The sequence below is a fragment of the Paractinoplanes durhamensis genome, from assembly GCF_016862175.1.
In the GTDB taxonomy this organism is placed as follows: domain Bacteria; phylum Actinomycetota; class Actinomycetes; order Mycobacteriales; family Micromonosporaceae; genus Actinoplanes; species Actinoplanes durhamensis.
The window spans coordinates 57,672-114,202 of the sequence record NZ_BOML01000064.1 but is presented as its reverse complement, the minus strand read 5'-3'; the positions used below and the strand labels follow the sequence as shown (position 1 = coordinate 114,202).

Here is a 56,531-nt window from a genome sequence, read left to right as displayed (position 1 = left end):
GGAGTGCGCGACTGTCCTGGTCATCGACGACAACAACCTGGTCTGCACGCTCGACCTGACCCAGCGGCTGGACCCGGCCGGCACGGCAGTGGCGCACGCAGCGTCGCGTAGCGGTGGCAACGCCACCGCTGCCGTCGGCGACCGCGTCCTCACCTCGGCGTCGGGCTCCGTCTTCACCTTCGCCGACGTCGGCCGCCAGGTCAGCGGCGACAACATCGCCGAGGGAACGGTCATCACGGACGTGACCACGGGCGCCGCGTCGACCGCTAGTATCTCGCGTGCCGCTCTCGGCACGGTCGCCAACGTCGTCATCGGGGCGCCGCTGCGTTCGGTGCCGCTCGTGGCGACCACCAACGCCAGCGCCAACATCACCGCGCCGCCCGGGTCGTTCACCCAGGCTGACATCGGCCGGCCGATCACCAACGCCAACCTCACCGGCGTGACGATCGCGACCGTCGCGGCCGGTGGCGGTGCCGCCACGGTTACCGGCGGAACGGCCAGCGGCACGGGCACTCTGACGGCCTCGGTCTGGGGATCGCCCGTGCCCGACGGCGCGTACAACCTGACCTACGTCAGCAACGGCGCCGTGGACGCGAACAGCAGCGACGCCACCTACGCGCAGAGCGTTCTGTCCAGCTCTTCGGTCTTCACGGTCGCGCCGTTCTAGATCAGCACCAACTGAAGTGAGCAGCACGGTGGCCCGGGGCGAAAGCTCCGGGCCACCTCGCGTCCCGGCCATCGAATGCCATCGAAGCGGGCAAATTAATAAGTACCGGCATTTACTATCAAATACCGCGTTACGCTCCGGAGCGAGACGGCCCGCCGTTCGGACGCGCGGGCTCACCCATCCCAAATCGAGGTTCGTAAGAACCCGTAGGAGGACCTCGCATGCGCACGTCCCAACCCAGCGGCTTCCGGCCGCTCCGAGCCGGTGTTGCGGTGGCTGCGACCACCGCCGCGGTTCTTGCCGGCCTGTCGGCGCCGGCATTCGCCGCCAACACGGCCGTGACGGCTACCCCGAACACCGCCCCCATCGGCGGCGGCAACACGGTGGCCCTGTTCGGCACCGGCGCCTTCCCGGCCCTCACCGCCACCGTGCTCGCGTCCCGCACCGTCGCCAGCACCGCCACCTGCGCCGGGACCTACGGCACCACCGGCACCACCGCGGTGACCACCCGGACCGACGACGACAACGCCAGCGTCGTCCTCCCGGCGCTCGCCGCCGGCACCTTCAAGGTCTGCACCTACGGTGTCGCCTCCGGCAGCACCGTCGTGACGGGCAGCCCGCTCGTGGCCACCTCGGACACCATCACGGCGAGCGTTGCCAACACGCGTCCCGTGCTGAGCGCCACCTCCGGCCCGGCCGTCGGCGGCAACACCATCACCGCCACCGGCGCCGGTACCTACCTCAGCGCGGTGACCGGCACCCCGGCTGCGACCTTCAGCACCGGCGCCTGCCCGGCGACCTACACGACGACCACCGGCAACGTCGCCGCCACGGCCGTCAAGACCAGCACCAGCGTGGCCACCATCACGGTGCCGAGCACGCTGACGGCGAGCACCGCTTACAACGTCTGCCTCTACGGCGGAAGCGCATCGAACTCGGCGCTGGTCGGCTCCGGCAGCGCTACCTACTCCGCACTGCCCGCCGCCACGGTGAGCCCGAAGGCCGGCAGCTCCGGCGTGGCGAGCACGATCACCGTCTCCGCACCCAGCACGAGCACCTTCCCGGCCAGCCCGAGCCCGCTGCCCGGCGTGACGCTGACGACAGACGCGTGCCCGGCCACCTACTCGACGGCCGTGACGCAGTACGTCGGCCCGTTCGCGGGTACCGTCATCCGGATCAACGGTGGCAAGATCGCCGTAACCCTGCCGGCCACCAAGATCGAGACCGGTGTCGGACAGTCCACTACCGCGTGGAACGTCTGCACCTACGCCAACGCCACGTCGGGCGCCCTGATCCTCGCCCCGGCCACCTACACCGTGGCCCCGGCGCTGTCGGTGTCGAACACCATCAGCCCGACCGCCGGCTCCGCGCAGGGCGGCACCACCGTCACCATCACGGGTACGGGCTTCCCCTACCCGCTGGGCAACACCGACATCCTGTCGGCGAAGATCGGCGGCGTCTCGCTGACCGACGTCACCAGCACCTCCGCCACCACGCTCACCGGTAAGACCGGCGCGCACGCGGCCGGTCAGCAGACGGTCGAGGTGACCACCGCGGCGGGTACGGCCTACTCCAGCGGCACCCCGTTCACGTACTCCTACGGCATCTCGGTCTCGCCGACCACGGCCGCGCCGTCGGCGACGGTGACGCTCGACGTCCAGGGTGCGGGTTTCGCCAGCCTGACCTTCGAGGATTTCCCGTCCGGCGGTAGCCCGGACGACACGAAGGCTCACGTCCTGCTGGTGGACAACAGCTGGTTCGCTCCGAACAGCTACGTGCCGGACGAGGCCTACGCCGACGGCGGAGTCCTCGGCGAGTGCGCCGGCGTCATCAAGATCGGAGACAACGAACTGATCTGCACTCTTGATCTGACCGTCGACATCTCCGCGGCCGGTCTCGCCGTGCCCGCGACGCCTGCTCCCGAAGGTGCCTACCAGGTCGTCGTGGTCAACGCCGGCACCGGCCTGACGTCCGCGACGCACTCCAACGTCTCGAGCAGTTCCACCTTCACCGTTGCGACCTACTAGCTCCTGAGTCGTACGGCGGGAAGACAACGGCGGCCCGGAGCTTCGGCTCCGGGCCGCTTCTTCGTGAGCTACCCATGCGGGGAATACGGAGAAGGCCGTGGCGGAAGCCACGGCCTTCTCGACAACCCCGAGCTGATCAGCCCATCTCGGCCCATCGCTTGTTCAGCGTGGCCACGCTCTTGGACGCATCAGGCTTGCCCTTCGCGTCGACCGAGACGACGATGACGCTCTTCTTGGCCGACGTGCGCCAGCACATCACCATCGTGGGCCGCTCTGCTCCCTTGGACTCGTTGCTGAAGCGGAACTTCTGGGTGCATTCCGCGTCGCCGACCTTCTTGCCGTCGTCGGCCACCCACAGCATCTCGCGCTGGCCGGTCAGGTCGTACCGGGCCGAGATGACCCGTGTCGTGCCGCCCTCTTTGAAGGTGCCGTGATTGGTGACCGTCACCTGACCGACCGGGGCGGCGGCGTTCGGCGCCGCCGTGAGCGCGTGCTGCACCGGGCTGCCGTGCTTGGCCGCGTACTCCCGGGCCGCCTTGATCCGCTCGTCGACCGTGCCGCTCTCGCTCACTGCGGGCGCGAGCACGCTGTCGGCCTTCGTTTTCGCTTTCGCCTTGGTCGAGCTCGACGGGGAGGCCGTGGTCACGCTGTCCGCGGAGCCGACCTCCGGCGCCGGTTCGACCACGCCGGCCTTCTGGGCGGTCGTCGTCTTGTTCCGGTCCATGACCTGGGCGGTGATCGCGTAGGAGCCGGCCCCGAGCAGTGCGAGACCGGCCACCGCCGCCGCCACCTGCTTACGGCGGCGGCTACCGCGATCCGGCACCGCTTCGAGGACGCCGTCGTCGCCGGGCCGATCGTCGTCTTGGATGGTCATTTCTGATCCCCTTGGATCTCGTCTTCGGGCCCGCGCAGGCGGGCCCCCGAAAATCCATGGTCTCAACGGACCGGACATAACAATCCAAAACGAGCGACCAACGCCTGTGAGTTTCCCGAGAACGGGGCGGCGAAGTCAGCCGAGCTTGGCCCACTCGCTGTTGATGACCTTGACGCTTTCCTCGGCCGACGGGTGCCCACCCTGGTCGACCAGGACCGTCACAACACTCTTCGCCGCCGAGGTCTGCCAGCAGAGCAGCAGGTTCGGCTGAACGACCGGTTCGGCGGCGTTGCTGAAGTGGATCTTGCTGGTGCAGTGCGCGGCGCCGACCGGCTTGCCCTTGTCGGCGGCCCAGAGCATTTCCCGTTGCCCGGTCAGGTCGAATCGCGCCGTGACCACCCGCAGCGATCCGTTCGGCCGGCGCTCGTTGCGCGTGGTCACCTTGCCCTTCAGGTCGCCGGACGGGGTCAGCGCGGGCTGCACGGGGTGCCCGTCCTTCGCGGCCTTCTCCCGGGCCTTGCGGATCTCCTCCGCCACCGACGCCGGCACCGAGGTCGACGTGGTGGCCGGCGGCTTGGCGGCACCCTTCGTCGGGCTCGCCGTCGGCGCCGGGGCGGCCGCCACGGAGGGCACCGTAACCGAGTCCGCGGCACCCTGCGGGGGCGGTGCACCCGCCTCCGTCGCCACACTCGCGTTCCGGTGGTCGATGACCTTGTCGGTGGCGATGTAGGCGCCGGCGCTGAGCACCGCGCCCAGACCGATCACGCCGACCGCGATCCGGGTTCGGTGGCGCCGGCTACGTCCGTCGCCGGCAACGGGCTGGTCGTTGACGCCGTCGTCCGGGAACGGGAAGTCGTCGTCATTGCTCATTTCAAGATCCCCTACGGGTCTCGATTCGGCCCGCCGCGGCGGGCCCCGAACCCATATGGTCGCAAGGGAACGGATAAAACATGTCAAAACGGCAATGGGTCAGTCGAGTTTGGCCCATTCCTGGTCGATCACTTTCACGCTTTCCGCGCCGGACGGCTTTCCGTCCTGGTCGATCATCATGGTGATCACGCTCCGCTTGGCCGAGGTCTTCCAGCAGAGCAGCAGATTCGGCTTGGTGGACGCCTTGTCGTTGTTCGAGAACCTGAATGTCTGCGTGCACTCGGCGTCGCCGACCCGCTTGCCACCGTTCGCCGGCCACAGCAGCTCGCGCTGGCCGGTGAGGTCGTGGCGGGCGGTGATCACGCGCAGGATGCCGCCCTTGTGTTTCTCGGTCCGCTCGTCGACCGGGCCGGTCGGCACGTTCGGGCCCGCGGTCAGCGCCTTCTGCACGGGGTAGCCGTCCGCGGCTGCCTTCTCCCGGGCCTGGCGGATCTGCTCCTCGACGCTCATGCTCGGCGGAAGCGACAGCGACGGTGCCGGACTCGTCGACTGCTTGACACCGCTCTTCGTCGAGCCGCCGCTCGGCACCGACACCGACACCGAGGGGGACGGCACCGGCAGTGACGGATCCTCGGTCGGAGAGTCGACGGAGTCGGCGGCGCCCATCGGGGGCTGCGTGGGGCCCGCGTCCGTGGTCACCGTCGAGTTCTGGTGGTCGATCACCTGGGCGGTGATCAGGTAGGCGCCGGCGCCCAGCACCGCGCCCAGGCCGATGATGCCGACCGCGATCTGGTTGCGGCGGCGCCGGCCACGGCCCCGGCCGGCGGCCGACTGGTAGACGCCGTCGTCCTCGGGCCGATCGTCGTCGTGATTGCTCATTTCAAGATCCCCATGGGTCTCGGCATGGCCCGCCGCGGCGGGTCCCGAACCCCTATGGTTCCAAAGGATCGGATAAATCGTGCTAAAACGGCGAAGCGGCGCGATCGGCATCACCAAGATCAATTGACAACGGGCTGCCGCTGGAAATGATCATGCGGTTTACTCAGGAACCATGGGCATCATTTCCCGAGGGTTCGGCGGCCGGCGACGCGAGTCGATCCCCGGCCTGCCGCCCGGTCAATACCTCACACATGACTTCCCGGTGCTCAGCGCCGGGCCGACGCCGCGCATCCCGCTCGACCGGTGGAGCTTCACGATCACCACCGAGACCGGCGCGAAGAGCAGCTGGAACTGGACCGAGTTCACCGCCCTCACCAGCGAGGACGTCACGGTCGACATCCACTGCGTCACCAAATGGTCGAAGCTCGGCTCGACCTGGCGCGGCGTCTCGCTGGACACGCTGCTCGCCGAGGTCGACACTGCTGCCGACTACACGATGGTGCACAGCTTCGGCGGCTACACCACGAACGTACCGCTGGAAGATCTTCTGGACTCCAAGGCGTGGATCGCCTATAAGTTCGACGGCGAGGATCTTGAACCGGAGCACGGCGGGCCGGCTCGGATGCTCATCCCGCACCTGTACTTCTGGAAATCGGCCAAGTGGGTCAACGGTCTGACGTTGATGAACGAGGACGAACCCGGCTTCTGGGAAGCGGCCGGCTACCACATGTACGGAGACCCATGGCTCGAGCAGCGTTACCAGGGCGACTGACCTGGCGGGCGGCCACCCTCACCGAGGAACGGTGGGAGTCGGCGACGGCCCGCACCCTCGTGCTCGACGTGCCGGACTGGCCGGGCCACCTGCCGGGGCAGCACATCGACGTCCGGCTCACCGCGCCGGACGGCTACCGCGCGCAGCGGAGCTACTCGATCGCGTCCGCGTGGGAGAGCAAGACCGTCGAGCTCACCGTCCAGCGGGTCGACGACGGCGAGGTCTCCCCCTACCTCACCGACACCCTCCAGATCGGCGAGCAGCTGGAGCTGCGCGGACCGGTGGGCGGCTGGTTCGTCTGGCGCGAGACCCAACAGACGCCGGTGCTCCTGGTGGCGGGCGGCTCGGGGGTGGTCCCGCTGATGGCGATGATCCGTGCCCGCGGTGCGGCGAAGAACAAGACGCCGTTCCGGCTGATTTATTCGGTACGCACACCCGGCGACGCCTGTTACGCCGATGAATTGGCTCGACGCGTACGCGATGATCCCGGCCTCGACGTGAAGTTCGTCTACACCCGCAAGACGCCGGACGGATGGCCCGCCCCGCCGAAGAGGATCGACGTGGCCACGATCAACAGCTACGGTTGGCCCGCCGAGTTCACCCCGGACTGCTACGTCTGCGGTCCGACCACGTTCGTCGAGGCCGCCGCAGACATCCTGGTGGCTCTCGGCCACGACCCCAAGCGCATCCGCACGGAACGCTTCGGAGGTACGTCATGAATCCTCTCGACGGCAACGCGATGGCAGGTGACCTGCGGGAGCTCTTCACGGTCGACGTGACCGCGGCCCGCTACACCTGCGCCGGCTGCGGCCATGCCGACGCGGTCGCCACCCTCATCCTGTGGGGGCAGGAGATGGGCCAGGTCGGCCGCTGCCCGCACTGCACGGATGTGGTCGTACGGGTGGTGCAGGCCCCCGACCGTGTCTTCCTCGACCTGCGCGGATCCGTCCGCCTCGAACTGCCCCTCGCGGGCTCCTGACCCGGCCGGCCGAGACATGTTCCGCCCCGCCGACCCGGGCGCCCCGGTGGATGACGATCTGCTCGCGCTGCTGGGCCGGGACAGCACCGCCACCGGCCCCGACCTGGTGCCCACGATCCGGGCCGCCCAGGACGAGGTGGTCGGCACCCCGCTGGACCGGCTGCTGATCGTCCAGGGTGGGCCCGGCACCGGCAAGACGATGACGGCGCTGCGCCGGGTGGCCTGGCTGCTCGACGAGGGGCTGCTCGACGACGCCGAGACCCTGGTGGTGGGGCCGTCCGAGGCGTTCGCCCGGTTCACCGACGACGTGCTGACCGGCTGGGGCTACGACCGGGTGGTGCACCGGTCGGTGGCCGGTCTGCTGCCGGCCGCCGGCGGCATCCGCGACGAGGCACCGCACGTGATCCGGCTCAAGGGTGAGGCTCGGATGGCCGGCCTGCTGAAACGGGCCTTCGAGGAGTACCAGAACCGCGCGCCCGAGGAGCTGCCGTCGTCCATCGAGGTGGACGGCGAGACGGTGAAGCTCAACCCGATCATGCTGCGTCAGGTGGTCGACACGGCCAAGGCCAGTGAAGCGCCGCCCGGCGACCGGCGGCGGATCCTGCGCGCGGTGCTGGCGGCCGCGACCAAGGATCCGCGGCACATCCTGGAGGCCGCCGACCTGCTGGCCGACCGGCTGTGGCCGCCGGCCGAGCCGAAGGAGTTCCTGCGGGAGCTGTTCGGCTCGCGCAAGCTGCTGGCCGCGGCGGCCGGCGGCGAGTTCACCGATCGGGAGATCGCGTCGCTGCACCGCTCCGAGGAGGACGGCTGGAGCGAGGCCGACCTGCCGCTGCTGGACGAGGCCGACCATCTGGCCGGCGACGACCCCCAGGCCTTCCGGCACGTGGTGGTCGACGAGGCGCAGGACCTGTCGCCGATGCAGGTGCGGGCGATCGCCCGGCGGTCGCGCACCGGGTCGATGACCGTGGTCGGCGACATCGCCCAGTCCACCGGCCCGTGGGCCCGCGACGACTGGCACGACCTGGTGGCACAGCTTCCGGCGACGATGCCGACGGAGCATCGGGAGCTGCGGTTCGGCTACCGCATCCCGCGGCAGATCTTCGATCTCGCGGCCGAGCTGCTGCCGATGGCCGCGCCGAGCGTGCAGGCGCCGACGACCGTCCGCGACGGCCCGTCCGACCCGGCGATCGCGCCGGCCGATGCCAGCACCCGGGGCCCGCTGGTGGCCGCGGCCGCCGCCGTGCACGCCGATCGGGGCCGCTCGGTGGCGGTGATCTGCCCGGCCCGCTGCCGGGCCGAGGTCGAGGCGGCGCTGGACGACGAGGGCCTGCCCTGGCATCCGGCCGGCGACGACGAGCCGGGCGGGGTCGGGGTGGCGCTGCTCGCCCCGCACGAGGCGAAGGGCCTGGAGTTCGACGCGTCGGTGGTGGTCGAGCCGGGTCTCATCCTGGACGACGACCCGCGCGGGCACCGGCTGCTCTACATCGCCCTGACCCGGGCCACCGGCTACCTTCACCTGATCGGTGCGGCGGAGGACCTGCCGGCCGAGTTCGGGCCGGCACCGGCGCCGGTGGCGGCGGAAGCACCGGTCATTCCCGTGCAGGCACCACCCCCACCGAAGCCCGCGCCCGCGCCGGAGCCGGAGATGGACGCGGCGACACGGGAGACGATCGACATGGTGGTGCAGGCGATGGCCGAGACGCTGCTCGGCTCGCTGACGCCCGAGTTGTGGCCGGTGGCGATGCGGCGCCTGGAGGCGCTGATCAACCCCGATATGTCCTAACGGAAGGTGCCGCGCAGGCGCTGGCTCAGGGATTGGGCCGGGCGACCGGCCGGGGCCGGGCGCGGTGTCGACGGGCGGGAGCGGCCGACCGGGCGGTCGTAGTCGGCGGTTGCGATCGCCTCGACGATCTGGCCGTCACCGAAATTCTCCGAGTCGGGGATCGAGGCGACGTAGCCGACGAGGATCCCGTTGCGCATGATCTGGGCTTCGAGGCCGGCGGTGCCGTCGTTGTCCCAGATGGCCTCGCGCCCGTCCGGCAGAACGACCCGGATGCCGTACTGGGTGACGCCGGCCTGCGGCAGCTTCACGTGGGCGAAGACGTTGCGTGACCTCAGTGTCTCGACGACCCGGCGTGCCCGTTCTTCTTCCATGGGCAAACGGTAGTGCGATCAACTGTGCGGATCCTGAGGGTCGCCTGTGCCGGCTCTGAAAACGATCAAAGGCGGCACACCAACACATTGACGAACGTTACTCCCTCGAACCGATAAAAGCAGGACGTTTCTTCTCCCACGCCGCCGACCTACTGTCCGGTAACCGGAGCGCTTCGGCTTCCTCTCCCCCACCAGGACCGGAGGCCACCCCGATGAGCAGACGTCACCTCGTCCTCGGCTGTCTCGTCAGCACCGCACTGCTGTCTCTCGGCATCGCGGCACCCGCCGCCGCGGCGTCCTCGATCGACTACGTCGCCCTCGGCGACTCCTACTCCTCCGGCGTCGGCGCACCCGGCCAGACCGGAACGTGTTACCGCAGCCCGAACGGCTACCCCGGCCAGTGGGTCAGCCGCAACGCCCCCAAGTCGTTCACCGACCTCAGCTGCAGCGGCGCCGTCACCGGCGACGTCCTCGACGACCAGGCCCCGGCCATCCCGAGTGGGACCGACCTGATCAGCATCACCATCGGCGGCAACGACGCGGGCTTCGCGCCGACCGTACTGAGCTGCCAGTTCTCCTCCGACGCGGCCTGCGCTGCGACGGTCGAGGACGCGATCGACGACATCTCGGCGACCCTTGGAGCCAAGCTCGACGCGACGTACGCCGCGATCAAGGCGAAGGCCCCCGCCGCGCAGGTGGTCGTCCTCGGCTATCCGCTGCTGTTCGACACCGCGTCGTCGTCCTGCGGCCTGACCGGCATGAGCCTGGCCAAGCGCCGGGTGCTCAACTCCGGCGCCCAGGTCCTCGACGACCTGATCGCCGAACGGGTCGCGGCCGCCGGCCTGACCTGGTCCGACGTCCGGGACGAGTTCGCCGGCCACGGCATCTGCGCGTCCTCGGCGTGGCTCAACGGCCTGACCGTGATCCCGGCCCAGAACTCCTTCCACCCCACCAAGACCGGCTACACCAACGGCTATCTGCCGGCGTTCTCCGGAGCGATCAAGTAGTAAGGATGGCCCGGCGGAATCCCGCCGGGCCACACTACCGATTTGCACCTTTTCCGGGACCACGGGATCGCCCCGGCTTTGGGAGGATCTCCGCCATGGTTCGCCTCTACTCGCTGTTCGTGCTCCTCGATCTCGCCCTGCTCGTGGTCGCGCTCATCGACTGCCTCTCCGCCGAGGAGTCGCTGATCCGCGCCCTGCCGCGAGTGCCGTGGGTGTTCATCATCCTGCTGTTCTCGCCGGTCGGCGCGATCGCCTGGTTCGTCGCCGGGCGTCCCGCGCCCGCGGTCCGGCTGAGCAACGGCACCGTGTGGCGCCCGGGCAGCGGCTTCCCGGAAAACGAGCGTCCCCGGCAGCGGTCGATGGCCCCCGACGACGACCCCGAGTTCCTCCGCGGCCTCTCCACCAGCCGCCGCGAGGACGAGGCGATGATGAAGACGTGGGAGGCCGACCTGCGCCGCCGCGAGGACGAACTGCGCCGCAAGCAGGGCGGTTCCGACACGGAGTGATGGCACGATGAGCCGATGACGCAGTGGACGGTCCGGACCGTGGACGCGGCCGGGTCGCCCTACGTCCTGTTCCCGTCGATGGGCGAGTACCCGGCGTACGATGACCGGGTCTACGACGCCTTCGACGCCGCCGACGACCGCCACCGGGCCTATCGCGACGCGGTCCGGGCGGCGGCGCCCGGCAAGGTCGTCATCGACATCGGCACCGGCCGCGACGCGCTCTGGGCGATCGAGGCCGGGCATGCGGGAGCGCGGCACGTCTACGCGATCGAGGCCGATCCGGCCACGGCCGATCAGGCCGTGGACGCCGTCATCGCCGCCGGCCTGGACGAGCGGGTCACGGTCCTGCCGGGCCTCTCCACCCAGATCACCCTTCCGGAGCGCGCCGAGGTCTGCGTCTCCGAGATCGTCGGCAACATCGCCTCGGCCGAGGGCGCGATCGCGGTGCTCGGCGATGCCCGCGCCCGGCTCTGCACCCCGGACTGCGCCTGGATCCCGTTCCGCATCCAGACCTGGGCGGCGGCGGTCGACCTCGACGGCACCGACCTGGCGCTGGCCGCCGAGACCGTCCCCTACCTGGACCGGGTCTTCGAGGCGGCCGGCGCCCCGTTCGACGCGCGACTCTGCCTGGGCGGCCCCTCGGCCGACGCGGTCATCTCCACCGCCGTCGCGATCGAGTCGATCGTCTTCGGCGCCGATCAGCCGCCGCCGCACGACGAACGCCTCCGCGCCGAACTGCGGATCGGCGCGACCTCGGCCCGGATGTCCGGCATTCTGCTGTGGACGCGGGTGGCCGCCGAGTCCCGCGGCGGCCGCGAGGTCGACGCCCTGGACGGCGGGACCAGGGCCTGGGCGCCGGTCTACGCGCCCTTCCCGGAGCCGGTCCCGGTCACCTGCGGCGACCACCTCCCGATCGCCTTCACCCGGCGGACCAGCGACGACGGCGTCCATCCCGACTACGAGCTGACGGTCGGTGACCTGCCGCCGTGGCGGAGCCCGCACCACGGCGGCCCGTTCCGGGCGACGCCGTTCTACCGCGGCTTGTTCCGGAACGTTTCGTAAGCGTTGCTTCTTAGTTAAAGAGCTTAATAAACTCACCCGGATAGCAGTTGGTCTATCTCTGCCCGGGAGGTCTCGTGAGGCGATCGACAACCGCGGCACTCGCCGCCGCATCGACGGCGACGTTGCTGCTGGCCGCGGCTCCACCGGCCACGGCCGGCGGGCACCATCCGCGGGGCGCCGTGGTCAGCGGCACCTACTCGACCGGCGCGGCGCACGCGTGGGAGGCGCTGCCGTCGGCCCGGATCGGCGCCGACCCGGGCCGGGCGGCCGACGCGACCGTCGTCATCGACCCCAGCCAGGCGCGGCAGCAGTACAGCGGGATCGGCTTCTCGCTCGACGAGACGAGCGTGTCCAACCTCTGGAAACTCACGCCGGCCGAGCGGGAAGACGCGATCCGGCTGATCGCCGACCCGAAGACCGGCGCCGGGCTCGACCGTTTCCGGCTCACCATCGGCAGCCCCGACCTCATCGAGCACCTGCCGTTCTGGTCCTACGACGAATTGCCGGCCGGGGTCAGCAGCGACTTCGATCTGAAGCACTTCTCCATTCAGCGCGACGTCGATCTGCACATCGTGGACACCGCCCGGCTGATTCTGAAGTACAACCCGAAGGCCACCTTCTTCGCCTCCGCCTGGAGCGCGCCGGCCTGGATGAAGACGAACAACAAATTCCTCGGCGAGGTCGTCCTCAAACCGGGCAGCACCACCTCCTATTACCAGGCCGGGAAGCTGCGCGACGACTGCATCGACGTGTTCGCGCGGTACTACGTGAAGTATCTGCAGGCGTACGCACGGAAGGGGGTGAAGGTTGATGCTTTGACGCTGCTCAATGAGCCGGGCATGGATGTCGTCTATCCGGCCATGGACATCAGCGTCGAGCAGCAGCAGAAACTCGCGGTCGCGATCAAGCGGGAGACCCGGAAGGCCGGCCTCGGCACCGACCTGTACGTGCACGACTTCAACTTCTGGGATTGGCGCGACCCGGCCAGCACCGAGACCAAGAACTACTACCGCATCATGAACGACCCGGCGGCCCGGAAAGCGGCCGACGCGATCGCCTTCCACCCCTATTGGGGCGATCCGACGGTGATGCGGGACGCGTACGAGGAATTCGGCAAGCCGGTCCATCTGACCGAGACCAGCGACCTCAGCCCGGCCACCGTGCTCAGCTATTTCCGGCTGGACGCGAGCTCGTACGTGCTGTGGGCGCAGGCCACCGATCAGGACGGCGGCACCCTGCACTGGACCGACAAGCGCGACAACAACGTCGACTGGGATCAGATCGCGGCAACCACGAAATGGCCCGATCGATTGGTCAAGGTCAATACCAACACCAGGACCTTCGCGGTACGCGACGAGCTCTACCCGCTCGGCCAGTTCGCCCGCTACCTGAAGCCCGGCGACACCCGGGTCGAGTCGAGCGCCCCGGCCGGCGGCGTCAGCAACGTCGTCTACCGCGACGGAAACGACTTCACCGCCATCGTCGCGAACAGCAACACCACCCCCGCTTCGGTACGCGTCGTGCTCGGCGCCGAGTCCTTCGTGGTCGATGTGCCGGCCGGCGCGTACGCGACGTACCGCTGGAAGGCGCAACCCCCGGGCACCCACCGCAACCACGCACCGGTGTTCGCGCCGGCCGCGCCGATCACCGCCGACCAGTACGTGACGACGACGTTCCGGCTGGCCGCCACCGACCGGGACCGCGACCGGCTCGCCTTCTACGCCACCGACCTGCCGGCCGGCGTGTCACTGAACGCGACCACCGGCGAGGTGACCGTCCACCCGACCACCGCGGGTGAGCAGACCCTGACCTTCTACGTCACCGACGGTGCGGCTCGTGCCGCTACCACCGTGCATCTGACCGTGGCCCCGCACGGCGCCCCGATCGGCGAGCGGGTCGAGGCCGAGGCGTACGTGGCGCAGCAGGGCTGGACCGAGGGCGTGAACTTCGTCGAGTCGAACGCCACGGCCAGCGGCGGCAAGAACGTCGGCTGGACCGCGGCCGGCAACTGGCTGCAGTACCGCCTGGACGTCGCCACGGCCGGCACGTACGGCCTGGAACTGCGGGTGGCCAACGGAACCGGTGCGGTGGCGGCCGGCGCGATCTCGATCGGCGGCACCACCGTCTCGGTGCCGGACACCGGCGGCTGGGCCACCTACCAGTCGGTGCACGTCCCGCTGACGCTGCCGGCCGGCGACCAGGTGATCACGTTGCTGTGCGTGACCGGCGGCTTCAACCTGGACTACCTACAGCTCACCTGAGGCTGTGGCAGGGTGTCCGCCATGGCCGTGGACACCCTGCCCGCCCAGCTGATCCGCACCCGGCGCTTCGCGCTGGGCACGCCGCGGGCGCTGACCGGGGCGGACGGCGGAAAGACCGTGCTGTTCCTGCGCAGCCGGGCCGGCGACGACCCGGTCGAACACCTGTGGGCGCTCGACGTCGCATCCGGTGCAGAACGGCTGGTCGCCGAGGGGCCGATCACCTCGTACGGCGTCGGCGGTGGTCTGCTGGTTTTTGTCCGTAGTGGACAGTTGTGCGGACCCGACGGGGTGCTGGCCGCCTTCCCGGTCACCGATCCCCGGCCGGATCCGACCGGGCGACGGGTCGCCTTTCGGCGTGACGGTGTTCTGCATGTCATCGAGGACGGCGAGACGACGGATCTCGGCCCGGTGGCCGCGCCGCACACCTCGGCCGGGCGAAGTTTCTGGTGGTCGCCGGGCAGCGGGTCACCAACGTGCCCGACTTCCGGGCGTACGTCTCCCAGTGGTTCGCCGAGCAGGGCTTCGCGGTCCTGGTCGTGGACGGCAGCGGAACCCCCGGCCGCGGTCCCGACTGGGAGAAGGAGATCTACGGCGATCCGTTCCGCCGGCCGCTCGACGACCAGGTCGCCGGGCTGCACGAGGCCGCCCGGAAGCATCCGGAACTCGACCTCGAACGCGTCGGGATCCGGGGCTGGTCGTTCTCCGCCACGCTCGCCATCCTGGCGGTCCTCGAACGACCCGACGTCTTCCACGTCGCGGTCGCCGGCGCCGGCGTGACCGACCAGCGGCGCTACGACGCGTACCTGCGGGAACGCACCCTCGGCCGGCTGCCGGACCACCCGGATCGCTACGACGGGTTGTCGCTGCCGGACCTGGCGCCGCGGCTCACCCGTCCGTTGCTGCTCATGCACGGCCTGGCCGACCGCAACGTGCGGCCGGAGCACACCCTGCGGTTGTCCGAGGCCCTGACCGCGGCCGGCCGGCCACACGAGCTGATGCTGCTGCCCGGCGTCGGGCACGCGGCAGTCGGGGCGCCGGACACCGAGTCCCTTCTGGACAGTCAGGCGCGTTTCCTGTCGGCGCACCTGACAGACTTCGAGCCGTGGACATCCTGCCGGTAATCGCGACAACGATCGGTGGCGCGTTCTCGGCGACTCTGGGTGTGGTCGTCGGTGGGGCCGTCACCCGCCGCTCGCAGGAGCGGCACTGGCTGCGGGACAAGCAGCTGAAGGCGTACGAGGAGCTGTTCGCGCAGTACGCACGGTTCATGATGGAGCTGCGCCGCGCCCACCTCGACCGGCAGCCGGCCCACCCCGACTGGGCCGCCTGGAGTGTCGCGCTGACGTCGGCGAGCCTGGTCGCGCCGCTGAGCGTGGCCACCGAGATCGACGGCTTCGGCCGCGCGGTCGGCGTCTTCCTCAAAGCGGTGGCGAGCCGCAACCCGGTCGACGACCCGGCCGACGAGGACGCGCTGAACGCAGCGTCCCGCCCGGCGGCGGCCGCGCATCTGGTGCTGCTGAACGCGATCCGCCGCTCGATGGGCGGCTCCCTCGGCGACGTACCGTTCTTCCTCGGCGGCACGCTGGGCTCCCACCCGGAGGGAACGCGCTAGGCCTGCGGCTGGTACTCGGTGGCGGCGGTGGCGTACATCCGGACCCAGTCGATGTCCTGGCGGGCCGGCCGCATCAGGGTGCCGTCGGCCGGGAACATGTCCATCTGCGCGCCGCCGTTGGAGCGGCTGAACGAGTCGATGGTCGCCTTGACGGTGCAGATGAGTTTGCCGTCGACGTACCAGGTGATCGTGTTCGGCTGCCAGTCGACGGCGTAGTTGTGGAACTTGGTGGAGTCGACCGCCGACGAGCAGTTCTGGGTGCCCTCGTGGTGCACGTAGAGGCTCACCGACTTGGCGCCGACGTCGCGCTCGGCGAAGTCGATCTCGGCGTCCTCCCAGTCCTCCTCGATCTCCGGCCAGATCAGCGGGACCGCGTGGTAGGCCTTTCCGCCGTTGGCGGTCAGGGCGACCGCGCGCTCGCGGACCTCGACCCGGCCGTACCGGAACGGGGTCATCCGGCCCCACAGGCCGCCGGTCTTGCCGTCGGCCGTGCCGGTCACGCTGAGGTAGCCGCCGGCCACCGTCGTCTGCGACGCGCAGCGCCGGCCGTGCGCGTGATAACCCGCCGAACACCCGGCCGACTCGCCGGCGTCGACCCCGAACAGGCCCCATTTGTCCAGGTCGACCGAAGTGCCGTTGTATTCGTCGGACTGGCTCGCCACCGGCTCGCCCCAGCCGTGCCGGGCGGCGGCCTCATCGCTGGAATGGGTGACCGGGGCGGTGGTGGTCGGCTCCACGGCCGGGGTGCTGGGTGCGGCGACCGCGGGCACGCCGGCCGGCTCGTCGCGCACCACGAGGGCGACTGCCGCCACGGCCAGGACAGCCCCCGCGCCGGCGGCGACAAATCGGCCCAGGCGGGCGTTTTTCATCGCGCTCTCCTGCCGGTCTGGGCTCTCACCAGCGCGAAGGCTACCTGATCATGATGAGAACGAGCGCGGCCCGGCCGTGCTGGCCGGGCCGCGACGGTGTTCAGTCGAGCAGTTCGGTGACCGTGCCGGCGGCGACCGTGCGGTTGCCCTCACGGACCGCGAAGCCCATGCCGATCTCGAGCGCGACCGGCTTGCCGAGGCTCACCACGACCGCGTCGAGGGTGTCGCCCGGCATGACCAGTTCGAGCCCGCCCAGGTCCAGACCACCCGACACGTCGGTCGTGTGGAAGTAGAACTGGGGCCGGTAGTTGGCCTCGAACGGCGTGTGCCGGCCGCCCTCGGCGTAGGTCAGCGCGTACATCGTGGCCCGGAAGTTCCGATGCGGGGTCACGCTGCCGGGCACCGCGACCACCTGGCCGCGCTGCACCTGCTCGCGCTTCACGCCCCGCAGCAGAACGGCCGCGTTGTCGCCGGCCTGGGCGGTGTCCAGCGACTTGCCGAACATCTCCAGGCCGGTGGCCACGCTGGCCACGGTCGGGCCGAGGCCGACGACCTCGACCGGGTCGCCGACGCGCAGCGTGCCGCGCTCGACCTTGCCGGTGACGACGGTCCCCCGGCCGCTGATCGACAGGACGTTCTCGATCGGCATCAGGAACGGCTCGCCGAGCTCGCGCGGCGGGACCGGCACGTAGTCGTCGACCGCGTCGAGCAGCTCGACGACCGAGCTGACCCACCGCGGGTCGCCCTCGAGGGCCTTCAGCGCGCTGACCCGCACCACCGGCACCTCGTCGCCGGGGAACCCGTACTCGGACAGCAGCTCCCGCACCTCGAGCTCGACCAGGTCGAGCAGCTCGGGGTCGTCGACGGCGTCGCTCTTGTTGAGCGCCACCACCAGGTACGGCACGCCGACCCGCTTGGCGAGGAGCACGTGCTCCCGCGTCTGCGGCATCGACCCGTCCTGCGCCGACACGACGAGGATCGCGCCGTCCACCTGCGCCGCCCCCGTGATCATGTTCTTCACGTAGTCGGCGTGGCCGGGCATGTCCACGTGCGCGTAGTGGCGCGCCGGGGTCTCGTACTCGACGTGCGCGATGGTGATGGTGATGCCGCGGGCGGCCTCCTCCGGCGCCTTGTCGATGCCCTCGAACGCGACGTACCGGTTGGCGGCCGGGTCGCGGTCGGCGAGGACCTTCGTGATGGCGGCGGTCAGGGTCGTCTTCCCGTGGTCGACGTGCCCCATCGTCCCGATGTTGACGTGCGGCTTGTTACGAATGAACTGGCTCTTGGCCATGGGATTTCCTCACTGGTGGTAAGGCTGGATATTTCACATCCGCGGCGGTGGGCCGCGTCAGAACCCGCGCAGGGACCAGCGACCCTTCCCCGGGGTTCTGCAACTGGTGGGGAAGGGTCAGCTTCGGGTATCGGCGCCGCTGAGCGAACGAACGCACACGGGAGCCACCGACGAGGGCAGCTGCAGACCGGGCGCGAACATGTGGATCACGGTAGGCATCAACCGACGAGACGTCGAACTAATTTCCTACGCCCTGGTGATGTCGGCGAGCGGCGCCATCACGATCCGCGGGTGGGCCGCGGGGTCACCAGGTGAAGGCGGAACCCTTCGACGAACTGGCGATCGTGCGGCCGCCCCGTTCGTACCGGTACGTCATCACCACCGAGTAGCGGCGGCCGCGGGCCGGGGTCGCCGCCGACGGGCCGCATCCCCGGGTTGCCGCGTCGCCGCCGAACGCCAGGTTGTTGCAGGTCTTCGGGCCGGCGACGGTGCGGCCGCTGCCCGCGTCCTGCAACGCCACGGTGATGCTGCCGGTGCCGCCGCCCGGTGCGGTCAGTGAGGCCTGGTACCGGATGTCGCTCCCGAGCATCTGGCACGGCACCGGCGCGAGCGGCGTCCGGCTGGTCATGTCGATCGCGAAACTCTGCGTGCACTGCCAAGGCCCATAGGGCTTTGCCTCGGGTTCCGGTGACCGAGTCTCGGTCACCCTGGGTGCAACGACCTTGGCGGGTACGCGTGTGTGCGTAACCGAACGCGCGGCGGCCGAACCCGGCTGCTCGACCGGAACGGCCGCCCCGGACCGGGCAACCTTCCGCGGCGCCCGGCCGTTCGAGCCGGATGGCGCCGGCGACCCGGCCGGCGCCGCCAGCACCCGCTCGGTTGCGATGTCCTGGGGCTGTCCCTCGGCCCGCCCGTAGTTCCAGGCCGTGGTCGCCACCGCCGAGGCCACCATCGCCGCCGCGATCAGCGCCATGGTCGCCCCCGGCCGCTTGAGCCACCGCCAGCGCGGCACCGCGTTCGTACGCTCTGCCTCAGGAGGAGGGACCGGCTCACGCAGTTCCGGCTCACGCGACACGGGATCACGCAGGACCGGCTCACCCGACACCGGCTTTCGCGGCACCGGAAGCAGACTGACCGCCTCCTCGCCGTCCACCCCACCGGTCCCGTCCCGCCCCAGGCCGGCCCGCCGGTCCGCCCCCGTTCCCGTCCCGGTAAGGCGCGCCGGGGCCGCACGCGCAGCCGGCAGCACCGGCCCGGGGGCGGCCGCCCGCGCCCGCGCATCCGACAGCCCGTTCGGGTAGAACGCCGAATCGTCCGCGTAGGCGCTGCCCGGATCGGTGTAGACCCCGCGCGGCCGGGGCAGGGCCCGCGCCCCACCGCAGACGCGGGCCGCGTCCGACAGCGCCACCACCAGCTCGGCCGCGCTCGGCCGCAGCCGGGGCTTGCCCGCCATGCAGTCCTCGATCACGTCCCAGATCTCGTCCGGCACCCCGGGCCGCCGCCGCGGATGGCCCTCCATGTGCCGCCGCATCAGGTCCGGGATCGAGTCGCTGTCGTACGGCGGCCGCCCGCTGACCAGCTCGTAGAGGAGCACGCCCAGGGCGTACACATCGGTGGCCGGCGAAGCCGTGGTTCCGTGGAACGCCTCCGGGGCCATGTAGTGCGGGGTGCCGACGACCGCGTTCGGCGTGGTCATGCTCGGGGTGTTCAGGATCCGGGCCACGCCGAAGTCGGTGAGCCGGGTGTCCAGCCTGCCGCCCTCCACGCGCAGCAGAATGTTGTCCGGCTTCAGGTCCCGGTGGACCACGCCGAGCTCGTGCGCCTCGGCCAGCGCGGACGCGACCTGGGCCGCGAGGCGTGCGGCCTCGCCGGCGGCGACGGTGCCGTGCTCGCGCAGGTGGTCGCGCAGGCTGCCGCCCTCGACCAGGTCCATCACCAGCCCGAGGGTCTCGCCCACGCTGAACAGGTCGCGGACCCGCACCACGTTGCGGTGCCGCAGCATCAGCAGGATGGTGCGCTCCTGCACGAAGCGGGTGACCAGCTTGGGTTGCCGCAGCAGACTCTCGTGCAGCAGCTTCACCGCGACCGGTTCGCCGGTCGACCGGTCCACGCCGCGCCAGACCGTGCCGGTGGCGCCTTGGCCGATCGGATGCTGCAGGACATACGAGCTGCCCACGTACCGTCCGCTGAGATCCATTGCCGACGCGCCGTCAGAATCCGCGCGTGCGACGCTGCTCGTGCGATCCTTGGTCACGAAAGTTTCCTCCCGGGCTGTCACCGATGCCCCGGAATCCTGCTGTTTGTCCGGATCGATGGCAAGCCCCGGCGTCCAAGTTCGCACCTTTGGTCGGGATAGCCGGATTCGCGTCACTGCCGCGCCCGGCAGTCGTTCGAAAATTCAGGAACGCCCCCGACCTGCACTTAGGGCGCGCAGGCCCAGCCCGGCGACCCAGGTCCAGCCGACGGCGATGGCCAGGCGCTGAAACACGCCGGTGGCCGACCCGATGCCGCCGCTCAGGATGAACAGGACCGGGATGGCCACCCCGACCGCGCGGCAGTACCAACTCCACGCCCGGGTCGGCCGCCACCGGGCGGCCACGAACGCCGCCGCCGGCAGCGCCCCGAGGAAGATCGGCACCGAGACGAGGTCGTGGACGATGCCGTGGCCGGTCCGGACGGTGTGCGGGGCCGGATCGCTCACGAAGACCCCGGCCAGCAACAGCGCCACCCCGAACACGGTCAGCAGCCGCCCGGTCCAGACCGACACGACCCGCCGCACCGCGACCGAGAACGCGACCAGCAGCGCGCCGGTCACCACGAAGCTGGTGATCTGCAGCCAGCCCCCGGGCCCGATCGCGGCCTCGCTCACGAAATCCCGCACCGGGTCGTAGCCGTCCCGGATCCGGTCGTTGACCAGGAAGACCACGACGAACAGCGGGCCGCCCAGCACTCCGCACCACAGCAGGAATCGATCCCGGCTCATGCCCGGACGATAGGCGCGGGCGGCTGAGCCGGGGCTGAGCTACTTCTCCGCCGTGGGCTGGGGGCCGCACAGCGTCCGGATGGCGCCCAGCAGGGTCGAGCGGGTGAACGGCTTCTCGATCAGCATGCTGTTGTCGTCGAGGTGCAGCTGCGGGCCGAGGGACGCGGCCGTGTAGCCGGACATGTAGAGGACCGGCAGGTCCGGGTGGTGGGTGCGCAGCGCCGCGGCCAGCTCGGGGCCGGTCATGGTCGGCATCACCACGTCGGTGATCAGCAGGTCGGGGTGGGCGCCCGCGGAGACCTGGGTGACCGCCATCAGCGCGTCGGTGGCCACCCCGATGGTGTAGCCGGCCGGCTCGATCAGCCGCTGCACCAGCATGGCCACCTCGGGCTGGTCCTCGACGATGAGGACGGTGCCGATCACCTGGGTCGGGCGGGCCTCGGCGGAGGCCGGTTTCTCCTCGGCGGCCGGCAGGTAGAGGTGCACCGTGGTGCCGATGCGGGGCTGCGACTCCAGCACGATGTGGCCGCCGGCGCCCTGCACGATGCCGGCCGTGGTGGCCAGCCCGAGGCCGGCCGCGGTCGGGCGGGTCGTGAAGAACGGTTCGAGCGCCCGTTCGCGTACCTCATTGGTCATGCCCGTACCGGTATCGGTGATCACCAGATGCACGAGGCGGCCGGACGGTGCGCCCTCGGGCGGTTCGCCCTGCTCGTGCACCTCGTTCGTGGCCGCCACCCGCAGCATGCCGCCGTGCAGCATCGCGTCCCGGGCGTTGGCCGCCACGTTGACCAGGGCCTGCTCCAGCGGGCCGCGCTCGGCCCGCACCGGCCACACGTCGGCGCCGAAGGCCAGGTCGAGGCCGATGTGCTCGCCGAGGGTCCGGCTGAACAGCGACTGGACGTCGGTGAGCAGGTCGGGGATCGGGATGATCTCGGGCCGGTTGCCGTCGCTGCGGCCGAACGCGAGCAGCTGGTGGGTCAGCGTGCGGCCGGTGCCGACCGCCTCGAGGATGTCCTGGGCCAGCCGGTGCGGCTCGGAACCCTCCTCGAGCGAGCCGAGGATCATGTCGGCCGAGCCGCCGACCACGGTGAGCAGGTTGTTGAAGTCGTGCGAGATGCCGCCGATCAGCTGACCGAGGCTGTCGAGCCGGCGCAGGTGGTCGAGCTGGCGCTTGAGGCCGCGGGCGTCGATGTGGTCGGTGGTGTCGGTGACCATGCAGACCACGCCGGTGAACCCGCCGTGGTCGTCCATCAGCGGCATCATGCTCATCCGCACGCTGCGGCGGGAACCGTCGGCCCGCATCAGCCGGGTCGCGCCGACCGTGGAGCGGCCCTGCTCGCACTCGCCGAGGCGGCGGGTCAGCTCCTTCTGCCCCTGGTCGTCGAGGAAGCCGCGCAGCGACACCCCGACCAGCTGCGGGCGGGGCAGGCCGAGGACCACGCCCATCGGCTCGTTCGCGTAGGTGGCCACGCCGTCCGGGTCGAGCTGGAGCACCCCTTCCGGGATGGTCTCCAGCACCCGGCGGTAGCGCTCCTCGGAGAGCCGCAGCCGTTCCAGTGCGCGGGCACTCGACGCGGCCAGGGCGAGCTCGCCGGCGATGTCGCGGGCCAGCTCGACCTCGGCGGTCGAGTAGAACGCGCCCGGCGTCTCCCGGGTCAGCACCAGGTAACCGGCGTACGTGTTGTCGACGATCACCGGGACCAGCACCGCCGCGTGGATGTGGTGCTCGTCCCCGGCCAGTGGTTCCACGCCGTCGCCGGCCAGCACGATCGGCCGGCGACTGGCCGCGAGGGCGGTGGAGAAGTCGTCGTCGGGCAGCTGGTCCTTGTGGTCCAGCACCCGGCTCAGCGCGGCCGACCGTTCGTCGTCGACGTGCCGGTAGATGAGGCCGTCGTAACGGCCGTCGTCGCGCAGCAGCTGCACGCCGGCGCCGTCGCCGATCATGTCGGCGGCTGCTCGGGCCGCGGTGGATTGCACCTCGGCGGAGTTGTCGGCGACCCGGCTGAGGGCCAGGGCGAGGTCGGCTAGCGCGTACCGGAGGGGGTAAGCCATGACTCCCATGTCGCCATGATCCGTGGCGAATGGGGTGCGTGCGGCCGGTTCGCCAGCTTTGCAACAAATGATCAGAGGATGACGCGGTAATGGGTGGTGAGCCGGCGGTCCTCGCCGAGCAGGTGGAACGCGATCATCGGGGGCAGGTCACGGTCGAAGACCTCGTCGGTCTCGAACGGCAGCATCAGCGTCGAGGTGACGCTCGGGGCGACCAGGAGCGGGCGGCCGGCGAACGTGGCCGCGGCCGGGGTGTGCGCGTGGCCGCAGAGCACCGCCACCACCTGCGGGTTGCGCTCCAGCACGGCGGCGAGCCGCTCGGCCCCGAATTGCCGTATCTCGTCGACGAAGGGCAGGCCCAGCGGGACCGGCGGGTGGTGGAAGCAGACCAGGGTGGGCAGGTCGGGACGTTTCGCCAGGGCGGCGGTCAGCCACTCCAGGGTCTCGTCGGCGAGCAGGCCGTCGTTGCGGCCCGGGATGCTCGAGTCGAGCATCAGGATCAGCGTGCCGGCGATCTCGAACGCCCGGTTGATCGGCCGGGCATCCGGCTCCTCGCCGAGCAGCGCCTTGCGGTAGGGCTCGCGGGCGTCGTGGTTTCCCGGGCACCAGAGCACCGGGACGTCCAGATCGACGAGCTGGCGGAGCCGCTCGTACTCCGCCTCGGCGCCGTGGTCGGCGAGGTCGCCGGTGACGATCACCGCGTCGGGCGGTGTCGGCAGGCCGGCCAGGTAGTTGAAGACCCGGCCGGCGCGTTGGACACTGCGCTCCTCCGCGTCGATATGGACATCACTGACGTGCGCGAATATCCCCATAGCGCTGACGCTACGCGCAAGAACGCCTACGCTTCGACGTCCAATAGGCGACACCTGTCGAGGCGGGACTCCTAGGCGGCGAGCCGGTAGAGGACGTGCCGGCGGCCGGACCAGTCCGGCGGATCGGTGGGGTAGTCGAAGTCCTCGGCCGGGTCGTGGGTCATACCCAGCTTCTCCATCACGCGACGGGAGTTCGTGTTCAGCGCCGAGGTCATCGAGACGAGCCCCGGAAGACCCAGGACCTCGAAGGCGTACGCCCGGACGTCGCGGGCGCCTTCCGTCGCGTACCCGACGCCGTGAAACCTTGCACCCAGCCGCCAGCCGATCTCGATGGCCGGGGCGAACGAGAGGTAGGCCGGCACCGCCTGCAGGCCGATGAAGCCGGCGAAGTCGCCGGTGTCCTTGATCTCGACCGCCCAGAGACCCCAGCCCTGCTCGGCGACGGCGGCCTCCTTCTGGTCGGCCATCGCGTCGCTCTGGGCCCGGGTGAGCCGGGACGGGAAGTGGCGCATGACGACCGGGTCGGCGTTCATCTCGGCGAACGGCTCGCGGTCGGCGGCGCGCCACTGGCGCAGCAGAAGCCGCTCGGTGGTGAGAGTCATCGGTCTCCCCAGGCTTTGCACACGAGGTCGGGCAGGATCTGGGCGGCCGGGCCGCGCAGGTTGATCGTGGCCACCGAGTCGATCGGGGTCGGCTCGGGGTTGATCTGGATGACCGCGGCGCCGGCCCGGGCCGCCATGTACGGAATTTCGGCGGCCGGGTGGACCAGGCCGGACGTGCCGATGGTGAGCAGCAGGTCGCAGTCGGAGGCGGCCTCGGTCGCGGCCGACAGCGCATCGGCCGGCAGCGGCTCGCCGAACCACACGACGCCGGGCCGCACATCGTCGCCGCAGTCGGCGCAGGCCGGCGGCGGGATCCGACCGCCCTCGGCCGGCAGCTCGGAGACGGCGGCCGCGTGCCCGCAGGCCGAGCAGCGCGGCGCGAACAGACTGCCGTGCAGGTGGACGATCCGGGTGGTGCCGGCCCGCTCGTGCAGGTCGTCGACGTTCTGGGTGATCACCAGGGTGTCCGGGGTGTGCGCGGCGATGGTGGCCACCGCCCGGTGCCCGGCATTCGGCCAGACCAGCTCGACCTCGGCCCGGCGCCACTCATACCACCCCCAGACCAGGGCGGGGTCGGCCTCGAACGCCTCCGGGGTGGCCAGTGCCTGGGCGTCGAAGCGCTGCCAGAGGCCGGTCAGCGCGTCCCGGAAGGTGGGCACACCGCTCTCGGCGGACATCCCCGCACCGGTGAAGACCACGATCCGCTCGGCATCGCGGAGCAGGTCTCCGGCGTCGCGCTCGGGCATCTCGCCTCCCGGCAGCTCAGCGCCGCAGCCCCAGTGGCGCGGCCGTCCGCGCGAATTGTTCCGTACCGGGGGCGCGGACGCTCCCCCATATCCCCCGCCGGTGCGTGTCACGGCGTGTTCATTATTGACAGATGTCAATTCAGCATGGATGGTAGCTGTCACTCGCCGGGTCACGCCCGCGGAGGTTGAGGGCATCCTCCGCACCTTCCCCCATGGCCCCCTGGCCTCGTCCACCGAGGCCAATATCCCCAGCGGAGTTCAGCCCTCATGTCCAGAAAACGCATGCGCCTGCTCGTCAGCGCCATCGCCGGCGTGCTCATCGCCGCCTTCGCCGTCGCCATCCCGGCCGGCCCCGCATCCGCACACGGCAACGTCATCGGTCCCGCCTCCCGCAACTACGGTTGCTGGCAGCGCTGGGGCGACAAGTTCCAGGATCCGACCATGGCCACCCTCGATCCGATGTGCTGGCAGGCCTGGCAGGCCGACCCCAACGCGATGTGGAACTGGAACGGCCTCTATCGGGAGGGCGTCGCCGGCAACCACCAGGGCGCCATCCCGGACGGTCAGCTGTGCAGCGCCGGCCACACGCAGAGCGGCCGCTACAACGCGATGGACACGGTCGGTGACTGGAAGGCCACCACGGTCAGCAACAACTTCACCGTTCAGGTCTTCGACCAGGCGCTGCACGGCGCCGACTACCTGTGGGTCTACGTCACCAATCCGGGCTTCGACCCGCGGACGACCGCGCTGAAGTGGTCGGACCTCACCCGCGTCTCGGTGGTCGGCAACACGCCGGCGGCACAGTGGACGACGGTGACCGGCGGCGTGCAGCTGAACATCCCGGTGTCGGTGACCGGCCGCACCGGCCGGGCCATGGTCTACACGATCTGGCAGGCCAGCCACCTGGACCAGTCGTACTACTGGTGCAGCGACATCGACTTCGGTGGCGGCACCACGACCACCGCGCCGACCACGGCCCCCACCACGGCCCCGACGACCGCACCCACCACCGCGCCGACGACCGCGCCGACCACGGCGCCCACGACGGCTCCGACCACCGCGCCCACCACCACCCCGCCGGCCTCCGGTGCCTGCTCGGCCTCCTACCAGCTGGCCAGCCAGTGGTCCGGCGGCTACCAGGGCACGGTGATCGTCACGGCCGGTTCCTCGGCGATCAAGAGCTGGACGACGAAGCTGACCTTCCCGAGCGCGCCGAGCATCCAGCAGACCTGGAACGCCACCTCGAGCGTCAGCGGGAACGTACTGACGTCGACGAATGCCAGCTACAACGGCGCGCTGAGTGCGGGCGGCAGCACCACATTCGGCTTCCTCGCCTCCGGCACGGCGGCCACCCCGACGGTCACCTGCAGCGCGACGACCTGACGAACCCCTTCTCAACTCCCGAACGGCCCGCTAGAGTCATTTGGGAGCGCTCCCAGCATTGACCCCCACGAATGAAGGGAGACCCACCAGCATCTCTCGCGTGACACCGGTTCCTGAGACACCAATCCGTCCACATGGACTGGAGCGGGGGTCGGGACGCCCTCCCCGTCCCCCGCTCATTTAACGTCAAGCGTCAGGCGAACAGCGCGCTGACCGACTCACCGTTGTGGATGCGGCGCATCGCCTCGGCGAGCGCCGGCGCCACCGACAGCACGGTCAGCTTCTCCGTGTGACTCTCCGCCGGGATCGGCACCGTGTTGGTGCAGACGATCTCCAGGATGTCCTCCTCCTCGGAGAGCCGCTTGACCGCATCGCCGGAGAACAGGCCGTGCGTGCAGGCCACCCGGACGCTGCGCACGTTCCGCTCGCGCAGCCGGGCGAGCAGCTCGAACACCGTGCTGCCCTTGGCGATCTCGTCGTCCAGCACGATCACGTCGCGGCCGGCCACGTCGCCGATCACCGTACTGATCACCACCTTGTCGTCGGCGAAACGCTGCTTCGCCCCCGCCGCCACCTCCACGCCGAGCAGGCGGGCGAACGCCGCCGCCTCCTTCGCGTTGCCCAGGTCGGGCGAGACCACCACGGTGTTGCTCAGGTCGTAGCCGCGGAAGTGCTGGGCCAGCTCGCGCAGCGCGTGCAGGTGGTCGACCGGGATGTTGAAGAAGCCATGCACCTGCGGCGAGTGCAGGGTCATCGCCAGCACCCGGTCGGCGCCGGCGGTGGTCAGCAGGTCGGCCACCAGGCGGCCGCCGATCGAGATGCGCGGGGCGTCCTTCTTGTCGCTGCGGGCGTACGCGTAGTGCGGCAGCACCACGGTGATCCGGCCGGCGCTGGCGCCGCGCGCGGCGTTGAGCATGAACAGCAGCTCGACCAGGTTCTCCTGGGTCGGCGGAACCAGCGGCTGGATCAGGAAGACGTCCTTCTCCCGGCAGTTGCCCTGCAGCTGCACCTCGATGCAGTCGTTGGCGAACCGGGAGGTCTTGGTGGGCATCAACGGCACGCCGAGGTTGAGGCAGATCTCGGTGGCGAGCTCAGGGTGGGCGGATCCGGTAAATACGGCGATGTCACGCACAAGAACCACCCTAAGAGCATGCCATCGGACCCTTACGAGCGACCTTGCGCGGACACCTTCAGGGATATCCGACCTCCGTGCCGCCACCGCACCGGCAGATCGTCGTTCGCGGCCGCGGGTCGTCAGGGTGGCCGGAATTTCGCTAGCGTGACCGCATGAACGGACTCGCCGTGGCCTGCCGCCGGGTGGTGCACATCTATCGGGCCGAGGCCGGTGACGTGGTGGCGCTCGCCGGGGTCGACCTCTCCATCGCACCCGGCGAGACGATCGCCCTGGTCGGCCCGTCCGGGTCCGGCAAGTCGACGCTGATCGCGCTGCTCGCCGGGCTGATGCGGCCGTCCGCCGGCCGCATCAACATCGGCACCTACGACATGGGCAAACTCTCCGACGGCGAGGTCTCCCGGCTGCGCGGCACCGAGATCGGCGTGGTCCTGCAGGGCGCTTCGCGCAACCTCTTGCCGTACGCGTCGCTGCACCGCAACATCTGGCTCGCGCAACGGCGGGCCGCGCACACCCGCGGCATCAAGCTCGACGACCCCGACCGCATCCTCGACCTGGTCGGCCTGCCCGGCCAGGGCCGCCAGCGCCTCTCCGACCTGACCCCGGGCGGCCGGCAGCGCGCCGCCCTGGCCGTCGGCATCGCCACCGGCCCGGGCCTGCTGCTGGTCGACGAGCCGACGAGCCGGCTCGACACGGCCGGCCGCGACGAGGTGCTGGCCGCGATGGAGACGGTGAACGCCGAGCGCCAGACCACGATCGTGGTGGTCACCCACGACAACGAGGTGGGCGCCCGGCTGGGCCGCGCGGTGACGATCCGCGACGGCCGGGTCGGCGCCGAGGGCCGCGACGGCCAGGACTTCGCGGTGGTGGCCGGCGACGGCACCGTGCAGCTGCCCCCGGAGGTGCTCGGCAGCTACCCGCCCGGCACGCTCTTCACCGTCCAGCACATCGACGGCGAGGTGACCCTGGTCCCGGGCGGCACCGAGCACGTGGCGTAAGCCCTCAGGCGCGGGCCCAGCTCGCTTCGCCGTCGGCCAGGTGCAGCTCGCGGTCGCAGGCCGCGGCGGCCTCCGGGTCGTGGGTGGCGAAGACGACCGCGGCACCCCGGGTTGCCTCGGCGCGCAGCAGCTCCATCACGCGCTGGCGGTTGGCGGCGTCCAGCTCGCTGGTGATCTCGTCGGCCAGCAGGATGTCGCCGCGCAGGGCCAGGCCCCGGGCGATCGCGGTGCGCTGCTGCTGGCCGCCGGAGAGCTCCTCGATCAGCTGGTTGGCCTGGCCGGACAGGCCCAGCGGCTCCAGCGACTCGGCGGTGCGGCGGCGGGCCTCGGCGGGAGTGCCGCCGGTGGCGATCACCGCGACCGAGATGTTCTCGGCGGCGGTCAGGATCGCGGCCAGGCCGTTGTCCTGCGGGATCAGCACCACCTTCAGGGCGACCGCGTGGTCCCGGTCGGTCAGCGGCTCGCCGTCGACCTGGACCTTGCCCGAGGCCGGGCGCAGCAGGCCGGCCATGGCGCTCAGCAGCGTCGTCTTGCCGGCGCCGGAGGTGCCGGTCACGGCCAGGATCTCGCCGGGAGCGGCGGTGACCGTGACGCCGGTCAGCACCGGGCGGTCACCGTTCCAGGCCAGGTCGGCCCCGTCGACCGTCAGCGTCTTCACTGGAATTCCCCCGTCAGCAGTGCCCAGCCGGTCAGCGCGCAGGCTACAGCCAATGGCGGCGGCGCAGGTAGAGCCAGAGGCCGCCGGCCGAGACGAGGATCAGCGCGATGCTCTCGATGTAGCCCCACGGCTTGGCGTAACCCGGGTAGGGCAGGTTCTGGCCGAAGTAGCCGGTCAGGGCGGTCGGCACGGCGATCACCGCGGCCCACGCGGCCAGCTTGCGGGTGATGTCGTTGAGCACGTTGCCCTGCTCGGCCAGGTCGGCCTGCAGCAGGCTCGCGATCCGGTCGCGCAGGTGCTCGACCTGGTCGAACGCGTGCCGCGCGTGGTCCTCGACGTCCCGGAAATACGGCGCCAGGTCGTCGTCGACCAGGCCCAGGTCCTTGCGCATGGCCGAGGCGACCAGCTCCGGCATCGGCGCGACCGCCCGGCGCAGCGCGGCCACCGTCTTGCGCAGCCGCAGCCCGCGCATCCGCACGTCGCGGGGCGCGCCGCCCTCCTCCAGCAGCACGTCCTCGACGCCGTCCATCGCCACGTCCAGCTCCTGGGTGGCCGAGATGTGCCCGTCGACCACCACGTCGAGCAGGCCGTGCAGCAGGAACGCCACCCCGCCCGACTCGACCAGCTCGGCGTCGGATTCCCAGCGCTCGATGAACCGGGCGGTGTCACTCGGCGCCTTACGGACGGTGATCAGCGCCCGGTCGGTGACGAACGCGCTGATCTCGGTCTTGCCGAACGGCGGATAGGCCGGGTCGGTGGACACGTCCACCGCGTACACGTTGAGGAAGAGGTGTTCGGGATAATGGTCGAGCTTGGGCCGTTCGTGCTCCTCGGCGGCGTCCTCGACGGCCAGCGGGTGCAGGTGGAACTCCTCGGCCACCGCGGCCAGGTCGGCCGCGCTCGGCCGGTAGAGGTCGAGCCAGAGCACCGCCTGCGGGTGAGCGGCGAGTTTCTCGTGCACCTGGTCGGCGGGAAAATCCTCGGCGATGACCCGGCCGTGCTCGTAGAGGCGGGTCTCGGCGGGGCAGGTGGGGGCAATCACCGTCACACTATGCCCCACGATCGTCACCGCCATACGATGAGCCGTGACCTGGATCGATCACCTGCTGACCTCGTTCTACAACGCCAAGTGGCAGGTAACCGCCGACCAGGCGATCTACTACCGGGAGATCGTCGGGAACGCGTTCGGCCTCGGGTCGGCCCTGTTCGGCCTGCGGCGCAACGCGTGGGCGTGGCCGATCGGGATCGTCGGCAACGTGCTGCTGTTCACCGTCTTCATGGGCCAGGCCAATTTCTTGGGTGAGCACAGTGGCAACGACCAGGGCACCCCGCTCTACGGGCAGGCCTCCCGCCAGGTCTTCTTCATCATCACCAGCGTGTACGGCTGGTACATGTGGCGGCGCAACCGGACCCGTACGCACGGGGTCGCCGTCACCCCGCACTGGGCGACCGCGAAGCAGCGGGCCCTCTTCATCCCGGCCGCCCTGGTCGCCGTGGTCCTCTGCTTCTTCGTCTTCCGCGCCGTCGGCGCCGGATTCCCGGTGCCGTGGTGGTATTACCTGGCCGACTCGTGGATCTTCGTGGGCTCGATGCTGGCCACCTACGCGATGGCCCGCGGCTGGGTGGAGTTCTGGCTGGCGTGGATCGCCGTCGACCTGGTCGGCGTGCCCGAGTTGCTGCACTTCCGCTACTACCCGTCAGCGATCCTCTACGCCGTCTACGCAGCGTTCGTGATCTGGGGTTTCGTGGTGTGGCTGCGGATCTCCCAGGAGGAGACCCGCAGCCCAGCCCTGGCGCCCGCGTAGGGCGCTTGGAGGACCGCCCCGTTCGCTGTCCTGATCGTCTTGTCGTAGCGGCCGGCTATCCGGTAGCGCTCCTCGGTGCTGGCGGTCGCGTGGCGCTGGTCGCGGGGCACGCCGAGCAGCCAGCTCGCCTCGCCGGTGAACGTGTCGGTGACCGGGCCGCGGGCGTCGGACATCCGGATCTTCGTGGTCAGCCGGTTGTCGGCGTCGACGGTGATCGAGCCGTCGATCGCGAAGCGCTGGCCGAGGTGCGTGACCTTGCCGCCGGTCACGCTGGTCGCGTCGTCGGTCCAGGTCGCCCGCAGAGCGTCCGGGTTCTCGCCGTCACCCCACGTGTGCGTGCTGTCGTTGCCGACCCGCTGGGTGACGCTCGTCAAAACGACGCCATGTGAGGTGCGCAGATAGCCGGTTGCGCGGAGGGAATGACCACCGTGCGCCGTCACCGACCCCGGACCGGCCGTGACCTCGTTGACCAGCGGCTTCACATCCGAGGAAAGCAGCCCGCCGGTCACCCGGGTCGCGCCGTGGTCGCGCCGGCCCAGGAAGTTGACCGGGGTGTCCCAGCCGGACTGCCCGGCCGGCACGCCGACCACCCGGACCGCGACGCGATGGGCGGCGCCGTCGGTGAGCAGGCCCAGGTAGGGGGTCAGGTCGTAGGTGATCGGGCGGATGTCGAAGGCGCGGGGCGCGGGCACGACATACCAGAGGAAGGGGTTGGACCAGCCGCCCGTGTAGACGTGCGGGAACGGCGCGGCGATCCCGGCGACCTGGCCGTCGAGCAGCACCTGGACCTCGCGGTACGGGCCCGGGTCGGCCGGGCACGAATAGCCGGTGGAGGTCGGCGCGGTGAGATACCAGAACTCCTCGCAGCCGCCGCCCGAGCCGGTCGCGTAGACCTCGGCCAGCAGCTTCTCGGTGTTCCGCGGCACCGTCACGGTGCCGGTAAGGTCCGGGCCGTCCCGCCCCTGATCGGCCAGGGGAAGCACGTCATCCGGAACCGATGCGGCAGGGCCGGCGTAGAAGGTCAGCGAGACGCGGACGTTCAGCACGCCGGTGTAGGTGTCGTCGACCGTGTTGCCGAGGTACATGCTGACCGGCTGCGGCGATCGCAGCAGGGCCGCGTAGGACGTGACGTCCTTCTCGACCGACCAGGCGATGCCGTCCGGCGAGGGCTCGGGCGTGGACGTCTTGAAGACCTCGACCCCGCCGATCGTCAGCCAGCCGAGCCGGTCGTACTGCCGGCCCTTGACGTTGCCGTCGAGGCGGAGAACCACCTTGCTCCACGGCCCGCGGCACGGCGGCGTGTAGGAGTTGACGTAGGTGTCATAGCCGGCGAACGCGTGGTCCACGATCGTGGTGGAGCACGATTTTCCCGGCGGCACGACGATCGGCGGCGCGGCCGTGCGCGGATCGTCCCAGTCGGTGCCGAACTCGGCGGGCGGGACGACGGCCGCCTGCGCCGGCGACCCGGCGAACAGAACGAGCCCGGCAGCAGCGATGGCGATCAATCTGCGCATAAAGATCACCTTGCCACTACCGGGCATCGACGTCCATATATCAAGCCGCGGACGGCCCCACATTGGTGCGCGACCTGACGATCTCGGCCACGTGCGCGACGGCCTCGTCGATCGAGACGCCGTTGCGCTGCGAGCCGTCCCGGTAGCGGAAGGACACCGTGCCGGCGGCCACGTCGTCGTCGCCGGCGATCGCCATGAACGGGATCTTCTGCTGCTGGGCGGTGCGGATCTTCTTCTGCATCCGGTCGGTGGAGTAGTCGACCTCGGCCCGGATGCCCTCCTTCTTCAGGCGGGCGACGAAGTCGGCCAGGTAGTCGGCGTGGTCGTCGCGGATCGGGATGCCGACCACCTGCACCGGCGCCAGCCAGGCCGGGAACGCGCCCGCGTAGTGCTCGACCAGCACGCCGAAGAACCGCTCGATCGACCCGAACTTCGCCGAGTGGATCATGACCGGTTCCTGCCGGGTGCCGTCGGCAGCCTGGTATTCGAGGCCGAACCGGGCCGGCTGGTTGAAGTCGTACTGGATCGTCGACATCTGCCAGGTGCGGCCGATCGCGTCCTTCGCCTGCACCGAGATCTTCGGGCCGTAGAAGGCCGCGCCACCCGGGTCGAGCACGAGGTCGAGGCCGGTCTCGGTGGCTACGTCCTCGAGCACCTTCGTCGCCGCGGCCCACTGCTCGTCCGAGCCGATGAACTTGTCGCTCTTCGGGTCGCGGGTCGACAGCTCCAGGTAGTAGTCGTCCAGGCCGAAGTCGTCGAGCAACGAGCGTACGAAAGCAAGAAGGTGTTTGATCTCGCCGGGCGCCTGGTCGGTGGTGACGTAGGAGTGCGAGTCGTCCTGGGTGAGGCCGCGCACCCGGGTCAGCCCGTGCACCACGCCGGACTTCTCGTAGCGGTAGACCGTGCCGAACTCGAACAGCCGCATCGGCAGCTCACGGTAGGACCGCCCGCGCGACCTGAAGATCAGGTTGTGCATCGGGCAGTTCATCGCCTTGAGGTAGTAGTTCGCCCCTTCGAGTTCCATCGGGGGGAACATCGTGTCCTTGTAGTACGGCAGGTGCCCGGAGGTGTGGAACAGCCCCTCCTTGGTGATGTGCGGCGACCCGACGTACTGGAAGCCCTCCTCGATGTGCCGGGCGCGGACGTAGTCCTCCATCTCCCGCTTGATCACCCCACCCTTCGGGTGGAAGACCACGAGACCCGAGCCGATCTCATCGGGGAAGGAGAACAGGTCGAGCTCGGTGCCCAGCTTGCGGTGGTCGCGGCGCTCGGCCTCGGCAAGGCGATTGAGGTACGCCTTCAGGTCGTCCCGGGAGGGCCAGGCCGTCCCGTAGATGCGCTGGAGCTGCGGGTTCTTCTCGCTGCCGCGCCAGTAGGCGGCGGCCGACCGCATCAGCTTGAACGCCGGGATGAAGCGGGTCGACGGCAGGTGCGGGCCGCGGCACAGGTCGCCCCAGACGCGCTTGCCGTCCCTGTCGACGTTGTCGTAGTGGGTCAGCTCGCCGGCGCCGGTCGCCTTCGCTTCCTCGTCGACGTCGCCCTTGATGTCGACCAGTTCCAGCTTGAACGGCTCGTTCGCCAGCTCGACCTTGGCCTCGTCGAGGGACGAATACTCGCGGCGGCGGAACGTCTGGCCCGCCTTGACGATCTCCTGCATGCGCTTCTCGAGCTTGGCCAGGTCGTCCGGCTGGAACGGCTTCTCGACGTCGAAGTCGTAGTAGAAGCCGTCGGTGATCGGCGGGCCGATGCCCAGCTTGGCGTCGGGGAAGACGTCCTGCACGGCCTGCGCGAGCACGTGCGCGGCCGAGTGGCGCAGCACGTTGAGCCCGTCCGGCTCGTCGATCGCGACCGGGGTCACGTCGGTGTCCAGCTCCGGGGCCCAGTCGAGGTCGCGCAGACGACCGGCGGCGTCACGCACCACCACGACGGCCTTCGGCCCGCTGGTGGGCAGGCCGGACTTGGCCACCGCATCGGAGGCCGTGGTTCCGGCCGGGATTACCAGTGGAGCGGCGGACACGGTGATTCTCCTTCGACGACGGCTTTTCGGCCCAAAAGCGGTGCGGGCCGTTGCTGATGCTATCCGGCCGAAAAATTCTCCGAGGAGCGAGCAACCTTTCCCGGCGTGGCGGCCACTGTGTGGTCGAGTCCTGTCGCCCCCCGATGAATGGACTCCGCCTGACCGGCCGGTCTTCCCACGAGTCGGCCGGTCAGGTGGCCTCAAGGTCGAACTGTGGCCCGCCGCGTCCCGTACCGAAAGAAGAGCATGATCGGCTGACCGAACCTTTGATGGGAACAACCGCGTGAGCGAAACCGAAAACGCCTTCCGGCGTTTCTTCGACCGACATCACGCGGATTTGTCCCGGCTTGCCTACCTTCTCACCGGCGAGACCGGCGCGGCCGACGACCTGGCCGCCGACGCGTTCGTCGAGGTGTGGCGGCACTGGTCGCGGGTGTCCGCGGCGGACAGTCCGCTCGCGTACGCCCGGGGCATCGTCGCCAACCTGGCCCGGCACTGGATCAAGAAGCAGAGCCGGGAACGGCTCGGGCTGCGGGGCCTGAGCCTGCTCCGCCGCACCGACGAGTCGGACACCACCGCGGTGCTCGACGTGCGGGCGGCGCTGCGGCGGCTCCCGCTGCGCCGCCGCGAGTGCGTCGTGCTCCGGTACGCGTTCGACGTGCCGGAACGCGAGGTGGCGGAGATCCTCGGCATCTCGGTGGGGGCGGTCAAGAGCCAGACCTCCCGGGGCGCCGCCCAACTCAGCGAATACCTGCAGGACCTACCGGTAGCGACAGGAGGTGGAGCACGTGGCTGATGACCATGACCTCCGCGGCGTGCTGCACGAGGAGGCCGAGCGGCACCTCCCCGATCGGGCGGCCATGCTCGGCCGGATCAACGAGCGCCGCGGGACGGCGCCGAACCGGCTGGTGGCGTTGTTTCGACCGGTCGCGCCGGGGCCGCGCCGGGCTCTGAACGTGCTGCGCCCGGTGGCGGCCGCCGTCGCGGTGGCCGGGATGCTGGTCGCCGGGATAACCGGCATCAACCTGGCCGGCCAGAAGCCCGCCCCCACCCCCCAGGTGGCCGCCTCACCGGAGCCCGCGCCCACACCGGCCTACTCGGTGCCGTCGACCTCGTCCTCGCCGTCGTCCCGGCCGTCTTCCCCACGCAAACAGAAACGCTTCCTCACCGCGACCGGCAAGCTCAACCCCTACTCGATCGACACCTGGGGGCAGAACGACCTGGTCCTGGCCACCACCGGCACGATCACCGCGCTCGACGTCACCCTCCGGGTGGCGCGGACGCCCGGGCTCGCCGCCACCGGCCGCTGGACCACGGTCCCCGAGTCGATGGTCACCGTGACCGAGAGCAACACGAAGAAGGACTTCGTCTACCGGTTCACGCTCAAGCCCGGGGCGACCCTGGCCCCGGGCAGCTACACGTTCGCCGCGCAGTACAACCACGCGGGCGCGCGCCCGCTGGCCGGCGACTCCTACGACGCGACCGCCGCCGCGGGCAAGAAGGCGCACGTGACCGGCGGCTACACGAAGAGCTGAGCGGGTCAGACGCCGGCCACGGTGCCGGCCAGGTTGCCGGTGGCGAACTCGGTGGCGATCGGCAGGTACTCGTCGACCTGCCGGGACTCGCCGTAGAAGCTGATCACGAGGCCGCCGGTCCGGACGTAGCCCATGTCGATCACCAGCGGCTCGCCCGGGCCGGGCAGGGTGATCGACATCCGCAGTCGCAGCTCCTCGTCCCCGCCGGTGCCGTCCTCGGCGGTCAGCCGGTACGGGAACTTGTCCAGCGCCTTCCCGGTCGGGCAGGCCTGCGGCACGGTGCGCAGGAAGTCGAGGAACGCCGAGGCGCGGGCGATCGTGTCCACCCCGGCCGCGGTGCTGACCTGGTTGAGCGACGTGTTCTCGTCCACGTTGTCGTAGAAGCCGTAGGCACCGGTCGGCGGCTTGAGGCTCTCGTGCCGACTCTTCAGGGTGCTCGACTGGCTGCAGTTCTGCACGTATCTGTCGATCGCCGGGAAGCCCTTGCTGAGCTTGGCCGGCCCCTTCCAATCCGAGCCGAGCAGCGCGGACGGCGGGATCGCCTTGGTCCGCAGCGCCCCCTCGGAGACCTTCGGCGCGAAGTCGGCCGGCGCGGCGCTCGTGGTGGGCACCGCCGACGCGGTGGTGGGCACCGCCGACGCGGTGGTGGGCACGACCACCTGGTCGATCGGGATGTCCTCCTTGGGCGGGTCGTCGCTGCATCCGGCGATCAGGGCGACGAGAGCGAGCAGCACCACGGGCTTACGCATGGAAACCTCCCCAGGGTCACGTGCACGGCGAACGGAACGGCAGGCCGGGCGCCACCCGCTCCCACTGCGACTCGGTCATCGGCGGCCCGGCGCCGACGCACAGCGCGCGGGCGTTGGCCGCCGGATCGAGCGGAAAGACGGCGGTGGCGCCGGACCCGGTGGTCAGCGACAGCGCACCGCCGACGAAGTTGAGCGACGCGTTCACGTCGACGGCCGCGCCGACCGGCATCAGCAGCTGAGACGTCACGGAGTCGTCGCCGATCCCGAAGACGCTGATCGTGCGGTCCCGGCCGAGGAAGGCGACCCGATCGCCGGCCGGATCGAGCGCCACCGCGGTCAGGTCACCGGTGTCGGTGCGGTCGGCGACGTGGTGCAGCGCCGTCCCGTCCGCGGTCACCCGCCACACCGTCGCCGTGCCGTCCCGATAGACCAGGGCGATCGTGCGGCCGTCCCGGTCGGCCGCGGCGTCGCCGGCCGTCTTGTCTCTGCCCGGCAGGTCGGCGCGTTTCACCGCCCGAGTCGGGTCGGTGACGTCCCAGACCTCGTTCAGCCCGCCGCGCCCGACGACCACCAGGAGTCGTTTGTCACCGGCCGCGAGCGGGAGCAGGTCGGCCGGCCAGCCCGCGGTCACCGGCACGGTGGCCAGGGCGCCATCCGGTCGGTTCAGCGCGAAGATCGACACCTGGCCGGTCAGGTCGCCGACAGCCACCGTGCCGGCGTCGAGGAAGGTGATCGCGCTCGCATCGATCCCGCACGGCAGGCTTTCGTAGCCGGGCAGCGGGCAGCTGCCGGTGCCGTCGACCAGGTGCCAGCGGGCCGTCTCGCGTAACCCGCCGGCCCCGTCGACGGCGAACGCCCAGACTTCCTGGTCGGCATACGCGGCGAGGGCGCGACCGTCCGGCGCGACCGCCATGCCGTCGATCACCTTGACCGTAGTGGTGACCGTGGCCAGCTCGCGCGGGGCGAGCGGGTCGGTGGTGTCCCACAGCCGGATCGTCCCCTTCTCGAAGGTGGCGGCGCGGGTGCCGTCCGGACCGACCACCGCCCGGCCGGGGACAACGGCTCGCGCACCGGGTTGCCGGGTGTCCCGCACGTTGTAGATCCGCAGCGTGTCGGGCGCGTCGCCACCCGGGGTGAGAAGGCCGAATCGGTTGCCGTCGCTACTGAAACCGAGGTCGAGAGGCGGTGTCGCCTGCCCGGCCGGAAGCCATTTGGAATTGGCTGGGGTAAACCTCAGCTGGGCAGTGAGCACCGGCGCGGAGCCCGCGGCGTCCCACAGGTAAACGGCACCGTCTTCGGCGATACCCGCGACCCGGCCGCCCGGCCCGGTGGCGAGATTACGCACGGCGACGCCCGGATCGGCCACCGGCATCGTGACCGGCGCACTCGGCGTCCCGTCGCTCGCCACCTTCCAGAGCTGGACCGTGCCCTCGCCCGAGGTGACCAGCCGCCCGTCGGGGAGATAGGCGAACGTGTAGACCTTGCCGGTCGCGGCGCGCAACGGCAGGACCCGGCCCGGGTCGCGCGCATCGAACAGCAGTAGCGGGGTGGGGTTCGGGGAGGCGATGACGGCGACGTGATCCGGGACCTTCTCGGCGTTGTACAGCTGCGCCGGCGCGACCGCGATGACGTGCCCGCCCGGCTGGTACTCGGCCCGGTAGCGGGCCAGGCGCAGCGGGAGCGGCAGCCCGCCCTGCGGCACCGGCAGGCTCGGGTCGCTGATGTCCCAGTTCTGCAGTTCGCCGCCCCGGCTGGTGATGGTGATCCGCTTGCCGTCCGGCGCGAACGCGACCCCGAGCACCACCTCCCCGCCGCCGGTGACCATCCGGCCGGCCGCGACCGGGTTGCCGGAATCGCGGACGTCCCAGAGCAGCACGTCCGCGCCGTCGGCGACGGCCAGCAGGTGGCCGGGCGCCGGGCCGAAGACCACGGCGTTCACCGATTTCCCGTCGAGCGGCCGCTCGGCGAGCAGGGCCAGCGTCGCCGGGTCGTAGAGGCGCAGCGTGCGGCCCGCGGTGGCCAGGACCTGCCCGTCGGCCCGGAAGGCGAAGCGGTCGGCGGCCACCCGCAGCTCCTGCGGGATCGCCGCCCCGGCCGCGAGGGCACCGGTGACCTGCGGCGTCGACTTGAGCCGGTACGCCGCGGCGAGCAGCTGCCGGGCCAGGCCGGGCTGGCTGTCCTGCACCGACCGGGACTCGTTGACCAGCTGGTTGGCGACCGCGGTGTTGCGCTGGTCCTCGGCGATCGCGCGCTGCCGGGTGGCGATCACCGCGGCCGCGGTGGTGGCCAGCACCGCGGCGCTGAGCACGGCGACCGCGCCGCGCAGCGTCCACCGGGCCCGGCGCCGCTGCCGCAGGTGGTCGCCGGTGATGGTGTCCTTGTCGAGGCCGCGGATCGGCGCCGCGAGGTCGGCGACCGCGTCCCCGAGGTCCTCCTGCAGCGAGCGCAGGTCGATCCAGCGCGGTTCGTGCGCGAACTTCCCCTCGACCGGCCCGCGCGGCAGCGCGTCGGTCACCGACCAGTCGAAGTCACCGTCGCCCCAGACCACCTGCCCGGCGGTGACCGCGATGAGCATCCGGTCCGGGCTGCGGTTGGCCAGCCACCACTCGATCTCCTTGCGCACCCAGGGCGAGGCGGCCGACTCGGGCGAGGCGATCAGCACGAACCAGCGGGCCGAGGCGAGCGCCGCCTCGATGGTCGGCCACAGCCCGGGGGCGGCGGACAGGTTGGTGGTGTCCCGGAAGATCCGCAGCGGGCGGTGCGGCGGGCCCGGTGAGTCGGTGAACGGGGCGAGGCGATGCCTATACCACGGGACGGCGAACCGCCTCAGGTCCCGTTGCAGGGCCTCGGCGACGGATAGCTCGCGGGCGTGGCTGTAGGAGATGAACGCGTGGTACGCCCACGACTGCATTTGATCACCGAACCGGACATTCGTCCCGGGGACAAGGGCCCTGTCCAATAGGTGCCAAAAATTTGGAGTGGCTCCAGGAAAGCCGGGTACCCGACCGGTGACAACGACGTCCCCGACCGTAAGGAGCCGATGTGACAACGCGGCCCACCACCACCGACGCCGGCGTGCCGGTCGCCAGCGATGAACACTCGCTGACGGTCGGGCCGGACGGCCCGCTCCTGCTTCAGGATCACTATCTGATCGAGCAGATGGCCAACTTCAACCGCGAACGCATCCCGGAGCGGCAGCCGCACGCCAAGGGCGGCGGCGCGTTCGGCCATTTCCGGGTGACCCAGGACGTGAGTGCCTTCACCCGGGCCGCCGTGTTCCAGCCCGGCGGGGAGACCGAGTCGCTGGTCCGCTTCTCCACCGTCGCCGGCGAGCGGGGCAGCCCGGACACCTGGCGGGACCCGCGCGGTTTCGCGGTGAAGCTCTACACCGCCGAGGGCAACCTCGACATCGTCGGCAACAACACGCCGGTCTTCTTCATCCGCGACCCGATGAAGTTCCAGCACTTCATCCGCTCGCAGAAGCGCCGGTCCGACAACAACCTGCGCGACCACGACATGCAGTGGGACTTCTGGACCCTGTCGCCCGAGTCGGCGCACCAGGTGACCTGGCTGATGGGTGACCGGGGCATCCCGCGGACCTGGCGGCACATGAACGGCTACGGCAGCCACACCTACATGTGGATCAACGCGGCCGGCGAGCGGTTCTGGGTGAAATACCACTTCAAGACCGATCAGGGCGTCGAGTTCTTCACCCAGGACGAGGGCGACCAGATGGCCTCGGCCGACACCGACTACCACCAGCGGGACCTGTTCGACCACATCGCCGACGGCGAGTTCCCGACCTGGACCCTGCACGTGCAGATCATGCCGTTCGAGGAGGCGAAGACCTATCGCTTCAACCCGTTCGACCTGACCAAGGTGTGGCCGCACGCCGACTACCCGCTGCGCGAGGTCGGCAAGCTCGTCCTCGACCGGAACGTCACCGACTACCACACCGAGATGGAGCAGGCCGCGTTCGAGCCGAACAACACGGTGGCCGGCACCGGCCTCTCGCCGGACAAGATGCTGCTGGCCCGCGGGTTCAGCTACTCGGACGCGCACCGGGCCCGGCTCGGCGTCAACTACCGGCAGATTCCGGTCAACACGCCCAAGGTCGAGGTGAACTCCTACTCCAAGGACGGGGCGATGCGGGTCAAGAACGTCACCGACCCGGTGTACGCGCCCAACTCCTACGGCGGCCCGAAGGCCGACCCGGCGCTGACCGACGACGGCGGCACCTGGCACTCGGACGGCGAGATGGTCCGGTCGGCCTACACGCTGCACGCCGAGGACGACGACTGGGGCCAGGCCGGCACGCTCTACCGCGAGGTGCTCGACGACGCGGCCCGCGATCGCCTGGTCACCAACATCGTCGGCCACCTGCTCAACGGCGTCAGCGAACCGATCCTGGAGCGCGCCTTCGACTACTGGGGCAACGTCGACAAGTCGCTCGGCGAGAAGATCGCCGAGGGCGTGCGGGCGAAGCAGAACGAGAAGGACCCGAAGGCCGCTGAGCAGGGCAACAAGGCCCGGTCCAGCATGCAGGCGAAAGCCTAGGCGACCGGCAGGACCAGAGTGGACGGACCGAGGAGGACCCGGTGCCGGGCGGGCACGAGCTTGGTGCCGGTGCCCGGGTTCTCGTCGGTGCCCAGGTTGCGGGTGAACTGCGGATAGCAGCCGCCGGCGATGAGCAACCGGATCCGGGAGCCGGCGGCGAAGCGGTGGGCGACCGGCGACAGCTTCACTTCGATGGGTACGTCCTGGTCACGCGCCGGGTCGAGGCGGCGGTAGCCCTCGCACACGTTGCGCGAGTGGCCGGTCGCGTCGACCTCGCTGATCCGCACGAACACGTCGACGTGCGGGTTGTCGCTGCGGTGCGCCAGCTCGGCCACCGGCACCCCGTGCACCTCGATCGCCTCGGCCAGCGGAGCACCGGTGAACGCGAGCACGTCCGGCCGGGCAGCCAGATGGTTGTCGTCGACATAACCGCCGCCCTCGAGCAGCGGTCCGCCGAAGGCCGGCGTCGGATCGGCCGGATCGAACGTGAAGCTGGCCTCGGCGTCGGGCTCGGCCGGAGCCTCGCCGAGCGCCGCGTCCGCATGCGGACGAAGAACGAGCGGGGTGGTGGGTGGCGGCCAGTCGGCCAGGTCACGCCACTCGTGAGCACCGGTTACCTGCAGGTGTACGGGGGTCCGACGCGCCAACGGCCGGCCCGCCAGCTTCGCCCCGAGCCAGTCGAGCGCCTCCGGAATCAGGATCGGCCCGCCGTTCTGGATCACCCCGCGGTGGGTCCACGGCCCGACGGTGAGCGCGACGTCCCGGCCGAGGGCGCGCAGCCGCTGGTACTGCTCGTAGGTCTGGTTGAGGAACAGGTCCTGCCAGCCGGAGTGCAGCAGGATCGGGATCTCCGCCTTCTCCAGCGCGGCCCCGAAGCGCATCGGCTCCCAATAGGGGTCGGTGTCGATGTCCGGCCGGGTGACCCGGTCGCGGAACCAGCGCGCCCCGCCCGCGTAGTGCCGCTCCCCCGCGTCGGCGATCGGCAGGTCGGTGAAGACCGGCTGCAGCGCCCGGGCCCGGGCCGGGGCGGTGATCGCCTGGCTGAGCTGCCCCCACAGCAGGCTCGGCTGCTTGTCGTCGCGCGGCAGCCGGTTCATCATGTCGCTCCACCCGACCAGGTCGAGGTTCATGGCGCCGGTGCCCCACGCGTGCCGGGCGAAGTCGTGCGGCCCGACCGTGATGACCGCGGCGGCCATCTCGGCGGGCGGGTCGACGAGCAGCCCCCACTGGGTGAAACCCAGGTAGGACGGCCCGACCGTGGCGAACTTCCCGGTGAACCACGGCTGCCCGACCATCCACGCGGCGACGTCGCGCCCGTCGGCCAGCTCGGTGCGCATCGGGTCGAAGTCGCCGCCGGAGGCCGCGGTCCCGCGGCTGGCCACGAACAGCACGTGGTAGCCGCGGGCCGCGTAGGGCCGGGCGTAGAGCAGGTCGAACGGCGCGCCCAACCCGTAGGGCCCGCGGACCAGGATCGTCCCGGCCGGCGAACCCTCGGGCGTGTAGTGGTGGGCGGCGAGGGTGACGCCGTCGCTCATCGGGATCCGCAACTCCCGGTCGACGCGGTAACCGCCGACGGCTCCGGGCAGCTTGAACATGCGGGAGACCACGCGGTCGAGGAGCGTCACCCTGTGATCATCAGCCCTGACCACCACCGCGCGCCAGATGGAACGGCAGTCGATCGAACAGGAACCGGCTGTAGGTGATCCGGCCGTCCACCACCGTCACGCACTCGGCCCCGGGCGCGCTCGCCACCAGCGCGCTCGACGTGTCGTACATGAGCAGGGCCTTTTCCTCGTCGCCGAAGGCGGCAAGCAGCTCGGTGCCGACGAGCGAGAGGGCGAACGGTTCGAGGAAGGCGCGGTAGGCGGCTTTGCCCTCGATCCGGCCGGCCGGGGCGTCGCACACGATGTCATCGGCGATACAGGCCATCGCCGCGTCCAGGTCCTTGGCGGTCCAGGCGCGGTGACAGGCGAGAGCGGTCTCCAGAGGTGTCATATCGATGCAGACACCGGCACCGGCGCAAACGGAACGGCGTGCCAGGATCGGCCGGTGGACGATCACGCGTTCGCCGACCTCGTCGCGCCGCACCGGCGCGAGCTGCTGCTGCACTGCTACCGGATGCTGGGCTCGCGCACCGACGCCGAGGACGCGCTGCAGGAGACGCTGCTGGCCGCGTGGCGCGGGCTGGACGGTTTCGAGGGCCGGTCGTCGCTGCGCACCTGGCTCTACACGATCGCGACGCGGCGCTGCCTGAACGCCCGGCGGAGCGCCCCGAAGGCGCCGGTGCCGCCGTTCGAACCGCCGGCGCCGTCGCGTCGGGGCGAGGTGACCTGGCTCCAGCCCTACCCCGACGACCTCCTCGACGGCGTGCCGGACGCGGCGCCCGGTCCCGAGGCCCGCTACGAGATGCGCGAGGCGATCTCGCTGGCGTTCGTGGCCGGCCTGCAGCGGATGCCGCCCCGCCAGGCGGCCACGCTGATCCTGCGCGACGTGCTCGGCTACACCACCGACGAGACGGCCGAGTTGCTCGACGTGACCCCGACGGTGGTGAAGGGCCTTCTCCAGCGAGCCCGCTCGGCAAAATCCGACGCCGCCACCCCGGTCGGGGACGACGGCCTGACCGACCGTTTCGCCCGGGCTTTCGCGGGCCGCGACCTGCCCGCGCTCCTGGCCCTGCTGACCGACGACGCCTGGCTCGCGATGCCGCCGGCGCCGCACGAATATCACGGTCACGACGCCATCGCCGGGTTCCTCACCGCCAGCCCGACCTGGCAATACGCTCTCCGCCTGGAGCCGGCGCGAGCGAACCGGCAGCCCGCGTTCGCCTGTTTCCTCGACGACGCCCCGGCCGGCCTGCTGGTGCTCACCCCGCGCGGCGATCGGGTCGCGGCGCTGACCCGCTTCCTTTACGAGGGCGTCGCGTAGCGCAGCTTGTGCACCTTCAGGATCGGGGTGGTCTCGGTGCTGCGGACGCCCTCGATCCGGGCCACCTTCTCGTTGAGGAAGGCCCACAGGGCGGCGTTGTCGGTGGTCAGCACCTCGGCGCAGACGTCCAGGCGGCCCAGGACGGTCGAGACGTAGGTAATCTCCGGCATCTCGCCGGGGCCGACGTGCCCTCCTCGTGCGAGACGGGCTTCCGCGGCACCTGCGAGACGAAAGTGCTGTCCGGGACGTCCGCCTTCCACGAACGCGGCGCCGAGATGATCGCCATGCAGACCCTCGCCGAGCCGATCGACACCCAGGGCGAGCAGGTCACGGTGGGCGGCAGCATCGGCATCACCACCGGCGCCGGCAACCTGGGCGAGTTGCTGCGGCAGGCCGACATCGCGATGTACGCCGCCAAGGCCGTCGGCAAAGGCACGATCGAGCGCTACCGGGAGCCGGCGGCCGTCTAGCTCTAGCGGGTGCCGGCGCGACCTTCCGCCGCCGCCAGCGGTTGGTTGCTGCTTCGCCGGCCGCCCCGGCCGTTCGCTGCCGGCAGGTTTAGCGGTCCGTGGAGCGGGGACTCTCGCCTGCGGACGGCGCTCCGCCGGCTCCCGCCCGCGAAATACCATTTCCCGAAATGTCGATCACGGCATTTCGGTTGTTTCATTTCTCTCGTTTCGCGAGCCCAGATATTCCCCACCGATTCATTTGTCACACGTGCAGCAATTCCGCTGACCCACTGAGTTGATCAGAGGCTGCATGCTGCACTTGGCCTTGTTCACGAACTAGCTTGCGATCGGCATCCGCGCAGATGAGGCACCGTGTGTCCATTGTCGTGAATCGACCTCTCGTGTCCGCGTGATGCCAACCGAGAGAAAAGGCCTGGAGAATGAAGAAGGCAACGCGGAATCTGTTCGTCGCGGGCGGGATTCTGGCCGGAATGGCGCTGGGCGCCGCACCGGCCCTGGCCGACGAGCCGACCCCTCCCCCCGATCAGGCGGTGACCACCGTCTCGGCATGGGCGTGGGGCCCGACCAGCGGCATGCCGCTGAACCCCAACCACGTCCTGGTCATCGCCCTCGGCGACGACGATTGGCTGCTCCGCGTGGTCGACCACGTAGTGAAGAGCGGCGCCCACCCCGGCCCGGCCCACCCCGGTCACCACAGCCCCGGCCAGCCCGGCCCTGGTCAGCCCGGCCCTGGTCAGCCCGGCCCTGGTCAGCCCGGCCCTGGTCAGCCCGGCCCTGGCGTGCCCGAACCTGGCGTGCCCAGCCCCGCCGATGGGACCGGCAGCACGCCGACTCCCACGACCGAGCCCACCACCCCGGCCGCTGAGCCGACGCCGGCCACCGAACCAACCACGGAGCCGACCGCGACCACCGAACCCGTCACCGAGCCGGTCACGGTCACCGAGCCGGCCGCGGAGCCGGTCGAGCCCGCCGCCGAGCCGGTCACGGTCACGGAACCCGCCACCGAGCCGACCGTGACCATCGAACCCGTTACGGAACCGGTCACGACGACCGAACCCGCGGCCGAAACGCCGAGCGTCGAGCCCACCGCCACTGAGCCCGCCTTGACCGAGCCGGTCGCCGCTGAGCCCGTGGCCACTGAGCCCGTCGCTACCGAGCCCGCCGTAACTGAGCCGGTCGCCGCTGAGCCCGCCGTAACCGAGCCCGTCGCCGCTGAGCCGGTCGCCGCTGAGCCCGCCGTAACCGAGCCGGTCGCCGCCGAACCCGTCGCAACTGAGCCGGTCGCCGCTGAGCCGGTCACCGCCGAACCCGCCGTAACCGAGCCCGTCGCAACCGAACCCGTCGCAACCGAACCCGTCGTGGCTGAGCCCGTCGCAACCGAACCCGTCGTGGCTGAGCCCGTCGCCACTGAGCCCGTCGTGGCCGAGCCCGACGTGACCGCGCCGGCCGCCGGTGCGGAGACCACCGGCACCGGCGTCTCTGAGAGCTGATAAACGCCGAAGCGCTCCGGGCGACGCGGAAACCAACCACCGCGCGCCCGGACTCCGGCGGGCCGCACTCCGGTCAGCTGTACCCCAGCCGGCCGGGGCGGCTCAGCCCCGCAGCAGCGTCTCGGCCAGCTTGCGGCCCTCGTCGGTCCACGGCGCGGGCCGCATCGTCGCGGGGTCGAGCCGCACGTTCACCCGGCGACCCTCGGCGTGCACGGTCGCCCCGTCGAGGGACGTGAACCGGAACCCGTAGGCGGCGCTGCTGCTGCCCAGCCTGTCGAGCCAGAAGTGGACCGCGATGTCGCCGGTGCCGCGGACCGGCGCGTGGAAGGTGATCGCGTACTCGCGGACGACGTTGAAGGCGTCCGGGGTCGTCGGCCGGCCGCCGGCGAACGAGACGCCCCGTTCGGCCCACCAATTGATCATCGCGCGTTCGATCAGGACGGCGTAGCGGGCGTTGTGCAGCACGCCGAGGGCGTCCAGGTCGTCGAAGTGCACCGGCACGCGGGCCGCGTACCCGTATTCCACTGTTGCTGCGGTCATGTCAGCTCCGTCAGGATCGTCGGGTCGGTGGCGAGCACCCGCAGGTGCTCGTGCAGGGCGTGCCGCGCGTGCCGGAAGGTGACGGGCCCGAGGACCGGCGCCTGCATGACGGCGCACACCCCCAGCGACTCCGTCTCGTAGGCGAGCCCGGCCGCATCGGTGCCCGGCCGCAGGTCGCCGACGTCGATCGCGTCGGTGGCGAGCCGGGTCAGGAAGGTCATCCAGTCGGTCAGCTCGGCGGCCAAGCGGTCGCGGATGACGCCGGGCCGGGCGTTGTACTCGAAGTTGGCGTTGGCGAAGAAGCAGCCGCCGGGCAGCCGCACCGATTCGTAGAAGGACAGCCGCCGGTCGTGCACGGCCCACAGCCGCCGCACCCCGCGGGGCGCCGCCATCCCGGGCCGGATCACCTCGTCGGTCCACTGCTGCCGGGCGTGGTCGATGACCGCGAGTTGCAGCGCTTCCTTGGACCGCCAGTGCGCGAACAGCCCGGACTTGCTGATGCCGAGCGTGTCGGCGAGCTGCCCGAGGGAGAGCCCGTCGAGCCCGGCGGTGGTGGCCAGCGGCAGGGCGCGATCGAGCACGGCGGTGCGGGTGCGCTCGCCACGCAGGAGTCGGCCGTCCTCGGTCATGCCCCCGACGCTACAAAACGACCGACCGTTCGTAAATAAATGGTGGGATCGATCACGCGGCGGGAGCGGACCGCCACCGGCGCCGGACCACGCGCTCGATCGGCCCGGTCAGGAACATCAGGAAGAACGCCCAGTAGTTGACCCGGTCGGCGAAGATGCAGCCGACCGCGGTGGCGAGCGCCTGCGTCGCGAAGATCGTCACGTTGCCGAGGAGCGCGTCGCGCGGCACCGGCGTACGCCCCTCGCTGAGCTCCGGATTGCGGTAGGCAATCAGAGCGAGCGCGGTGAGCGACCCGCTGGCCAGCACCAGGGTGGCGCCGTAGAAGAAGACCGTGCCCGCCGACGACGAGAAGGCCGAGATCACCGCGGTCGGGATCGGCAGCAGCACGATGGCGAAGGTCCAGACCGCGCTCCACACCACCAGCCAGCCGCTGAGCCGGGAGATGTGCCGGAAGAGCCGGTGATGCGCCCACCAGAAGCGGAAGATCACCGCGAAGCTCAGGAGCAGGGCACCGAACTGGGCGCGGTGCTCGTGCACGAGCTCGTCGAACGACGGCGCCTCGGCCACCGTCTCCAGCAGCGGCAGGATCAGCAGGGTGATCGCGATCGCCGCGACCGCGTCGGTGAACATGACCAGCCGCTCGGAGCTGTCCCGCTTCTCGATCATCGCGCCAGTATGCGGCAGCCCGATGATCAGCAAAAACACCGGAAGGGCGGGCGGCTGGCGCGAGTTGCCGCTCCCGCACCAGCCGCGAGACCGCTCCGGCCGCCACCGGCGCGGTCCGTTCCGCTCACCCGGCGGGCCCACCGCCTTGGTCCACGGGGGTAGCCCAAGGCAACACGACCCGCCCCAGGTGTCCGTCCACCATAGAAGTGCCATGGGCTCCGCAGTAGCAGGGAAAACCCCCAGTCGCCGCCTTGGCACACGATGCCCGCTGGGCCACCATGAGTCCCATGACTTCCGCGCTTCCGGCGCAGGGGAAAGCGCCGGTCCGCGCGGTAACGGTCGTGTCCCTGATCGCCGCGACCACGGCCGTACTCTCCTGGATCCCCACCTGGGAGGCCGAGTTCGCACTCGGCACCATCTACGTCTTCGTGGTCACGTCGTTCGCGGCCAGCGGCGTGTTCCTGCTGGCCGACCGCAGCACCGGCCGCACCGGCTGGGCGATGATCGTCGCCGCGTTCTGCTACGAGGCGTCCTGGTGGTGGACGTGGCCGCCGGAGTGGGAGATCGGCCCGGCCCCGCTGATCTCGTTCCTGTTCGGCTACTGGTGGTTCGCGATCGGCGGCCTGGCGCTGCTGCGCTACCCGGAGCCGGTGCTCAGCCGCCGCTACGAACGCGCCTATTTCGTCTATTTCGCGATCTGGATCGTCGGGGTGAAGCTGTTCATCGCGGCCGTCTCGAAGCCGGAGTGGGCCGGCTGGAACGAGCACGCCTGGTGGCTGACGATCGCCCCGAACCGCGCCCTGTTCGACGCCACCGCGGCGGTCTTCAAGATCGGCGTCATCGTCCTGGCCCTGCTGCTGATCCTGTTGCTCCTGCTGAAGATCCGCCGGAGCCGGGGCCTGGAGCGGGCCGACAGCCTGCCGGCGTCGGCGGCCGGCATCGCGATCGGCTTCCTCGGCAGCTTCTACATCGCCGCGCAGCTGTTCCACCTGTCCAAGCCGGTCACCGACGCGCTGCGGACGATCACCGCGCTGACCGCCCTGATCGCCCCGATCGCGTTCGTGATCAGCCTGACCCAGCGCCGCCTGGCCCGGTCGAGCGTCGCCGACCTGGTGGTGCGGCTGGCCGACTGCACCTCGCTCAAGGACGTGCAGTCGGCGCTGCGCGAGGTGCTCGGCGACCCGACCATGCTGCTCGCCGTCCCGGCCAGCCCCGCGCACTACGTGACCTGCGAGGGCTACCCGCTGACCGGCGAGGAGTTGGCCCGCTGGCGGGTGCCGGTCCCGGCCGGCAACGGCGGGACGGTGGCGCTGCTGCTCGTCGATCCGGCCCTGCGCCGCCGCGCCGACCTGGTCCGCAGCGCCGCGGTGGCGGCCGGCCTGGTGCTGGAAAATGGGCTGCTCCGCGACGACCTCGCCGCCCAGCTGGCCCAGGTGCAGGCGTCCCGGCGGCGGATCGCCGAGGCCGGGCTGGCCGAGCGCCGCCGGATCGAACGCAACCTGCACGACGGCGCCCAGCAGCTGCTGCTGCGGGTGATGAGCAGCCTGAGCCTGGCCAAGCACCGGGCGCAGCGCGGCCGCGACCCGAGCGACGCCATCGAGACGGCCGGCAACGACCTCGACGAGGCCTTGGCCGAGCTGCGCAAACTGGCCCGCGGCATCCACCCGGCGGTGCTCGGCGAGATGGGCCTGCAACCGGCGCTGGAGGGGGTCGCCGACCGGCTGACCATTCCGGTCACCGTCGACGTCACCGCCGGCCGGCTGCCGGACGCCGTCGAGGAGACCCTCTACTTCGTCATCTGCGAGGCGCTCACCAACGTCATCCGGCACGCCGACGCCGACAGCGCCGAGGTGCGGGTGACGCAGGGTGACGGCACGGTGGTCGCCCTGGTCACCGACGACGGCCACGGCGGGGCCGGCTTCGAGGGCGGGTCCGGCCTGGCCGGCCTGCGCGACCGGGTGGAGACGCTGCGCGGCGACCTGGCCATCGCCACCGGCGGGGACGGCACGACGATCACGGTGCGGATCCCATGCGGGTAGCGCTCACCGACGACACGGTCCTGTTCCGGGAAGGGCTGGCCGCGCTGCTGCGCGAGCTCGGCATCGAGGTCACCCACCAGGCCGGCAACGAACGCGAGCTCCTGGAGGGCATCGCCGACGATCCACCCGACGTGGTGATCATGGATATCCGCCTCTCGGCGCACGGCGCCGAGGGCCTGCATGCGGCGGAGAGCATCCGTCGGCGACATCCGCGGGTCGGTGTCCTGCTGCTTTCGGCGTACGCCGAGACGGCGTACGCGCTGCGTCTGCTCGAAAATGGCGCGGCCGGGGTCGGTTATCTGGTCAAGGACCGGGTGGGCCGGGTCGAGGTGCTGGAGGATGCGCTGCGCCGGGTCGCCGACGGCCAGACCGCGATCGACCCGGAGATCGTGCAGCGCCTGATGGACCGCCCGAGCCGGCAGCGCCCGCTCGACCTGCTCTCCGGCCAGGAGCGCAACGTGCTGCAGCACATGGCCGAGGGCCGCAGCAACAACGGCGTGGCCGAGGCGATGTTCCTGAGCCAGAAGACGGTCGAGAAGCACATCCTGAGCATCTTCAAGAAGCTCGGCCTGGAACAGCAGGGCCAGGACAACCGCCGGGTCCTCGCGGTGCTGCACTGGTTGCAGGGCTGACCGCGTCCTAACCGATCCGCACCAGGTTGCGCCCATCGGCCTTCGCGCGGTAGAGGGCCTCGTCCGCACGGGCCAGCAGAGTGACGACGGAATCACCGGACCGCATTTCGGCGATCCCGACGCTGACCGTGACCGCCAGTTCCCCGGCTTGGGTGAATATGGGCTCGCTCTCCACTGCCATCCGGAGGCGCTCGTTGATCGGAGCCGCGGATGCGAGGTCCGTGTCCGGCATGATCATCGCGAACTCCTCACCTCCGTAGCGGCCGATCAGATCCGTGGCGCGGACGGCGTTGACCAGTCGTCCGGCAACGGCCTGGATCACGCCGTCGCCCGCCTGGTGGCCGTAGATGTCATTGACCCGCTTGAAGTAGTCGATGTCGATCATCGCAGCGCACATGACGTGGCCTTGCGCACCAGCGTTGCGTACCGCGTCGGTCGCCCTTTCGAAAAAGGTTCGCCGATTGGCCAGACCGGTCAGGTCGTCGACCGATGCCAACCGCTGCACCTGCGCGAAGAGGCCGGCATTGTCGTACGCGGCGGCACCTTGAGTGGCCAGTGTGGAGCCGAGTTCGACTTGCGCGTCCTGGTAGGCGCCGATGTGCTGCGACGCGAGTATCAGAATCGCCGGGCCGCCGGACCGGCCGGGAATCGGTATCGCCAGCCAAGACTCGGCCGGCCCGGTGTGCAGCGCCGCGGGAAGCCGCTTGCCGAGGTCACCGACGATCGGCGCGGACGCGTTGCAGAGGCTGAGCATCTCCGCGTCGATGGGTACCGTCCGCCGTCGCTGCTCCTCGCCGGCGTGGATGATCGTCACGGTCGGCGTATCGGTCTGCTGGATTGCCAGCCAGGCGTCGGAGCACGGCAACAGCTGGGTCGCCGATGCCAGCAGGACGGTGAGCACTCGGGCCGGATCATGCTCGGCTGACATCTGGCTCAGCGCTCGTCGCAGTGACTCCGCCACGTCTCGCTGCTGGCGAGTGACCTGCACCGACAATTCGAGCTGGGCGGCGCGCGCCGTCGCGAAGGCAGTGGCCACGTGGTTCGCGATCGTCATCAGGATCCCGACGTCGTCGCTGGTGAAGATGCCTTTGGCGACCTTGCTGTCGAGGTAGACGACGCCCATCAACCGCCCGTCGAGCTGGATCGGGGCGGCCACGATGCTGCGCAGCCCGTGCAGGACGACGCTGCTGGTCGCCGATGCCTCGCCTTGATCGGTCCCGGTCAGGATCGCCGGCTCCCGGCGGGACCGAACGCGTTCGACGAGCGTCGAACTGTAGGCGGTCAGTGTCCGGATATCCTCGCCGCAGTCGTTCCGGCCGAGGTGTGGCGACAGCCTGCCGGACCCCTCGCCGCCGTGGCCGGCCGGTGCGGTGCCGGCTTCGGCATCGTCGCCGGTGGCAAGATCCTGGCCGGCGAGAAACAGGAACGCCCGGTCGGCGCCGAGAATGCTAATGATCTTGTCGAGGGCGACCCGGGCAAGCGCGTCCGGGTCCAGCACTCGCGCGCTCGCCCGGCTGATCTCCTCGAGCGCGCTCAGCCGTTGACGGAACGTCTCCGACCGTGCGCTGGAGGCCGCTACCTGTGCGTGTGCACCCCCGGAATCCTCACCGATCTCGAACTCCTCGAAAATCCAGCGCTCCCGGTGCGGCCATCGCTGCTCGACCGCCACCGCTTGGGCGTACCGCGCCTGCCGGCGAGACTCCTCGACCTCGCCGAGCGCGAGGTGGCAACGAGCCCGGACCACCGCCGCGTCGAACGCGACGATCGGCGCGTCCCGGCGAACCGGACCAGCCTTCGCCAGGATGCGCAAGCCGGCTCGTGAATTCCCGTCGAGCGAGGCCATGTCGGCAGCGACGATCGAGGCTCGCGCCCGGAGCAGCGGTGTGCTGGCGAGTCGCCGCAGTTTTCGCACAGCCGCGTAGGCACGGGCACGGGCGAGCGACACTTCGACGCTGCGACGCCGAACGAATCGCCGGGAGAATCCGGTACCGGGGACAGTTCCCGCGGTCATCTGCCGATACTGGGCCACCCGTCCGATGGCTTCGATCGCGAGCGCCATGCGATGCGGGCGGATCATCAATCGGGGCGCCACCACGAACTCCCGGAAGCGCGACACCAGCCCATCGAAGGTGGCTCCGAAGTCCCGCTGTTCGGCGAGTGCGTACAAATTGGTCAGAACGGCATTGGCCTGCAGGCCCCGGCCGCCGTAACCGGTCAGGAGGGCATGCACCCGACGCAGCTCGGTGGACGCCTCGGCGAACTCCCCGAGGACGGCGCGGGCGAGCGCGGCGCCGGTGACCAGTGCGGTCGTGTCCCGTTCGTACCGCACCTTGGCCTTTCCGCGCTGATACCAGGCCAGGTTCTCGGCGGTACGGCCTGCGCTGGCCAACTCCCAGCAGATCGCGGCTACACCATCGCTGTATCGGCCCGCGTCCAACCAACGGCCGTGCTCGCTGAGTACCGCCTCCCACGCCTCGCCATCGTCGCTGGAGTTGAGGAACTCCGCAGCACCGCGCTGTGATGCCACGTCGGCGATCAGGCGTGGATCGCCCAGGCGCTCCGCGACCTCCAGAGCTATCACGAAGGCCTTCCGGGCGGACCGGCGAAGTCCCAGGGCACCGAGCATCAACCCGAGGCTGCCGACGACCCGCACGTACTGCGGAGAAGGTCCCAACCTGGCCGCCGCGTAGAGCCCGCTCAAGCCATGCAACACCATCTCCTTCGGCTGCAAGCCGATAAGGCAGCCGTAGACGCCCACCTCGTGCAGGTCGCAGACGAGGCTGAAGCGCTCCTGAGTGCGTCCGGATGCGGAGCCGGCACCGATCCTGGTGGTCGCCACCGCGAGCCCGGCCAATGCCGTCCAGGCAGTGCTTGCCACCAGCAGCACCCGGTTACCCGGCCACCAGCTGTCGGCGTCGGCCAGGCCGTCGCGCACCGATAGCAGCGTTCCCGTGGTGTCCCAGTTGGCCCGGAACACATTGGCCAGATGAACTCGCAGCTCGGCCCGGCGCAGCTGGTCACGCTCGAGGTCGAGGGCCTTGGCGAAGTACGCCTTGGCTTCCGTGTGCTGACCGTCGCGAGCCAGCGCTATCCCGTACTGCCGGTGAAGTGCCGCGTCGTCGAACTCCCCGAAGGACTCGGCGTGCGCCATGAAGCCGACCGCACGCGCCGGCGCGTATTCCTCCAGCGCAAGCCGGGCCGCGGCAAAGCACACCTCGACGATCCGTGTCGCCGGTGCGCCCACGCCCAGCATGTAGTGCCGGGCAATCCCGTAGACGGCGCTCGGGTCGTCCGGCTCTCCCCGGCGCTCGGCCTCGTCCATGGCCTCGGCGAGGTCCTGGTTCAGCCGCGCTACCGCGACCTCGTCGAGATCCGCGAGCAGTGCCTCCCGGATCCGGTCATGGAGGAAGGCATACCGGCCCCCGCCCAGCCCTTCGACCAGCCCACGTTCTTCCGCCTCCTGGATCAGTTGGGCCGCCCGAGCAGGGCGGAACCCGCTGACCCCCGCGACGAGCCCCAGCCGGAACCGGCCGCCGGCCACAGCTGCGACGGTCAGCAGACGGCGGTTGTCGGAGCCCATGTCCGCCACCCGCGCCAGCACCAGCCCGATGGCATCGCCCGGCAACTCCAAGGCCGCCAGACCCTCCTCGTCGACCCGCCAGCCGCCCCAGGACGGGGTGACCATCCCGGCGTCCAGCACAGCCCGCAAATACTCGATGACCACGAACGGGTTGCCCTGGCCCCGGGTAGTGAGCAGCCGGGCCAGCGGGGAGTCTTCGATCCCCGGTAGGTGATCCGCGATCAGCGCGGCGATCGCCGCGTCGGCCATCGGCATCAGCACCAGGTCAAGATCGAGATGGCTTCCGATCGCATCGGTGAAACGCTCAGCTGCCGCACGGCTGGCGTCGTCGTCCCGCACCGTCGTCACCAGCATCAGCGGTATGTCCGCCATTTCCTCAGCCAGTTGCGTGAGGAGGCGCATGCTTCCGGTGTCCAGCCATTGGACGTCGTCGACCACCAGCAGGAGTCCGGCGTACTGGCGCGCCAGACCGCGCAGCAGGTCGATCACCGCCGTTTCGAACTGCCCCGAACGGTCCTCGTCGGCCAGGTCCCCAGCGGCGAGCAGGGTCCGCAACGACGGCGACAGCGCACCCAGCAAAGGTGCCGCGACGCCGGCGGCGCGGCGCAATCGTTGATACGCCTCGGTGCTTGCCTGCTCGGGCAGCGTTGCCACAGCGCGCAGATGGTTGTCGATCGCCGCGCGTACCGCCGCCAGCGGCACGGCGTCGTCCGGTGCGCACTTGCCGGCAAGAACCAGGGCACCTTGGCCCCCGGCAAGCCCGGTCAATTCACGGAGGAGGCGGCTCTTGCCGATCCCGCTCGGCCCGCGGACAAGGCACACGCCACCATGTCCCCGTGCCGCCCGGGCCCACCGGTCGACCAGAGTGGTGAGCTCGGTATTGCGGCCGGTCATGCGGGTCCGGGCGGACTGCGCTCCCGACCGCGTCGGCGCGAGGGCGGCACCCGGGTCAGCGGCCAGGAGGCGAATATCCGCGAGGAGGTCGTCGCAGCTCTGATATCGGTCGTCCGGGTCTTTGGCGAGCAGGGCCTGGATCACCGCAGCAATCCCGGAGCCGATGCCGACGGCCACCTCGTCGGCTCTCGGCGCCGGGGTCGTCAGATGCATGCGCAGCAGTTCACCCAGCACATCCGAGACGAACGGCAGCCTGCCGGTCACGCATTGAAACAGCACCACCCCCAGCGAATAGAGGTCGGACCTCTGGTCAACGGGACGCGCCAGGATCCGTGACTGCTCCGGGGCGGCGTAGGCCAGCGTGCCCACCACGCTTTCGTCGAGATCCGCCCGGCCGTCCTGCTCCCGTGCCCGGTTCAGGGTCGCGAATCCGAAATCGATCAGCCGCGCGGCGCCCGTGCGGAGCACCATGATGTTCTCCGGCTTGATGTCGCGATGGACCAATCCGGCCCGGTGGACAGCCCTCAGCGCCTCGGTGACATCCAGCGCGATCGAGATGGTCTGCGAAGCGGACAACGGGCCGCGGGAAAGCTGCTCGGCCAGCTGCCGGCCATCAACAAGATCCATCACGATGTACGGACGACCGGCATCCTCGCCGGCTTGGTGGATTCGGGGAACGCCCGGATGGTTCAGGCCGGCCAGCATCGCAGCCTCGCGGCGAAACAGCCGTAGCGTGCCCGCCAGGTCGGGGTCAGACGCTGTGCGAATCTTGAGCGCGTACTCCGTTTCCTCCCGCCGCACGCGGTAGACAACGGTGTTCTCGCCCCTGCCGAGCTCATCGACCACTTCGAGCCCACCGAGCGTGGTCGCCGGCCCAGGGAACCGCCCAGCCGGAGGATCGGAATGCACGACCGATTCCCGGTCAGCCGAAACCGAATGGTCGAAGCTCGTCATCGTAACGTGGACACGCTCATCCCTCGGCAAGACCTACGGCCAGACTGCGGGCCCGCTCCGATGGCGGCACACCGCATTCCATCATGATTGCACCGGACCAGACCCGTAGATCGGCGAACAGCCGAGACGTCCACGGGCCCAGCAGGCTCGAAGCCACGGGTGAGATATCGGGAAATTCATCGGCGCCGATCGGCGGCCGGCGGAAAATGCGTCGCATCGTGGTCACTGCGGCACATACAGTCTCGCGGTGACCACCACCGTCGCGGAGCGCGTGCTGCCCGCCCGCCTCGGCAGCCCCTTCCGGTGGCTGCTCGCGTCGTCGTGGGTCACCAATCTCGGCG

General features: G+C 70.6%; 51 protein-coding genes (2 of these 51 cut by a window edge). 24 read left to right on the top strand and 27 right to left on the bottom strand.

What is annotated here, in order from left to right:
- Positions 1 to 667, top strand: partial view of a beta strand repeat-containing protein gene (locus Adu01nite_RS39385; RefSeq protein WP_203734431.1) — the 3' portion only. The gene continues 1,916 nt to the left of window position 1, outside the view; 667 of the gene's 2,583 nt are visible here — the last part of the coding sequence; its start codon lies beyond the left edge, outside the window; the stop codon is at positions 665 to 667.
- Positions 668 to 888: 221 nt separating this feature from the next.
- On the top strand, positions 889 to 2,694 hold the full coding sequence (locus Adu01nite_RS39380; protein WP_203734430.1) for an IPT/TIG domain-containing protein: 1,806 nt from the start codon (positions 889 to 891) through the stop codon (positions 2,692 to 2,694).
- Positions 2,695 to 2,830: 136 nt separating this feature from the next.
- Here Adu01nite_RS39380 and Adu01nite_RS39375 read toward each other — a convergent pair whose 3' ends face one another.
- From Adu01nite_RS39375 to Adu01nite_RS39365, 3 genes are all read right to left on the bottom strand, one after another.
- On the bottom strand, positions 2,831 to 3,568 hold the full coding sequence (locus Adu01nite_RS39375; RefSeq protein ID WP_203734429.1) for a hypothetical protein: 738 nt from the start codon (positions 3,566 to 3,568) through the stop codon (positions 2,831 to 2,833).
- 135 nt (positions 3,569 to 3,703) lie between these two features.
- Positions 3,704 to 4,438 (bottom strand): hypothetical protein, encoded by a 735-nt coding sequence (locus Adu01nite_RS39370; protein WP_203734428.1) that lies wholly within the window; start codon positions 4,436 to 4,438, stop codon positions 3,704 to 3,706.
- Positions 4,439 to 4,537: 99 nt separating this feature from the next.
- Positions 4,538 to 5,317, bottom strand: coding sequence for a hypothetical protein (locus Adu01nite_RS39365; RefSeq protein WP_203734427.1), 780 nt, complete (start codon positions 5,315 to 5,317; stop codon positions 4,538 to 4,540).
- A gap of 172 nt (positions 5,318 to 5,489) precedes the next feature.
- Between Adu01nite_RS39365 and Adu01nite_RS39360 the strand changes: the two genes are divergently transcribed.
- From Adu01nite_RS39360 to Adu01nite_RS39345, 4 genes are read left to right on the top strand one after another with little or no spacing between them, the layout of a single operon-like run.
- Complete coding sequence (locus tag Adu01nite_RS39360) at positions 5,490 to 6,089, top strand: sulfite oxidase-like oxidoreductase (protein WP_203734426.1); 600 nt, start codon at positions 5,490 to 5,492, stop codon at positions 6,087 to 6,089.
- A complete protein-coding gene (locus Adu01nite_RS39355; protein ID WP_203734425.1) occupies positions 6,059 to 6,808 on the top strand; it encodes a ferredoxin reductase in 750 nt (249 codons plus the stop codon). The genes Adu01nite_RS39360 and Adu01nite_RS39355 overlap by 31 nt, the downstream gene beginning before the upstream one ends.
- Positions 6,805 to 7,068 carry a DUF6510 family protein gene (locus Adu01nite_RS39350; protein WP_203734424.1) on the top strand — a complete coding sequence of 88 codons (264 nt, stop codon included), beginning with the start codon at positions 6,805 to 6,807 and terminating at the stop codon, positions 7,066 to 7,068. Before Adu01nite_RS39355 ends, Adu01nite_RS39350 begins: the two co-directional genes overlap by 4 nt.
- A 46-nt stretch (positions 7,069 to 7,114) precedes the next feature.
- Entirely contained in the window at positions 7,115 to 8,851 is a 1,737-nt protein-coding gene (locus tag Adu01nite_RS39345) for a HelD family protein (RefSeq protein WP_203734423.1), read from the top strand.
- Here the strand turns inward: Adu01nite_RS39345 and Adu01nite_RS39340 are convergent.
- Positions 8,848 to 9,222: a hypothetical protein gene (locus tag Adu01nite_RS39340; RefSeq protein WP_203734422.1), complete on the bottom strand. Its 375-nt coding sequence runs from the start codon at positions 9,220 to 9,222 to the stop codon at positions 8,848 to 8,850. The genes Adu01nite_RS39345 and Adu01nite_RS39340 overlap by 4 nt on opposite strands.
- A gap of 212 nt (positions 9,223 to 9,434) precedes the next feature.
- Between Adu01nite_RS39340 and Adu01nite_RS39335 the strand changes: the two genes are divergently transcribed.
- From Adu01nite_RS39335 to Adu01nite_RS39320, 4 genes are all read left to right on the top strand, one after another.
- Positions 9,435 to 10,229: an SGNH/GDSL hydrolase family protein gene (locus tag Adu01nite_RS39335; protein WP_203734421.1), complete on the top strand. Its 795-nt coding sequence runs from the start codon at positions 9,435 to 9,437 to the stop codon at positions 10,227 to 10,229.
- Between the two features lie 95 nt (positions 10,230 to 10,324).
- Positions 10,325 to 10,735 carry a PLD nuclease N-terminal domain-containing protein gene (locus Adu01nite_RS39330; RefSeq protein ID WP_203734420.1) on the top strand — a complete coding sequence of 137 codons (411 nt, stop codon included), beginning with the start codon at positions 10,325 to 10,327 and terminating at the stop codon, positions 10,733 to 10,735.
- A 15-nt stretch (positions 10,736 to 10,750) separates the two neighbouring features.
- Positions 10,751 to 11,797 carry an SAM-dependent methyltransferase gene (locus Adu01nite_RS39325; protein ID WP_203734419.1) on the top strand — a complete coding sequence of 349 codons (1,047 nt, stop codon included), beginning with the start codon at positions 10,751 to 10,753 and terminating at the stop codon, positions 11,795 to 11,797.
- A 74-nt stretch (positions 11,798 to 11,871) separates the two neighbouring features.
- A complete protein-coding gene (locus Adu01nite_RS39320) occupies positions 11,872 to 14,058 on the top strand; it encodes a carbohydrate-binding protein (protein ID WP_203734418.1) in 2,187 nt (728 codons plus the stop codon).
- Here Adu01nite_RS39320 and Adu01nite_RS39315 read toward each other — a convergent pair.
- Complete coding sequence (locus Adu01nite_RS39315; RefSeq protein ID WP_203734417.1) at positions 14,044 to 14,430, bottom strand: hypothetical protein; 387 nt, start codon at positions 14,428 to 14,430, stop codon at positions 14,044 to 14,046. The two genes, Adu01nite_RS39320 and Adu01nite_RS39315, sit on opposite strands and share 15 nt — an antisense overlap.
- Before the next feature lie 74 nt (positions 14,431 to 14,504).
- Here Adu01nite_RS39315 and Adu01nite_RS39310 point away from each other — a divergent pair, with 74 nt between their 5' ends.
- Positions 14,505 to 15,179 carry an alpha/beta hydrolase family protein gene (locus Adu01nite_RS39310; RefSeq protein WP_203734416.1) on the top strand — a complete coding sequence of 225 codons (675 nt, stop codon included), beginning with the start codon at positions 14,505 to 14,507 and terminating at the stop codon, positions 15,177 to 15,179.
- Positions 15,161 to 15,670: a hypothetical protein gene (locus Adu01nite_RS39305; protein WP_203734415.1), complete on the top strand. Its 510-nt coding sequence runs from the start codon at positions 15,161 to 15,163 to the stop codon at positions 15,668 to 15,670. The genes Adu01nite_RS39310 and Adu01nite_RS39305 overlap by 19 nt, the downstream gene beginning before the upstream one ends.
- On the opposite strand, the gene Adu01nite_RS39300 is transcribed toward Adu01nite_RS39305, so the two are convergent.
- The 8 genes from Adu01nite_RS39300 to Adu01nite_RS39265 form a co-directional block, all read right to left on the bottom strand.
- The gene (locus tag Adu01nite_RS39300) at positions 15,667 to 16,539 is read right to left on the bottom strand and encodes a glycoside hydrolase family 16 protein (RefSeq protein ID WP_203734414.1); all 873 of its coding nucleotides are present in this window, start codon (positions 16,537 to 16,539) and stop codon (positions 15,667 to 15,669) included. The genes Adu01nite_RS39305 and Adu01nite_RS39300 overlap by 4 nt on opposite strands.
- 100 nt (positions 16,540 to 16,639) lie before the next feature.
- Positions 16,640 to 17,830, bottom strand: coding sequence for an elongation factor Tu (gene tuf / locus Adu01nite_RS39295; RefSeq protein ID WP_203734413.1), 1,191 nt, complete (start codon positions 17,828 to 17,830; stop codon positions 16,640 to 16,642).
- Between the two features lie 304 nt (positions 17,831 to 18,134).
- Complete coding sequence (locus Adu01nite_RS39290) at positions 18,135 to 20,084, bottom strand: serine/threonine-protein kinase (protein WP_239133048.1); 1,950 nt, start codon at positions 20,082 to 20,084, stop codon at positions 18,135 to 18,137.
- Positions 20,085 to 20,228: 144 nt separating this feature from the next.
- A complete protein-coding gene (locus tag Adu01nite_RS39285; protein ID WP_203734412.1) occupies positions 20,229 to 20,813 on the bottom strand; it encodes a DUF998 domain-containing protein in 585 nt (194 codons plus the stop codon).
- Positions 20,814 to 20,852: 39 nt separating this feature from the next.
- Entirely contained in the window at positions 20,853 to 22,865 is a 2,013-nt protein-coding gene (locus tag Adu01nite_RS39280; RefSeq protein ID WP_239133047.1) for a hybrid sensor histidine kinase/response regulator, read from the bottom strand.
- 71 nt (positions 22,866 to 22,936) lie between these two features.
- Positions 22,937 to 23,674, bottom strand: coding sequence for a phosphodiesterase (locus Adu01nite_RS39275; protein WP_203734410.1), 738 nt, complete (start codon positions 23,672 to 23,674; stop codon positions 22,937 to 22,939).
- A gap of 71 nt (positions 23,675 to 23,745) precedes the next feature.
- Complete coding sequence (locus tag Adu01nite_RS39270; protein ID WP_239133046.1) at positions 23,746 to 24,276, bottom strand: GNAT family N-acetyltransferase; 531 nt, start codon at positions 24,274 to 24,276, stop codon at positions 23,746 to 23,748.
- The gene (locus tag Adu01nite_RS39265; RefSeq protein ID WP_203734409.1) at positions 24,273 to 25,022 is read right to left on the bottom strand and encodes an SIR2 family NAD-dependent protein deacylase; all 750 of its coding nucleotides are present in this window, start codon (positions 25,020 to 25,022) and stop codon (positions 24,273 to 24,275) included. Before Adu01nite_RS39265 ends, Adu01nite_RS39270 begins: the two co-directional genes overlap by 4 nt.
- 267 nt (positions 25,023 to 25,289) lie before the next feature.
- Between Adu01nite_RS39265 and Adu01nite_RS49185 the strand changes: the two genes are divergently transcribed.
- The gene (locus tag Adu01nite_RS49185; RefSeq protein WP_203734408.1) at positions 25,290 to 26,405 is read left to right on the top strand and encodes a lytic polysaccharide monooxygenase; all 1,116 of its coding nucleotides are present in this window, start codon (positions 25,290 to 25,292) and stop codon (positions 26,403 to 26,405) included.
- Positions 26,406 to 26,598: 193 nt separating this feature from the next.
- Here the strand turns inward: Adu01nite_RS49185 and Adu01nite_RS39255 are convergent, their stop codons facing one another.
- Entirely contained in the window at positions 26,599 to 27,537 is a 939-nt protein-coding gene (locus tag Adu01nite_RS39255) for a ribose-phosphate diphosphokinase (RefSeq protein ID WP_203734407.1), read from the bottom strand.
- 155 nt (positions 27,538 to 27,692) lie between these two features.
- Here Adu01nite_RS39255 and Adu01nite_RS39250 point away from each other — a divergent pair, with 155 nt between their 5' ends.
- Positions 27,693 to 28,535 carry an ABC transporter ATP-binding protein gene (locus tag Adu01nite_RS39250; protein WP_203734406.1) on the top strand — a complete coding sequence of 281 codons (843 nt, stop codon included), beginning with the start codon at positions 27,693 to 27,695 and terminating at the stop codon, positions 28,533 to 28,535.
- A gap of 4 nt (positions 28,536 to 28,539) precedes the next feature.
- Here the strand turns inward: Adu01nite_RS39250 and Adu01nite_RS39245 are convergent, their stop codons facing one another.
- Positions 28,540 to 29,193 (bottom strand): ABC transporter ATP-binding protein, encoded by a 654-nt coding sequence (locus Adu01nite_RS39245; RefSeq protein WP_203734405.1) that lies wholly within the window; start codon positions 29,191 to 29,193, stop codon positions 28,540 to 28,542.
- A 43-nt stretch (positions 29,194 to 29,236) separates the two neighbouring features.
- The gene (locus Adu01nite_RS39240; protein ID WP_239133045.1) at positions 29,237 to 30,235 is read right to left on the bottom strand and encodes a magnesium transporter CorA family protein; all 999 of its coding nucleotides are present in this window, start codon (positions 30,233 to 30,235) and stop codon (positions 29,237 to 29,239) included.
- Positions 30,236 to 30,278: 43 nt separating this feature from the next.
- On the opposite strand from Adu01nite_RS39240, the gene Adu01nite_RS39235 reads away from it, so the two are divergent.
- Entirely contained in the window at positions 30,279 to 30,998 is a 720-nt protein-coding gene (locus Adu01nite_RS39235; RefSeq protein ID WP_203734403.1) for a nicotinamide mononucleotide transporter family protein, read from the top strand.
- On the opposite strand, the gene Adu01nite_RS39230 is transcribed toward Adu01nite_RS39235, so the two are convergent.
- Positions 30,911 to 32,512, bottom strand: coding sequence for a peptide-N4-asparagine amidase (locus Adu01nite_RS39230; RefSeq protein WP_203734402.1), 1,602 nt, complete (start codon positions 32,510 to 32,512; stop codon positions 30,911 to 30,913). The genes Adu01nite_RS39235 and Adu01nite_RS39230 overlap by 88 nt on opposite strands.
- 40 nt (positions 32,513 to 32,552) lie before the next feature.
- Positions 32,553 to 34,529, bottom strand: a complete 1,977-nt coding sequence (gene thrS / locus Adu01nite_RS39225; protein WP_239133044.1) for a threonine--tRNA ligase — start codon at positions 34,527 to 34,529, stop codon at positions 32,553 to 32,555.
- A 283-nt stretch (positions 34,530 to 34,812) separates the two neighbouring features.
- Here thrS and Adu01nite_RS39220 point away from each other — a divergent pair, with 283 nt between their 5' ends.
- The gene (locus tag Adu01nite_RS39220) at positions 34,813 to 35,325 is read left to right on the top strand and encodes a SigE family RNA polymerase sigma factor (RefSeq protein ID WP_203734401.1); all 513 of its coding nucleotides are present in this window, start codon (positions 34,813 to 34,815) and stop codon (positions 35,323 to 35,325) included.
- Entirely contained in the window at positions 35,318 to 36,064 is a 747-nt protein-coding gene (locus Adu01nite_RS39215) for a hypothetical protein (RefSeq protein ID WP_203734400.1), read from the top strand. Before Adu01nite_RS39220 ends, Adu01nite_RS39215 begins: the two co-directional genes overlap by 8 nt.
- 5 nt (positions 36,065 to 36,069) lie before the next feature.
- Here Adu01nite_RS39215 and Adu01nite_RS39210 read toward each other — a convergent pair whose 3' ends face one another.
- Together Adu01nite_RS39210 and Adu01nite_RS39205 are read right to left on the bottom strand one after the other, a co-directional pair.
- Positions 36,070 to 36,813 carry a hypothetical protein gene (locus Adu01nite_RS39210; protein WP_203734399.1) on the bottom strand — a complete coding sequence of 248 codons (744 nt, stop codon included), beginning with the start codon at positions 36,811 to 36,813 and terminating at the stop codon, positions 36,070 to 36,072.
- A 16-nt stretch (positions 36,814 to 36,829) separates the two neighbouring features.
- Positions 36,830 to 39,724 (bottom strand): toll/interleukin-1 receptor domain-containing protein, encoded by a 2,895-nt coding sequence (locus Adu01nite_RS39205; RefSeq protein WP_203734398.1) that lies wholly within the window; start codon positions 39,722 to 39,724, stop codon positions 36,830 to 36,832.
- A 131-nt stretch (positions 39,725 to 39,855) separates the two neighbouring features.
- Here Adu01nite_RS39205 and Adu01nite_RS39200 point away from each other — a divergent pair, with 131 nt between their 5' ends.
- Positions 39,856 to 41,370 (top strand): catalase, encoded by a 1,515-nt coding sequence (locus Adu01nite_RS39200; RefSeq protein WP_203734397.1) that lies wholly within the window; start codon positions 39,856 to 39,858, stop codon positions 41,368 to 41,370.
- Here Adu01nite_RS39200 and Adu01nite_RS39195 read toward each other — a convergent pair.
- A complete protein-coding gene (locus Adu01nite_RS39195) occupies positions 41,367 to 42,995 on the bottom strand; it encodes a CocE/NonD family hydrolase (RefSeq protein WP_203734396.1) in 1,629 nt (542 codons plus the stop codon). The two genes, Adu01nite_RS39200 and Adu01nite_RS39195, sit on opposite strands and share 4 nt — an antisense overlap.
- Positions 42,996 to 43,005: 10 nt before the next feature.
- Complete coding sequence (locus tag Adu01nite_RS39190; protein ID WP_239133043.1) at positions 43,006 to 43,479, bottom strand: nuclear transport factor 2 family protein; 474 nt, start codon at positions 43,477 to 43,479, stop codon at positions 43,006 to 43,008.
- On the opposite strand from Adu01nite_RS39190, the gene Adu01nite_RS39185 reads away from it, so the two are divergent.
- On the top strand, positions 43,420 to 44,295 hold the full coding sequence (locus Adu01nite_RS39185) for an RNA polymerase subunit sigma-70 (RefSeq protein WP_203734395.1): 876 nt from the start codon (positions 43,420 to 43,422) through the stop codon (positions 44,293 to 44,295). The genes Adu01nite_RS39190 and Adu01nite_RS39185 overlap by 60 nt on opposite strands.
- Here Adu01nite_RS39185 and Adu01nite_RS39180 read toward each other — a convergent pair.
- Positions 44,277 to 44,465, bottom strand: coding sequence for an Lrp/AsnC ligand binding domain-containing protein (locus Adu01nite_RS39180; protein WP_203734394.1), 189 nt, complete (start codon positions 44,463 to 44,465; stop codon positions 44,277 to 44,279). The genes Adu01nite_RS39185 and Adu01nite_RS39180 overlap by 19 nt on opposite strands.
- Before the next feature lie 15 nt (positions 44,466 to 44,480).
- On the opposite strand from Adu01nite_RS39180, the gene Adu01nite_RS39175 reads away from it, so the two are divergent.
- Both Adu01nite_RS39175 and Adu01nite_RS39170 read left to right on the top strand, forming a co-directional pair.
- Complete coding sequence (locus tag Adu01nite_RS39175; protein ID WP_239133042.1) at positions 44,481 to 44,765, top strand: diguanylate cyclase domain-containing protein; 285 nt, start codon at positions 44,481 to 44,483, stop codon at positions 44,763 to 44,765.
- Positions 44,766 to 45,184: 419 nt separating this feature from the next.
- Positions 45,185 to 46,255 (top strand): hypothetical protein, encoded by a 1,071-nt coding sequence (locus tag Adu01nite_RS39170; RefSeq protein WP_203734393.1) that lies wholly within the window; start codon positions 45,185 to 45,187, stop codon positions 46,253 to 46,255.
- A 102-nt stretch (positions 46,256 to 46,357) separates the two neighbouring features.
- Here Adu01nite_RS39170 and Adu01nite_RS39165 read toward each other — a convergent pair whose 3' ends face one another.
- From Adu01nite_RS39165 to Adu01nite_RS39155, 3 genes are read right to left on the bottom strand one after another with little or no spacing between them, the layout of a single operon-like run.
- Entirely contained in the window at positions 46,358 to 46,795 is a 438-nt protein-coding gene (locus tag Adu01nite_RS39165) for an acyl-CoA thioesterase (RefSeq protein WP_203734392.1), read from the bottom strand.
- Positions 46,792 to 47,424, bottom strand: coding sequence for a TetR/AcrR family transcriptional regulator (locus Adu01nite_RS39160; protein ID WP_203734391.1), 633 nt, complete (start codon positions 47,422 to 47,424; stop codon positions 46,792 to 46,794). Before Adu01nite_RS39160 ends, Adu01nite_RS39165 begins: the two co-directional genes overlap by 4 nt.
- 52 nt (positions 47,425 to 47,476) lie before the next feature.
- Positions 47,477 to 48,091 (bottom strand): TMEM175 family protein, encoded by a 615-nt coding sequence (locus Adu01nite_RS39155; protein ID WP_203734390.1) that lies wholly within the window; start codon positions 48,089 to 48,091, stop codon positions 47,477 to 47,479.
- Positions 48,092 to 48,378: 287 nt separating this feature from the next.
- Here Adu01nite_RS39155 and Adu01nite_RS39150 point away from each other — a divergent pair, with 287 nt between their 5' ends.
- Positions 48,379 to 50,130: a sensor histidine kinase gene (locus tag Adu01nite_RS39150; protein ID WP_203734389.1), complete on the top strand. Its 1,752-nt coding sequence runs from the start codon at positions 48,379 to 48,381 to the stop codon at positions 50,128 to 50,130.
- Positions 50,121 to 50,762: a response regulator transcription factor gene (locus Adu01nite_RS39145; RefSeq protein WP_203734388.1), complete on the top strand. Its 642-nt coding sequence runs from the start codon at positions 50,121 to 50,123 to the stop codon at positions 50,760 to 50,762. Before Adu01nite_RS39150 ends, Adu01nite_RS39145 begins: the two co-directional genes overlap by 10 nt.
- Before the next feature lie 7 nt (positions 50,763 to 50,769).
- On the opposite strand, the gene Adu01nite_RS39140 is transcribed toward Adu01nite_RS39145, so the two are convergent.
- On the bottom strand, positions 50,770 to 56,190 hold the full coding sequence (locus Adu01nite_RS39140; RefSeq protein WP_203734387.1) for a diguanylate cyclase: 5,421 nt from the start codon (positions 56,188 to 56,190) through the stop codon (positions 50,770 to 50,772).
- Between the two features lie 247 nt (positions 56,191 to 56,437).
- On the opposite strand from Adu01nite_RS39140, the gene Adu01nite_RS39135 reads away from it, so the two are divergent.
- Positions 56,438 to 56,531: the beginning of an MFS transporter gene (locus Adu01nite_RS39135; RefSeq protein WP_203734386.1), read on the top strand. The gene runs 1,133 nt beyond the window's last position; 94 of the gene's 1,227 nt are visible here — the first part of the coding sequence; its start codon is at positions 56,438 to 56,440; its stop codon lies off the right edge, out of view.

Coding starts and splice junctions, on each gene's coding strand:
- Adu01nite_RS39380 (WP_203734430.1), top strand. CDS start 889: ATGCGCACGTCCCAACCCAGCGGCTTCCGGCCGCTCCGAGCCGGTGTT.
- Adu01nite_RS39375 (WP_203734429.1), bottom strand. CDS start 3,568: ATGACCATCCAAGACGACGATCGGCCCGGCGACGACGGCGTCCTCGAA.
- Adu01nite_RS39370 (WP_203734428.1), bottom strand. CDS start 4,438: ATGAGCAATGACGACGACTTCCCGTTCCCGGACGACGGCGTCAACGAC.
- Adu01nite_RS39365 (WP_203734427.1), bottom strand. CDS start 5,317: ATGAGCAATCACGACGACGATCGGCCCGAGGACGACGGCGTCTACCAG.
- Adu01nite_RS39360 (WP_203734426.1), top strand. CDS start 5,490: ATGGGCATCATTTCCCGAGGGTTCGGCGGCCGGCGACGCGAGTCGATC.
- Adu01nite_RS39355 (WP_203734425.1), top strand. CDS start 6,059: ATGGCTCGAGCAGCGTTACCAGGGCGACTGACCTGGCGGGCGGCCACC.
- Adu01nite_RS39350 (WP_203734424.1), top strand. CDS start 6,805: ATGAATCCTCTCGACGGCAACGCGATGGCAGGTGACCTGCGGGAGCTC.
- Adu01nite_RS39340 (WP_203734422.1), bottom strand. CDS start 9,222: ATGGAAGAAGAACGGGCACGCCGGGTCGTCGAGACACTGAGGTCACGC.
- Adu01nite_RS39335 (WP_203734421.1), top strand. CDS start 9,435: ATGAGCAGACGTCACCTCGTCCTCGGCTGTCTCGTCAGCACCGCACTG.
- Adu01nite_RS39330 (WP_203734420.1), top strand. CDS start 10,325: ATGGTTCGCCTCTACTCGCTGTTCGTGCTCCTCGATCTCGCCCTGCTC.
- Adu01nite_RS39325 (WP_203734419.1), top strand. CDS start 10,751: ATGACGCAGTGGACGGTCCGGACCGTGGACGCGGCCGGGTCGCCCTAC.
- Adu01nite_RS39315 (WP_203734417.1), bottom strand. CDS start 14,430: ATGCAGAACACCGTCACGCCGAAAGGCGACCCGTCGCCCGGTCGGATC.
- Adu01nite_RS39300 (WP_203734414.1), bottom strand. CDS start 16,539: ATGAAAAACGCCCGCCTGGGCCGATTTGTCGCCGCCGGCGCGGGGGCT.
- tuf (WP_203734413.1), bottom strand. CDS start 17,830: ATGGCCAAGAGCCAGTTCATTCGTAACAAGCCGCACGTCAACATCGGG.
- Adu01nite_RS39285 (WP_203734412.1), bottom strand. CDS start 20,813: ATGAGCCGGGATCGATTCCTGCTGTGGTGCGGAGTGCTGGGCGGCCCG.
- Adu01nite_RS39280 (WP_239133047.1), bottom strand. CDS start 22,865: ATGGCTTACCCCCTCCGGTACGCGCTAGCCGACCTCGCCCTGGCCCTC.
- Adu01nite_RS39275 (WP_203734410.1), bottom strand. CDS start 23,674: ATGGGGATATTCGCGCACGTCAGTGATGTCCATATCGACGCGGAGGAG.
- Adu01nite_RS39270 (WP_239133046.1), bottom strand. CDS start 24,276: ATGACTCTCACCACCGAGCGGCTTCTGCTGCGCCAGTGGCGCGCCGCC.
- Adu01nite_RS39265 (WP_203734409.1), bottom strand. CDS start 25,022: ATGCCCGAGCGCGACGCCGGAGACCTGCTCCGCGATGCCGAGCGGATC.
- Adu01nite_RS49185 (WP_203734408.1), top strand. CDS start 25,290: ATGTCCAGAAAACGCATGCGCCTGCTCGTCAGCGCCATCGCCGGCGTG.
- Adu01nite_RS39250 (WP_203734406.1), top strand. CDS start 27,693: ATGAACGGACTCGCCGTGGCCTGCCGCCGGGTGGTGCACATCTATCGG.
- Adu01nite_RS39230 (WP_203734402.1), bottom strand. CDS start 32,512: ATGCGCAGATTGATCGCCATCGCTGCTGCCGGGCTCGTTCTGTTCGCC.
- Adu01nite_RS39210 (WP_203734399.1), bottom strand. CDS start 36,813: ATGCGTAAGCCCGTGGTGCTGCTCGCTCTCGTCGCCCTGATCGCCGGA.
- Adu01nite_RS39205 (WP_203734398.1), bottom strand. CDS start 39,724: ATGCAGTCGTGGGCGTACCACGCGTTCATCTCCTACAGCCACGCCCGC.
- Adu01nite_RS39180 (WP_203734394.1), bottom strand. CDS start 44,465: ATGCCGGAGATTACCTACGTCTCGACCGTCCTGGGCCGCCTGGACGTC.
- Adu01nite_RS39170 (WP_203734393.1), top strand. CDS start 45,185: ATGAAGAAGGCAACGCGGAATCTGTTCGTCGCGGGCGGGATTCTGGCC.
- Adu01nite_RS39165 (WP_203734392.1), bottom strand. CDS start 46,795: ATGACCGCAGCAACAGTGGAATACGGGTACGCGGCCCGCGTGCCGGTG.
- Adu01nite_RS39160 (WP_203734391.1), bottom strand. CDS start 47,424: ATGACCGAGGACGGCCGACTCCTGCGTGGCGAGCGCACCCGCACCGCC.
- Adu01nite_RS39155 (WP_203734390.1), bottom strand. CDS start 48,091: ATGATCGAGAAGCGGGACAGCTCCGAGCGGCTGGTCATGTTCACCGAC.
- Adu01nite_RS39150 (WP_203734389.1), top strand. CDS start 48,379: ATGACTTCCGCGCTTCCGGCGCAGGGGAAAGCGCCGGTCCGCGCGGTA.
- Adu01nite_RS39145 (WP_203734388.1), top strand. CDS start 50,121: ATGCGGGTAGCGCTCACCGACGACACGGTCCTGTTCCGGGAAGGGCTG.
- Adu01nite_RS39140 (WP_203734387.1), bottom strand. CDS start 56,190: ATGACGAGCTTCGACCATTCGGTTTCGGCTGACCGGGAATCGGTCGTG.